The organism is Mesobacillus subterraneus (assembly GCF_020524355.2).
Classification (GTDB): domain Bacteria; phylum Bacillota; class Bacilli; order Bacillales; family Cytobacillaceae; genus Mesobacillus; species Mesobacillus subterraneus_C.
This window is the reverse complement of sequence record NZ_CP129019.1, coordinates 4,400,001-4,457,671: the sequence shown is the minus strand read 5'-3', so window position 1 is coordinate 4,457,671 and position 57,671 is coordinate 4,400,001. Positions and strand designations below refer to the sequence as shown.

Annotated in this window: 48 protein-coding genes, 3 tRNA genes and 6 pseudogenes (2 of these 57 cut by a window edge); 13 read left to right on the top strand and 44 right to left on the bottom strand. The window is 41.9% G+C overall.

The features are described from left to right. The 6 genes from LC048_RS23275 to LC048_RS23250 all read right to left on the bottom strand — a co-directional run. Positions 1-441: the 5' portion of a methylated-DNA--[protein]-cysteine S-methyltransferase gene (locus LC048_RS23275; protein ID WP_226603438.1), read on the bottom strand. 45 nt of this gene lie to the left of the window's left edge; only the first 441 of its 486 coding nucleotides appear in the window; its start codon is at positions 439-441; the stop codon falls past the left edge of the window. Then, the gene (locus LC048_RS23270; protein ID WP_226603440.1) at positions 434-1,342 is read right to left on the bottom strand and encodes a DNA-3-methyladenine glycosylase family protein; all 909 of its coding nucleotides are present in this window, start codon (positions 1,340-1,342) and stop codon (positions 434-436) included. The genes LC048_RS23275 and LC048_RS23270 overlap by 8 nt, the downstream gene beginning before the upstream one ends. Further along, positions 1,329-1,898 (bottom strand): bifunctional transcriptional activator/DNA repair enzyme AdaA, encoded by a 570-nt coding sequence (locus LC048_RS23265; protein WP_226603442.1) that lies wholly within the window; start codon positions 1,896-1,898, stop codon positions 1,329-1,331. Before LC048_RS23265 ends, LC048_RS23270 begins: the two co-directional genes overlap by 14 nt. Before the next feature lie 295 nt (positions 1,899-2,193). Further along, a complete protein-coding gene (locus LC048_RS25220) occupies positions 2,194-2,334 on the bottom strand; it encodes a hypothetical protein (protein WP_371931957.1) in 141 nt (46 codons plus the stop codon). A 349-nt stretch (positions 2,335-2,683) separates the two neighbouring features. Further along, the gene (locus LC048_RS23255) at positions 2,684-3,835 is read right to left on the bottom strand and encodes an ABC transporter permease (protein ID WP_226603444.1); all 1,152 of its coding nucleotides are present in this window, start codon (positions 3,833-3,835) and stop codon (positions 2,684-2,686) included. Next, entirely contained in the window at positions 3,828-4,577 is a 750-nt protein-coding gene (locus LC048_RS23250) for an ATP-binding cassette domain-containing protein (protein WP_226603445.1), read from the bottom strand. Before LC048_RS23250 ends, LC048_RS23255 begins: the two co-directional genes overlap by 8 nt. Positions 4,578-4,738: 161 nt before the next feature. Between LC048_RS23250 and LC048_RS23245 the strand changes: the two genes are divergently transcribed. Together LC048_RS23245 and LC048_RS23240 are read left to right on the top strand one after the other, a co-directional pair. Next, complete coding sequence (locus LC048_RS23245) at positions 4,739-5,437, top strand: LytR/AlgR family response regulator transcription factor (protein ID WP_306048900.1); 699 nt, start codon at positions 4,739-4,741, stop codon at positions 5,435-5,437. A 9-nt stretch (positions 5,438-5,446) separates the two neighbouring features. After that, on the top strand, positions 5,447-6,382 hold the full coding sequence (locus tag LC048_RS23240) for a sensor histidine kinase (RefSeq protein ID WP_226603455.1): 936 nt from the start codon (positions 5,447-5,449) through the stop codon (positions 6,380-6,382). A 178-nt stretch (positions 6,383-6,560) separates the two neighbouring features. Here LC048_RS23240 and rlmH read toward each other — a convergent pair whose 3' ends face one another. From rlmH to LC048_RS23110, 26 genes and pseudogenes are all read right to left on the bottom strand, one after another. Next, on the bottom strand, positions 6,561-7,040 hold the full coding sequence (gene rlmH / locus LC048_RS23235; protein WP_226603463.1) for a 23S rRNA (pseudouridine(1915)-N(3))-methyltransferase RlmH: 480 nt from the start codon (positions 7,038-7,040) through the stop codon (positions 6,561-6,563). 100 nt (positions 7,041-7,140) lie between these two features. Further along, on the bottom strand, positions 7,141-7,404 hold the full coding sequence (locus LC048_RS25215; RefSeq protein ID WP_371931956.1) for a CxxH/CxxC protein: 264 nt from the start codon (positions 7,402-7,404) through the stop codon (positions 7,141-7,143). A gap of 27 nt (positions 7,405-7,431) precedes the next feature. Continuing rightward, positions 7,432-8,667: a S1C family serine protease gene (locus tag LC048_RS23225; protein ID WP_226603465.1), complete on the bottom strand. Its 1,236-nt coding sequence runs from the start codon at positions 8,665-8,667 to the stop codon at positions 7,432-7,434. A 183-nt stretch (positions 8,668-8,850) separates the two neighbouring features. Beyond that, the gene (locus tag LC048_RS23220) at positions 8,851-9,645 is read right to left on the bottom strand and encodes an MBL fold metallo-hydrolase (RefSeq protein ID WP_226603468.1); all 795 of its coding nucleotides are present in this window, start codon (positions 9,643-9,645) and stop codon (positions 8,851-8,853) included. 6 nt (positions 9,646-9,651) lie between these two features. Further along, entirely contained in the window at positions 9,652-10,446 is a 795-nt protein-coding gene (locus LC048_RS23215; RefSeq protein WP_226603470.1) for a two-component system regulatory protein YycI, read from the bottom strand. After that, entirely contained in the window at positions 10,433-11,746 is a 1,314-nt protein-coding gene (locus LC048_RS23210) for a YycH family regulatory protein (RefSeq protein WP_226603484.1), read from the bottom strand. Before LC048_RS23210 ends, LC048_RS23215 begins: the two co-directional genes overlap by 14 nt. Then, the gene (walK, locus tag LC048_RS23205; protein WP_226603486.1) at positions 11,743-13,563 is read right to left on the bottom strand and encodes a cell wall metabolism sensor histidine kinase WalK; all 1,821 of its coding nucleotides are present in this window, start codon (positions 13,561-13,563) and stop codon (positions 11,743-11,745) included. The genes LC048_RS23210 and walK overlap by 4 nt, the downstream gene beginning before the upstream one ends. 8 nt (positions 13,564-13,571) lie before the next feature. Next, complete coding sequence (yycF, locus tag LC048_RS23200) at positions 13,572-14,282, bottom strand: response regulator YycF (RefSeq protein WP_226603488.1); 711 nt, start codon at positions 14,280-14,282, stop codon at positions 13,572-13,574. A 264-nt stretch (positions 14,283-14,546) separates the two neighbouring features. Then, a complete protein-coding gene (locus LC048_RS23195) occupies positions 14,547-16,025 on the bottom strand; it encodes a M23 family metallopeptidase (protein ID WP_226603490.1) in 1,479 nt (492 codons plus the stop codon). Between the two features lie 458 nt (positions 16,026-16,483). Beyond that, positions 16,484-16,554 (bottom strand) — tRNA-Ser (locus tag LC048_RS23190). A 168-nt stretch (positions 16,555-16,722) separates the two neighbouring features. Then, positions 16,723-16,797, bottom strand: a tRNA-Glu gene (locus tag LC048_RS23185). A 70-nt stretch (positions 16,798-16,867) separates the two neighbouring features. Then, a tRNA-Lys gene (locus LC048_RS23180) sits at positions 16,868-16,943 on the bottom strand. A gap of 330 nt (positions 16,944-17,273) precedes the next feature. Further along, complete coding sequence (locus tag LC048_RS23175; RefSeq protein ID WP_306048896.1) at positions 17,274-18,563, bottom strand: adenylosuccinate synthase; 1,290 nt, start codon at positions 18,561-18,563, stop codon at positions 17,274-17,276. Between the two features lie 200 nt (positions 18,564-18,763). Beyond that, positions 18,764-20,128, bottom strand: coding sequence for a replicative DNA helicase (gene dnaB, locus LC048_RS23170; protein ID WP_226603503.1), 1,365 nt, complete (start codon positions 20,126-20,128; stop codon positions 18,764-18,766). Positions 20,129-20,249: 121 nt separating this feature from the next. After that, positions 20,250-20,699 (bottom strand): 50S ribosomal protein L9, encoded by a 450-nt coding sequence (gene rplI / locus LC048_RS23165; RefSeq protein ID WP_306048894.1) that lies wholly within the window; start codon positions 20,697-20,699, stop codon positions 20,250-20,252. After that, a pseudogene (locus tag LC048_RS23160) lies at positions 20,696-22,671 on the bottom strand (DHH family phosphoesterase). Before LC048_RS23160 ends, rplI begins: the two are co-directional and overlap by 4 nt. 30 nt (positions 22,672-22,701) lie before the next feature. Further along, positions 22,702-23,238, bottom strand: a complete 537-nt coding sequence (locus tag LC048_RS23155) for a DUF2232 domain-containing protein (RefSeq protein ID WP_306048892.1) — start codon at positions 23,236-23,238, stop codon at positions 22,702-22,704. Further along, the gene (locus LC048_RS23150) at positions 23,183-23,644 is read right to left on the bottom strand and encodes a DUF2232 domain-containing protein (RefSeq protein ID WP_306048890.1); all 462 of its coding nucleotides are present in this window, start codon (positions 23,642-23,644) and stop codon (positions 23,183-23,185) included. The genes LC048_RS23155 and LC048_RS23150 overlap by 56 nt, the downstream gene beginning before the upstream one ends. A gap of 330 nt (positions 23,645-23,974) precedes the next feature. Then, positions 23,975-24,211 (bottom strand): 30S ribosomal protein S18, encoded by a 237-nt coding sequence (rpsR, locus tag LC048_RS23145; protein WP_031307629.1) that lies wholly within the window; start codon positions 24,209-24,211, stop codon positions 23,975-23,977. 50 nt (positions 24,212-24,261) lie between these two features. Then, a complete protein-coding gene (gene ssb / locus LC048_RS23140; RefSeq protein WP_023613386.1) occupies positions 24,262-24,759 on the bottom strand; it encodes a single-stranded DNA-binding protein in 498 nt (165 codons plus the stop codon). Between the two features lie 78 nt (positions 24,760-24,837). Beyond that, positions 24,838-25,125, bottom strand: a complete 288-nt coding sequence (gene rpsF / locus LC048_RS23135; RefSeq protein WP_226603512.1) for a 30S ribosomal protein S6 — start codon at positions 25,123-25,125, stop codon at positions 24,838-24,840. 244 nt (positions 25,126-25,369) lie between these two features. After that, on the bottom strand, positions 25,370-26,470 hold the full coding sequence (gene ychF / locus LC048_RS23130) for a redox-regulated ATPase YchF (protein WP_226603518.1): 1,101 nt from the start codon (positions 26,468-26,470) through the stop codon (positions 25,370-25,372). A 471-nt stretch (positions 26,471-26,941) separates the two neighbouring features. Next, positions 26,942-28,943, bottom strand: a pseudogene (locus LC048_RS23125) (molybdopterin-dependent oxidoreductase). Between the two features lie 136 nt (positions 28,944-29,079). Continuing rightward, a pseudogene (locus tag LC048_RS23120) lies at positions 29,080-30,636 on the bottom strand (IS3 family transposase). 66 nt (positions 30,637-30,702) lie between these two features. After that, complete coding sequence (locus LC048_RS23115; protein ID WP_023613382.1) at positions 30,703-30,897, bottom strand: DUF951 domain-containing protein; 195 nt, start codon at positions 30,895-30,897, stop codon at positions 30,703-30,705. A gap of 17 nt (positions 30,898-30,914) precedes the next feature. Then, a complete protein-coding gene (locus LC048_RS23110) occupies positions 30,915-31,823 on the bottom strand; it encodes a mechanosensitive ion channel family protein (RefSeq protein ID WP_226607806.1) in 909 nt (302 codons plus the stop codon). Between the two features lie 432 nt (positions 31,824-32,255). Here LC048_RS23110 and yyaC point away from each other — a divergent pair, with 432 nt between their 5' ends. Next, positions 32,256-32,888 carry a spore protease YyaC gene (gene yyaC / locus LC048_RS23105; RefSeq protein ID WP_306048887.1) on the top strand — a complete coding sequence of 211 codons (633 nt, stop codon included), beginning with the start codon at positions 32,256-32,258 and terminating at the stop codon, positions 32,886-32,888. Positions 32,889-33,164: 276 nt separating this feature from the next. Here yyaC and LC048_RS23100 read toward each other — a convergent pair whose 3' ends face one another. From LC048_RS23100 to LC048_RS23090, 3 genes are all read right to left on the bottom strand, one after another. Continuing rightward, on the bottom strand, positions 33,165-33,875 hold the full coding sequence (locus LC048_RS23100; protein WP_226607803.1) for a DUF554 domain-containing protein: 711 nt from the start codon (positions 33,873-33,875) through the stop codon (positions 33,165-33,167). A gap of 220 nt (positions 33,876-34,095) precedes the next feature. Further along, complete coding sequence (locus LC048_RS23095) at positions 34,096-34,944, bottom strand: ParB/RepB/Spo0J family partition protein (RefSeq protein WP_306048886.1); 849 nt, start codon at positions 34,942-34,944, stop codon at positions 34,096-34,098. Beyond that, positions 34,937-35,698 carry a ParA family protein gene (locus LC048_RS23090; protein ID WP_214782584.1) on the bottom strand — a complete coding sequence of 254 codons (762 nt, stop codon included), beginning with the start codon at positions 35,696-35,698 and terminating at the stop codon, positions 34,937-34,939. Before LC048_RS23090 ends, LC048_RS23095 begins: the two co-directional genes overlap by 8 nt. Positions 35,699-35,783: 85 nt before the next feature. Between LC048_RS23090 and LC048_RS23085 the strand changes: the two genes are divergently transcribed. Further along, the gene (locus LC048_RS23085; protein WP_226607798.1) at positions 35,784-35,990 is read left to right on the top strand and encodes a hypothetical protein; all 207 of its coding nucleotides are present in this window, start codon (positions 35,784-35,786) and stop codon (positions 35,988-35,990) included. A gap of 442 nt (positions 35,991-36,432) precedes the next feature. Here LC048_RS23085 and noc read toward each other — a convergent pair whose 3' ends face one another. The 8 genes and pseudogenes from noc to rpmH form a co-directional block, all read right to left on the bottom strand. Beyond that, positions 36,433-37,326: a nucleoid occlusion protein gene (gene noc, locus LC048_RS23080; protein WP_306050589.1), complete on the bottom strand. Its 894-nt coding sequence runs from the start codon at positions 37,324-37,326 to the stop codon at positions 36,433-36,435. Between the two features lie 182 nt (positions 37,327-37,508). Then, positions 37,509-38,225, bottom strand: a complete 717-nt coding sequence (gene rsmG, locus LC048_RS23075; RefSeq protein ID WP_306048883.1) for a 16S rRNA (guanine(527)-N(7))-methyltransferase RsmG — start codon at positions 38,223-38,225, stop codon at positions 37,509-37,511. Positions 38,226-38,539: 314 nt separating this feature from the next. Then, positions 38,540-40,420, bottom strand: a pseudogene (mnmG, locus tag LC048_RS23070) (tRNA uridine-5-carboxymethylaminomethyl(34) synthesis enzyme MnmG). Positions 40,421-40,547: 127 nt separating this feature from the next. After that, positions 40,548-41,933 (bottom strand): tRNA uridine-5-carboxymethylaminomethyl(34) synthesis GTPase MnmE, encoded by a 1,386-nt coding sequence (mnmE, locus tag LC048_RS23065; RefSeq protein ID WP_226607789.1) that lies wholly within the window; start codon positions 41,931-41,933, stop codon positions 40,548-40,550. Positions 41,934-42,492: 559 nt separating this feature from the next. Next, the gene (jag, locus tag LC048_RS23060; protein WP_226607787.1) at positions 42,493-43,113 is read right to left on the bottom strand and encodes an RNA-binding cell elongation regulator Jag/EloR; all 621 of its coding nucleotides are present in this window, start codon (positions 43,111-43,113) and stop codon (positions 42,493-42,495) included. Then, complete coding sequence (spoIIIJ, locus tag LC048_RS23055; RefSeq protein WP_306048882.1) at positions 43,110-43,883, bottom strand: YidC family membrane integrase SpoIIIJ; 774 nt, start codon at positions 43,881-43,883, stop codon at positions 43,110-43,112. Before spoIIIJ ends, jag begins: the two co-directional genes overlap by 4 nt. A gap of 162 nt (positions 43,884-44,045) precedes the next feature. Further along, a complete protein-coding gene (gene rnpA / locus LC048_RS23050; RefSeq protein WP_102264755.1) occupies positions 44,046-44,408 on the bottom strand; it encodes a ribonuclease P protein component in 363 nt (120 codons plus the stop codon). 184 nt (positions 44,409-44,592) lie between these two features. Continuing rightward, a complete protein-coding gene (gene rpmH, locus LC048_RS23045; RefSeq protein WP_013059930.1) occupies positions 44,593-44,727 on the bottom strand; it encodes a 50S ribosomal protein L34 in 135 nt (44 codons plus the stop codon). Positions 44,728-45,597: 870 nt separating this feature from the next. On the opposite strand from rpmH, the gene dnaA reads away from it, so the two are divergent. Both dnaA and dnaN read left to right on the top strand, forming a co-directional pair. Further along, complete coding sequence (gene dnaA / locus LC048_RS23040) at positions 45,598-46,944, top strand: chromosomal replication initiator protein DnaA (protein ID WP_226607782.1); 1,347 nt, start codon at positions 45,598-45,600, stop codon at positions 46,942-46,944. A 181-nt stretch (positions 46,945-47,125) separates the two neighbouring features. Then, positions 47,126-48,262 carry a DNA polymerase III subunit beta gene (dnaN, locus tag LC048_RS23035; RefSeq protein ID WP_226607780.1) on the top strand — a complete coding sequence of 379 codons (1,137 nt, stop codon included), beginning with the start codon at positions 47,126-47,128 and terminating at the stop codon, positions 48,260-48,262. Here the strand turns inward: dnaN and LC048_RS23030 are convergent. Next, positions 48,201-48,404 (bottom strand): hypothetical protein, encoded by a 204-nt coding sequence (locus tag LC048_RS23030; protein ID WP_306048880.1) that lies wholly within the window; start codon positions 48,402-48,404, stop codon positions 48,201-48,203. The genes dnaN and LC048_RS23030 overlap by 62 nt on opposite strands. Positions 48,405-48,534: 130 nt before the next feature. Between LC048_RS23030 and yaaA the strand changes: the two genes are divergently transcribed. The 7 genes and pseudogenes from yaaA to LC048_RS22995 all read left to right on the top strand — a co-directional run. Beyond that, positions 48,535-48,750 carry a S4 domain-containing protein YaaA gene (gene yaaA, locus LC048_RS23025; RefSeq protein ID WP_023613365.1) on the top strand — a complete coding sequence of 72 codons (216 nt, stop codon included), beginning with the start codon at positions 48,535-48,537 and terminating at the stop codon, positions 48,748-48,750. A gap of 19 nt (positions 48,751-48,769) precedes the next feature. Further along, on the top strand, positions 48,770-49,888 hold the full coding sequence (recF, locus tag LC048_RS23020; protein WP_226607777.1) for a DNA replication/repair protein RecF: 1,119 nt from the start codon (positions 48,770-48,772) through the stop codon (positions 49,886-49,888). A gap of 10 nt (positions 49,889-49,898) precedes the next feature. Further along, positions 49,899-50,147, top strand: coding sequence for an extracellular matrix regulator RemB (remB, locus tag LC048_RS23015; protein ID WP_226607775.1), 249 nt, complete (start codon positions 49,899-49,901; stop codon positions 50,145-50,147). Between the two features lie 131 nt (positions 50,148-50,278). Further along, positions 50,279-52,188 (top strand): annotated as a pseudogene (gene gyrB, locus LC048_RS23010) (DNA topoisomerase (ATP-hydrolyzing) subunit B). A gap of 128 nt (positions 52,189-52,316) precedes the next feature. Continuing rightward, on the top strand, positions 52,317-54,875 hold the full coding sequence (gene gyrA, locus LC048_RS23005; protein WP_226607772.1) for a DNA gyrase subunit A: 2,559 nt from the start codon (positions 52,317-52,319) through the stop codon (positions 54,873-54,875). Between the two features lie 318 nt (positions 54,876-55,193). Continuing rightward, positions 55,194-56,556, top strand: a pseudogene (locus LC048_RS23000) (IS1182 family transposase). Positions 56,557-56,740: 184 nt separating this feature from the next. Then, positions 56,741-57,671, top strand: the 5' portion of a protein-coding gene (locus tag LC048_RS22995; RefSeq protein WP_226607977.1) for an HD-GYP domain-containing protein. 155 nt of this gene lie beyond the right edge of the window; 931 of the gene's 1,086 nt are visible here — the first part of the coding sequence; it begins with the start codon at positions 56,741-56,743; its stop codon lies off the right edge, out of view.

The following is a 57,671-nucleotide window of genomic DNA, read 5'->3' as shown; positions in this document are numbered from 1 at the left end:
TTTTCTCCACAGGCTGCCTGCATAACCTGTTAATTTCCCATTTGAACCGATAACTCTGTGACAAGGAAGGACAATGCTTAACTTGTTTTTCCCATTCGCACTCCCTACAGCTCTGGTAGCTTTTTCATTCCCAATGGAAATGGCAATATCCTTATAAGATCCCGTTTCCGCATAGGGGATTTCTTTTAAGGCTTCCCATACTGTTTTTTGAAAATATGTCCCATGAAATTGGTACGGGAATGAAAAGTCACGACGATTACCTTTAAAATATTCGTCAAGTTGGGTATAACATTCTGCTAAAACAGAAGGAGTTCCGGGCTGTAAATAGTTCTCCATTCTTTCCTTTTCAGAAAATAAAATTGAGCTAATGGCTTCATCAGTGCTGATAATTTCGATTACGCCAATTGGTGATTCATAATCCAATTTATATATTTTAGTCATATAAAGACCTCCAAAGATAAAAGGTAGCATATGCCTGCCAGCCTTCCCAATTAGCTGCATAATCTTGTAGTTCTTCCATAGTCGGTTTTCTTTCCAAATCTAATAGATTCTTTAAGGCATTATGAAGGCCAACATCTGCAACTGGAAAAGAGGAGGTATAGTGTAGACATTTCATCAGTACATAATCTGCCGTCCATGCTCCGATACCTCTTATCATCATTAATGATTTTCGTATTTGCTGATAATCCATCTTCTGAAGTAATAATTCCTTGGATAATTCTCCATTTGCCATCGCTCTAGCGATACCAATGATATATTCAGCCTTCCTATTAGTAATTTGTAGTTTCCTTAAATCTTCGACTGTTATAGTAGCTATTTTTTCAAATGAGGGGAATAACCAATACGTTTCTCCTCTGAAAATCAGGCTTTCTCCATACTGTTCTACGAAGCGCTTCTTTAATGTATAAGCAAAAGTTAAATTAATTTGCTGTCCCATAATTGCCCATACGAGCGCTTCAAATAAATCAGGGATGCTTATAATCCTTAGTCCATAATATTTATGGACGAGTGTCTTTAAAACTTTATCTTGATCAGCCAGTTGATAGAATTCTCCTAAATCCTGGTCCAAATCAAACCATTCCCAAATAAACTCCGCTGCTTTTTTGCGAAAGTGGATGGATGGCGGACCTATTGGAAATTCAACTTTTATGACATCTTTGATGAATCCAATCTTACATAAAACCAAAGATTCTTTGACTTTTATTAGTTTATAAACTGCTCCCTCATTAATTTGATGAAGGACTTCCAGTTTAGACCTGTCTAAAAAAATTAAACACTCTTCAAAGTTATATTCCTTAGGAGGATAAATTTCGATATAAGATTCATGGTCAATCCAATTCATTTAGGTAGTCCTTTCGATATTCACTTGGTGAACAGTGTTTTATGTTTCGGAACACTTTATAAAAATTGGAAGGACTCTGAAATCCCACCTCATAGCAAATCTCAAGGTTCGTCAAGTTTGTGCTTTTCAGAAGGTGAACAGCTTTATCAATGCGTATTTTTTCTAAATAAGTCCGTGGAGTCTCTGAGGTTTCTTGTTTAAACAAGCGTTCTAAATAATAGGGACTCAAACCAACTTGATCTGCAATATCTTTTAATATCAAATTTTGCTTATAACGATTGATTAGGAATTTGATTACATTTCTGACAACCTCTATATGCGGGGAGTGCTCGACTTCTGGCTGACATCTTTTACAAGCACGAAAACCTGCTTTTTCAACTTCAGTGATATTATAGTAAAAATCTACATTCATTTTTTTCGGCTTTCTTGATCTGCAGGAAGGACGGCAGTATATTTTCGTTGTTTTAACTGCTGTAAAAAATTGACCCTCATATTTTCGGTCACAAGCGATGATTTTCTCCCACATCTCTTCGAATGAAAGCTTGATATTAGCCATAACACTCCACGATCCTTTCTGTACTAGTCCACATACAAATAGGAAGTATCCATAAACCCTACTAAATCACGAGCATTCTTTTCTAGATAAGCAATCACTTTATCAGATAGGGCATTTCCAAAACTAAAGCGTCTCATTCCTAACTCTTTAAGTTTAGTGCAATTCGTTAGTCCAGGTAAAGACAACACATTTAGTGGAGCCCTAGCATTCAACGTTATTTCTTTAACTCACCTTCACTATTAAACCTAGAACAAAAATCCCGCTAGCTCCACTCTCAACAAATAATTTTGCTCTTTCAATTGTTTCTAATAGCGTTTTTGCATTTGCAAATAAGTGCTTTTTCTAACGTTAAGACAGAAAGTAAATCCCAAGCGTTTCCTAGAAATAATATTTCCTCTGAAGAGTGAATCTCATTAAATTTCTGAACCTTGTTCATTTTATTTCCTCCTAATGGTATTTGACCCATTTTAACAAGTAATACACGCCCGATTCGTCCTCATTCTTGCTCTTATGGTCTGTCATTAAGAAAATATAAAAAAGTGAAGCTAGATTGCTCCACTTTCCAAGTTTATTTAACTGAGTGAAAAAATTTAAATATTAATAACTAGAGAAACCTCACTTACTTATGGTACGGTTCTTCGTAATATGGCTAAGTGCTGTTTAATCTTCAATCGGATCATCTAAAACAAAAAGTAGAATAGCTGTAATTTCGATAGACAAAATGAACTTAATAAAAAATAAATCCCTTCCATGTAACCACAAGGGATTTGGTATTATTTATTTTATTACAACACCCATTTATCTTTCGTAAATAAAATACGGCCTAGTGCTAGAATTACTAACGCTAACGCTATGTTAACTCCTAGTGTAAGAAATACATGCTCGATATCAATGACTCCAACAAATAATTCTTTAAATATAGCAAACACATTTAAGATTGGCACTAAAAAATGTGTAGTAGATAATTCATTTAGCCCGACACTTGTGATGAATAAAGCTGGTAAAATTCCAACCATAATTATGGGTGTTCCGTAGCTTTGTGCTTCTTTTACCGTCTTACCAAAAATACTTGTCAGCAATAACGCTGAAGCCATTAATGCAGCGAAACTGATTATAATTAAAAGAGCGACCGTACCAATTAACCAAACATTTCCTTTCATTATTAAGCCAGCTTTTAACTGTTCTGTAAAGAAGTAGATTTCAATAAATACAATTCCTAACGTTAAAATACCTGTAACAGTAGCTAGAATTACAAGTGTTAACCATTTGCCTAATAAAAATGAACTGCGATTAACAGGAGTCATTAATAAAGCTTCCATCGTACGGCGTTCTTTTTCCCCTGCAATAAAATCTGCTGCTGAAGATGAAATACCTATACCTACTGCAATAACTAGCATCATTGGGATAAGGAAGCTCATCATTTGTACAGATTGATCACCTTCGATTACTTGTACTTTATTAACAGTAAAAGGTGTTAAAATTGACGTTTCTACATTTTGTTGTCCTAAACGTTCTGAAACAATTGCCTGACTGTATTGTGTTAATGCCATTTCGATTGCTGACATGGCAATATAGCTATTTTCACTATATTCATCGCCTAAAATTTGAACTGTTGGCGCATTTCCAGCAGCGATTTGCTGTTCAAAGTCTCCAGTAAGAACAAGTCCCGCTACTGCTTCACCTTCTTGAATAGTAACTTCTACATCATCAACAGCACGAAGCTCTAAATTTTCTTTTCCATCTAGTAAACCTTTTACAAATTCTTGCTGCTCTTTTTCTGTCACGACATGAAGCTGGATATCCTCGTCTGGCGCCATCATTTTTTCATAGAAAAATACTAATGCTGACATTAACATTAATGGTAAAAATACAGTTAAAAGTAATGTGCGTTTATCTCGAAATGTATCCTTTAACTCTTTTTTGAATATATTAAGCATCTTCATTTCCTCCACGTACTAATTTACTCATGAAAATATAGTTTAAATCGCTTGATCCTTCTTCAGCATAAAGCTGTTCAAGAGTGCCATCATAGACAAGCTCACCTTTATGAATCATTGCTACTCGGTCACATAGCATCGTTACTTCCTCTACAATATGACTAGAGAAAATAATGGTTTTCCCTTCACGTTTCAGTTGGTGCACAAGTTGACGGAAAGTATTAGATGATGTAATATCTAGCCCTGTCGTTGGTTCATCAAAGAGTACAATATCTGGATCATGTAATAATGTTCTTGCAATAGCCACTTTTTGACGCATCCCTTTTGAAAACCCACCAACTTTTCGATCTAAATAGTCTCGCATGCCAAACATTTTCGCTAATTTTTCAATACGTACTTTTGTTTCATGCTTACCTAAGCCATAAAGTGAACCAAAATACTCTAAGTTTTCACGTGTTGTTAGTCGCTCATAAAGTCCTGTTTCACTACCAAACAGCACACCGATACGGTTTTTTACTTCATCAGATTGTTTTACAGTATGAAAACCTGCTACTTCAACGCTACCTGAAGACGGTTCAATTAGAGTAGCGATTGTTCGTAGTAAGGTTGTTTTCCCAGCACCATTTTCACCTAGGAGCCCAAGTACCTCACCCTCATGAACTTTTAAGGAGACTTGCTTTAAGGCAGTTATATATTGTTTCTTGTTTTGAAATTGTTTTGTTACTTCTGTAATTTCAATCATTTCCGTCACCTCGTTTATTTGATGTTTTCATCGTACAAATAAATACAAGAGATGTCTGCGATGTTGTCGCAAAAACGCCTTATTATGTCGTGAAAAGGGAGAATTAATTGTAGAACTGTAAAAAATTACGTATAGTGTATATTTATTACGAGGTGTATAACATGAGAGTAGGATTAGTAGATGACCGAGCGATTGATTTAGATAAATTAAAAGCAATTATAGAGCCAATCGAAGAAATTAATATTGTATTTGCTACTACAAGTGCACAGCAAGCCTATGAGGAAATAAAAAAGCAATCGATTGATTTACTTATTGCGGATATAGAAATGCCAGAATTATCGGGTTACGAATTAGCTGATATCATTTATACACATGCCTTACAAATTATGGTTATCTTTGTAACAGGCAATAGTGGGTACGCTGTTCATGCTTTTGAATTGAACGTACATGATTACATAATGAAGCCCTATACGAAAGAAAGACTTGTATCTTCTGTTGAAAGATTGTTAGCGAAGCAACAAAAAGCCGAGTTATCGGTCCGAATTTTTATTAAGCAAAAATCTGATATTCATATCGTACAAAAAAAGGACATTATATTTATTGAACGTTCAGGTCGTGCTACAACGATCTATACAAAAAATGGTCCTGTAAAAACCTATCAAACCTTAAATGAATTAGAGGGAGAGCTAAGGGACCGTTTGTTTATAAGAGCTCATCGCTCATTTATTATCAATATTCAATACATATTAAATTTTTCGTTATACGCGAAGAATTCCTATTTAGTGTCCTTTGAAGGAATTGAAGAAAAAGCAGTTATCACAAAGGAAAACTTAGATATTATACAAAAAAATTACTTTTGAGGTGGCAATATGAAGCATAAACTATATTTTTTCATCATTTGTTGTACCCATTTTGCCCTCGCAACAGTAGGCTTTTTTTCCTTCTACATAAGCATTCCAATAAGCATCATTTTAGCATTAGTAGCTATGAAAAGATTTACGTTAAAGCTTGATTGGAGTGTAATAATCCATTTATGTATGTATGGGGTTTATGTATTAAATGGTAAGAGTGTCCAAAATCTACTCTTACTTTATGGCGCATTGCTTGTGGTTATTTATAGTTCACAAAAGCAGAAAGCGCTATTTAAGACTTCAATAGTACAGTTAGAAGTAAATGAAAAGCTAGTAGAATTTAATCGTACATTTCAAGAGGTACGTAAAGAACGTCACGATTACTTAAAGCATGTATCAGCAATTGCTTATTTACTGGAAAAAAATCAGGTTGGTGAAGCGAAAACCTATATGCAAGGGTTAGTAAAGCGATATGAACAGACGAACTTGTCGATAAAGGGAGAGCAGGGGGCAGTAGCAGCAGTATTATATACGAATTACGAAAAGGCACGAAGCCACAATATTGCTATTAATTATTTGCTTGAAATACCTGTATCAAATTTATCACTTCCATCTGATGAAATCGTTCGGCTAATAGGCAATATATTAGAAAATTCGATTGATGCAAGCATTGAATGGCAAACGAAGTATAACAAACAAGCTTTTATTGAATTAAGCCTTCGCAAAAAAAGCGGTCTCTATATATTAACTTGTTCAAACAATACAATCCCCTTGCCGAAGGAAATTGCTGACCAATTGTTTGCCAAGACTGGTGTTACAACAAAGCCAAATCATAATGGTTTAGGTACTTCAATTATTCGGCAAATTATAGAGCAGCATAACGGATATTTAGAATTTATAGCAGAGAAGCAAACATTTTCAATTACGTGTAAAATTCCTAATGTGGTTTCATAAAAAAGCTTTAATATGCTACACCTTATGATTGTCTCACGAGATGTAGTTTATTAAAGCTTTGATTTATTTAATGCTTCATGTACTTCTTCAAAGTTCAATTTCTCCCTGTTCAAACATCTTGTCAATAATCTTAAAAAGCAGATTCAATATAATAATTGAAACGGCTTTGAAACCTCACTTACTTATGGTACGGTTCACCACGGTTTATCCTGTAGGCTCGATAAATCTGCTCAACTAGGATCAATCGCATTAATTGGTGAGGGAATGTCATTTTGGAGAAGGATAGTTGTTCATCGGATCTTTTCAATACTTCCTCGCTTAAACCGAGTGATCCGCCGATGACAAAGGCAATTTTGCTTTTGCCGTATGTTGCGAGTTTATCGAGGGTGTCTGCGAGTTCTTCGGAGGATTTAAGCTTGCCATTGATGGCAAGCGCGATGACATAAGTATCCATACCGATTTTAGAAAGAATCCTCTCACCTTCTTTTTGCTTTACCTGGACCATTTCCGTTTCACTTAGTTCTTCTGGTGCTTTTTCATCAGGTACTTCTATAACTTCTACTTTTGCATAGCTTCCTAGTCGCTTTAAGTACTCCTCAATCCCCTGTTTCAGGTATTTTTCTTTCAATTTTCCAACCGTTACGATCGAGATATTCACAGTCATCCCCACTTTACAAACAGATTACAAACAGTTTACAAACACGATATCCACAATAGTTATCCACATATTCACATCGATATCCACATTTAGTAGGCGATCATTCGTTCGCCACAATATATACAGCAGGTTGTCCACAGTATCCACAGATAAACTCGGACTTATCAACAGACTCCAACTTTGTTAATTGTGGTGCTACCTCAAATTCATCAACCGCTTCATCCAGCGCTAATTCTACATGCTCACTACAGCAATACTTCATAATACTCATCCTTTCAGCTTCTCTTTTTATAGTTATCATTTGCTTAAATTCACTTTTAAATTTATCCACAGAGACCATTTTAACACAAAAAACAGGAAGCATTTCGCCTCCTGTTATTATCCACAATCACTATAATGTTTCTCCGCCTAACTTCATTGTTGTTTCTTCCAGCTGGCCATTTCGATAATACTTGACCTGCATGTCGTCGCCGACCTTCTTTTTATTGTAAAGGTGCTTGCGCAGATCAACCACATCCCGGATTTCCTCGCCATCCATTTCAACAATGACGTCATATTCTTTCAGTCCTGCCTGGGCTGCCGGTGAATCTGGCTGAACGCCTCTAACTGCGACACCATAGTTAACTTCCTTAGGCAGTTTCAACGTGTTTTCCTGGTGGTACGCTGAGATTTCATTTACGGAAGCTAATTCTACACCCATGAATGGCCGCTTAACTTCCCCAGTCTTCTCCAAGTCTTCAATAATTGGTACGGCATAATTAATTGGAATAGAAAGTCCAATACCTTCCACAGCACTCTGGGCAATTTTCATAGAATTAATGCCAACCACCTGGCCACTGATATTAATTAGAGCCCCACCACTATTCCCGGGGTTAATCGCTGCATCCGTCTGTAAAACTTCTGCCTGCCAATCTGGAGTTCCATCCTGATTGATATCGACTGGAATAGCCCGTTCTAATCCAGAGATAATTCCCTGTGTGACTGATCCTGAAAAAGTAAGTCCCAGCGGATTCCCGATGGCGATGACCGGCTCACCGGGTTTCAACTTATCAGAGTTGCCAAATTCCGCAACGACCTTAATTTGGTCAGCAGGAACCTCCAATACTGCCAGGTCAGTCCAGATATCGCTTCCCAAAAGCTTCGCAGGAATTTTTGTTCCGTCTATAAGGCTGACTTCAAGTTCGGATGCTTCCGCCACAACATGATGGTTTGTGACAATATAGGCTTTGTCCCCTTCCTTCTTATAAACAACGCCGGATCCTGTTCCTCCTGATTCCTGGGATTCGCCCCAGAAACTCGTGCTCCCCTGGATATTCGTGATGCCAACTACCGCATCTCCAGCCTTGTCGACTGCTTCGGTGATTTGCGAATAAACGTCAATGGATAGATTTTTTTTAGTGGTATCGCCTTCTTCTGTCTCTTCAGAAGGCTCTTCGTCTGTTGCCGCTGTTTGATTATGAGGTTCAATTTTATATGGCAGCACATCCAACTTAGACAATAAAGGAATCGAGAAGATCACCAATACTGCACCAATGATCGCACCTGCCAGACTGGCCCAGAAAAAGCCGCCTTTTCTGCCGTTTTGCGGTTTATACCGGCTTTGATAATCCTGATCATAGTAACCCAATGTCCACCAATCCTTTCATTGACCAATAGATACGTTAGTTATTCTTATACAGATTATTATACTATCAGTGGCGTAAATTTCTAAATCATAAGGCCCTCTATTACCTGAAAATAAAAAGGGAGCAAAAGCACCCATTTCTGATGCCTTTACTCCTTTACCTATTCATTCATTGCCATAAACAAGTTATATTAATGTCAAAGGTGTGGGAGTCTTCGGATCTGTATCAAGCAAATCGAACTGCTCCCCTACTAAGATGCCTTTGTCTTCCAGGGTTTGGGTGACTGACATCCTGGCGAGATCCTTCATGTTGTTATCTGTGCTTAAATGAGCCAGATAAATCCGTTTTGTATTATCCCCTGCGACTTCGCTCATTGCGACAGCGGCATCCTCATTCGAGACATGACCATAATCGCTAAGGATGCGGCGTTTGACACTCCAAGGATATCTTCCCATTCTCAGCATCTGCACATCATGATTGCTTTCGAAAACATAAGCGTCCGCATTAGAAATGATTCCTTTCATCCGGTCGCTGACATAGCCTGTGTCTGTGATGAGCACCAATTTTTTGCCTTCCTTATGGAACACATAGAACATTGGCTCAGCTGCGTCATGTGATACACCAAAGGATTCTATATCCAATCCTCCAAAAGTTTTAACGGTCTCCATGTCAAAGCTGAACTTCTGGTCAAGCGGGACTTCCCCAATCAATCCGTCCATCGCTTTCCATGTCTTTTCATTCGCATAGATTGGCAGCTTATACTTCCGGGCAACGATTCCTATGCCTTTTATATGATCGCTATGTTCATGCGTCACAAATATTCCAGAGAGGTCTTTCATTTCTCGGCCAATTTGCTTAAATAAAGCTTCCATTTGTTTGCCGCTCAATCCAGCATCCACTAAAAAGGATTGGCCCTCCGTCTCCACATAGATCGCATTTCCCGTACTCCCGCTCGCGAGAACACTAAAATGCAAACTCATATCTCTTCACTCCGTCATTTTATTTTCTCCGTCAGACAACGGGATGACCCGACCTTCAATTGCATGTACAAAAAGGTTTTCCTTGCCATTGACTTCTATCCTCCACGTTGGTGTCACTACAAGCGATGATGTCAATGAAACAAGAGTAGAATAGCCCAATTCAAAATCGGTGATTTTACTCTTCGGCTTGAGCAAACCTTTTTTATAAAGAGTTTCCAGCGCCCTTAATGGCGGCAGCAACTCTTCTGCATCCGACAGTTCATCGATGATTTCCAAATACGTTTGCTTATACGAAGTCACCTCATTATCCTCATTGAAAAAGAAAGTCAGTTTTGCATTGCTGTTATAGTAGAACTTTTTACTATCATGCTCTTGATAATACGTAATGGTCCCTGTCTCATTATTTTTGCTCCAGAACTTATACTGTTCACCGGCAAAAATATTTGCTTTTATGAAATCAGACAGTTCAGCCGGCTGGAACTTGCTCGTCAGTTTGAACGGCTTTTCAAGCTTGACTTCAATCGACGTGCCGTCTCCCAGACTGACGGATTGTCCCTTGACCTTCTCCGTTTCCTCGAAGGTGAATACCTTGGCTCTTACACTAAGATACTGTTCTTTCTTTTTTGTGTCAGGGAGTTCCCCATACGTGATATCGTCATTTCTCAGCTTTTCCTCAAGGGTCGCTTCTTTAAGAATTTCATACTGTGTCGCATCCCTGGTATTCATAAACTGGTACACGAGATATATATCCAGGACGAGGAATGTGAGAATAAAGATTGTCTTGATTCTACTCCAATCCATTATTCAATTCCTCCTCCCATATGAGCTGGCGCCACTCCTGGTCGTATAAATAAAACCAGCCTGGTTCCAACAGGATTAATGAATTTTCTGGTCCCTGGGTCATATAATAGCCAGGCATAACATTTTGCAGCAGCTCAGGCTTAAAGTCTTTCTTGCTTTGCAGGTATTCTAGCGCTTCATATCCAGACGGCAATGTCTTGGTGACAACGTCCGGATTCAATGGCAGCTCGAGGTGGAACCCCGGGCGTACATACCTGCTAATTTCCGAATGTCGCCACTGCTGATAGATCTCCGACATCCCTGTTTGATTGAAAACAGGATAACCTTCCTTGCTGTAAAGACGAAAAAGAACATTCTGGTTAAAATCATCTTTATAAACATAACGATAAGGTTCCGTCCAGCCACCATGGTTATTAACAAACTCGATACTCTTCTGGAGAACGTTGTTGGTGCCGATGACTGAATCGCCACTCCTGACAGGATTCACGTAGTTAATCATATTTGTATCGGTGTCAACGATCATCTTACTGGCATCATCCGTATATTCCTCAATTCCATCGACTATACTGCGCTGTACAAAGCTTGGGTCTGTAAACAAAGCTTCCTTGAATTGTTCAGATTCAAGAGGATTCTGATAGTAAGTGTGCAGCACCATCTTCACTTTTTCAGTTGGCAGGTAAATCTTCTTGATATCGGAAACGGTATGAAGGAAATACGGCGTCAGCCTTTTTGCAGAATCATAAAATTGATTCGTAAAATCATTGATATAGGAAGGACTCACATTGCTGACATAGGCTTCCTGATTTTTCTGCGAATAGAAATATACAATGCCTTCCTGCTTTTGCTGGGTCTCTGAATTAATGATGATCCGGTCGAAATCAAACTTCGGCATATCTTTTTCATCGATATTCAGAACCCTTTTATAAAGTTCAATCGGCACCTCATCTGGGAAAATAACTTCAGTATTATCCCCCTGAGCAATTTTCTCATTAAATTCACTGATTCGCCCAGGGTACTTTTCGATATCAAAATACTTCCATTTTGAAATAACTCCGATTATATTATCGATATTGCCATTGTCTACCGAACCAAACTGTTTACGGTCCACATGATATATTATCTGATGTGGCTTGACGATTTTTTTTAGTTCCTTCTGCGTGGCAATACTAACTTCTTCAACAGTCTTTTGATTGTTTACAATTTCATAGTCCGGCTGATACGTCCAGATATTCCAGGTTAAAATCCCGCTTAGAATCACGAGAAATGTTAAAATAACTGTTTTAATATTTTCATATGTCATGACCAATCATCCTCTGCACTTCGGTCATAAGGAAGTGTAAATTGAACAGTGGTACCTCTTCCTTCCACACTTTCTGCCCAGATTCTTCCCCCATGGGCATTGACCATTTCCCTGGCAATGGCAAGCCCTAACCCTGTACCACCTAGTTTGCGGGTCCTGGCTTTGTCGACACGGTAGAAACGATCGAAAATTTTATCCAGGTTATCTTTCGGGATGCCAACGCCTTCATCAGAAATGCTTGCAACAATCTGATCATCCAGTTCTTTCACTTTGAAGGTAATCGTACCGCCCTCTGGTGAATATTTCATGGCATTAGAAATGATGTTATCTAGTACTTGGGTTATCTTATCTTCATCTATTTCTACGAAAATCGCATCATCCGTGATTTCCCTTTTGAAAGAAACGTTTTGTTCCTTCGTCATTTCGAATCGGTCAATAATCCTGTTAAAAAAGACCGGGAAATTGACCCATTCCTTTGATAGACGATAATCCACACTGTCAAGTTTTGATAGCTGCAGCAAATCGTTAACAAGCCGGATCATCCGCTCTGTTTCACCTCTGGTTGTCTCAAGGAAGTTCGGAGCGATTTCCTCATCCCTCCACGCTCCTTCAGCCAGCGCCTCCAGATAGCTGCGCATCGTTGTTAGCGGAGTCCGCAATTCATGGGAAACATTCGCAACGAATTCCCGTCTCTCCATATCGATTTTTTCCTGTTCAGTAATATCATAAAGAACAGCAATCAATCCATTTACAAAGCCACTTTCCTTTTGTATGACCGAAAAGTTTGCCCGAAGGATGAATGGCTTGCTTTTTGTACTGTAATCCAGGACGATTGAGTCTTTCTCCTGAAGTAAATCATCAAAAGTATAATTCTCATCCAGTCCAAGTACAGAAACTAACGGCTGCGACAACACTGTTTCACGTGGAACACCAAGCATCTGTGCAGCTGGTTCGTTGATCAGGATGATGCGTCCTTTCCGGTCAGTCGATATGACACCGTCGGTCATATAGGAAATGACAGAGGAAAGTTTCCTTTTCTCTCCTTCTGTTGTGGCCTGTGCTTCCTGCAGTTTTTTCGTCAGATTGTTAAAGGTGATCGCAAGTTGACCGATTTCATCGTACCCATAGACCTTAACCTTCCTGGAAAAATTGCCGCGAGTCATAGCCAGTGCCTGTTTACGCATATCTGATATTGGCCTCGTAATCGTCTGTGCAAGTAAGACTCCCAAAATGGCTGTGAAAATCAGGGCAATGGCTGTTCCGGTTGCCAGAATTGTATTGATATCATTCATCTGGTCAAAAATATCATCAATATTCGCCACTAGATAGACAGCGCCTATTGCTTCACCGTTATGCATGATAGGTGTTGAAAGAACCCAAACTCTTTCGTTCGCTTTTAACTGGATGACGTCTTCATCTTGTTCAGTGATGATCGAACGCTTAATCTTGACGTCAGGAGTCCTCTGACCCACCATCCCCTGATTGCTAAGGCTTGATGTCCCGAGTATTTTAAAACTGCTCCCGTCAACTACCCGGATTTCAGAAATATCATTGGGCTTATAGTCCATTAAAATCTGCCTAATTGCTTCCTCTTTCGTCGGGTCTTCCTTCCCGCGCTCCTTCACCAGCTCTTCCTGTATATCATAAACCAGCAAATCCACGCGGGATTTTACAGATTCCTGGTAATTCGTCATCAAGGTTGTCTCGAGTTTTCGGACAAAATAAACCCCAATGATTTGCATGGCAACGAGAATAAGCAGGACATATATAATCACAAATTTAAGGTGTATGGAGCGAAAAAAACCAACCTTTTTCATTCCTATATTTACTCCTGCTCAGAGTTTCTTAAATAGTAGCCTACTCCACGTCTTGTCACGATCCATGTCGGGTGGCTTGGGTTGTCTTCGATCTTTTCACGCAAACGCCTTACAGTTACGTCTACTGTACGGACATCTCCATAGTAATCATAGCCCCAAACTGTTTGCAGCAGGTGCTCCCTCGTCATGACTTGTCCGATATGCTTGGCAAGGTAGTGAAGAAGCTCGAATTCACGGTGCGTCAATTCAATCGTCTCTCCTCTTTTGGAGACAACGTAAGGATCAGGATGGATCGTCAAGGAACCAACCGTAATTTCATTTGATTCCTCTTGTTCATCTTCTCTGATCGCATTCTGCTGATGGCGACGCAGGTTTGCTTTTACCCTGGCAATCAATTCCCTTGTGCTGAATGGCTTCGTGACATAGTCATCTGCCCCAAGCTCAAGTCCGAGCACCTTATCAATTTCAGAGTCCTTAGCAGTCAGCATGATTATAGGCATCTCGTGTTTTTTACGGACTTCACGGCAAACTTCCATGCCATCACGCATCGGCAGCATAATATCCAGCAAGATTAAATCAGGTTGAATTTCCTCCACCATTTCAACTGCCTGGTTTCCATCATATGCACAGTAAACATCGTAACCCTCTTTTTTTAGATTGAACTGCAGAATATCTGCAATTGGTTTTTCATCGTCTACTACCAGAATTTTTTTCTCCATACCAATTCTCCTTTTTAAGCCAAATTAACAATCGTATATTAATGAATTTTTTTCTGTGTTAACATGCTATCTTATCTATTTTACTGTAAATCAGTGAAAAACTGAATTTTTCTGTTATATTACCTCTATTCTTCTCTTCCCAATTGTACCAATACTGTCCATCACAATAAACTGACAGGCTTATAAAGATTTTAAGACATATCACTAATAACACAAGTGTTAATAAAAAAAGTCTCTAGTTAGCTAGAGACTTTTTTTATAGGTTTATTTTAATTTTGACATTGGATCTATAATCCTGCCGTTTTGATATACTTCAAAATGAAGATGGATACCTGTGGAGTTTCCTGTCCTTCCCATGATACCAATCTTCGACCCTCGGGAAACTGTCTGGCCTACGTTTACGGAGATGGATGCAAGATGTGCGTACATTGTGCGGTAGCCGTTGTTGTGATCGATGATGATTTTGTTTCCATATCCATCACCTTTGTTACCAGCATATACGACTGTCCCATTATCCGCAGACTTGATTGTGTAGTCGCTTGGCCTTGCGATATCAATTCCTTTGTGCATCCTGCTCCAGCGGTACCCCTGGCGACTGGATACATATCCGCCATTAGTCGGCCAAACGAAAGTTCCGTCTCCGCGTGAAGGAACAACCTTTGTTCCTTTGACGATAATTTCCTTCACAGGCTCTTTAAGTACAGATTCCTGTGTGACTTCCTTTTTAATAACCCTGCCATTCTGTTCAGTCAGCGTTGAGGTGATACCCATCATACCAACCTGGCCTTTTTGCACTGTCTTTGTGTCGCCCTTGAACATAGAAGAATCTTCTTTGACTTCTTTTTCATAAGCCACTTCTTTTTGTTCATAAACCTGGCGATCGACCACGACTTCCACGAATGGCTTCAATACAGTCACATTTAGCTCTTGGCCCGGCTTAAGGACAGTATTCTCATCAAATCCTGCATTTAAAGAAAGTAATTGAGCAAGCGTTAAATCGTGATCATTTGCGATGCTCCCCAATACATCCCCTTCTTTAACCTGGTACTTCTGTTCCTCCAGAGTACCTTTTTTCAAGAGCTGGACAGCTTCCAGGACTGAAAGCACTTCTTCTGGATCAACTTTCTCTTCTGATTGTGAAACTTCTTTTGTCAATTTAGCGTCTAATATATGAGTTTCATTTACTTTTACTTCGGGTAAAGGTAGATTAGGAGATTTCTTTTTATTCTCCAACTCTGCAAATTCTTCTTCAGTAATGTATTCAAGCATTAATGTCTTAAGAACTTCATTCGCTGCTTCTTGATCTTTTACATAAGCAACTGTCTTATTGTCGATGACAAGGGCAGATACTTCAGCCTGAACAGTCAATTCATTTTTAATATCATCTAATACTTCACTGGTCTTCTCATTTGCTGCAGAGCTGAACATTTGCTCAGGAACAAAAGATACGTCTACTCCCAGCTCAACACCAAGATTCGCGTATTCTTCCTGGACCGCTGCTAACTTATCTTCTACCAGTTGTTCTATTTGTGCTTTATCGGCTACAGTTCCCACAAATCTATCATTCACATAAACATGATACATTGTTGTTAAGTCAGACTCCGCCGCAAGTGCAGCATTTCCTGCACTAAAAGACAACGCTGCAACAGTTAGTGCTGCCATGATTGACTTTTTTATTGCTGGCTTCATCTCTCTAGATGTTTTGCCGGCGAGATTGGACAGCTTATGTTTTAAATTATTCATCCTGATCCTCCTACAACGGTCAAAAACTATTAGTCTAGTTCTAAATAACTATTTTTGATAATCGTACCTTTATACTTTACCATATAATGTATCGGTGGAAAGGCTAGTCTTCATTATGTAACAAAAATGTATAATAGCTGACATTTTATTACGATTTTTGTCAGTTAAATGGAATTAGATATCGGAACATTTACCTATCCAACATATTTAAAATAATCAAAAAACCTAGTAATATTAGGATATTCTCCTGCTTTTGGAGGATTATTATTGAATAATGTTATTAATAGCAATACAAACATGTTAAAAATAGGAAGATTATCGTTATATTACATTAATGTTACAGAACAAAAAGCGAATCCAGGGGCTAGGCGCTGGAGATAGATTATGAAAACAAGATGAAGTTATCTTCCTTAACAAAAAAAAAGAGAGCATGTCATATGACACGCTCCCTTTTTTAATGGCTCAGGACGGAATCGAACCGCCGACACAAGGATTCAGTCCTTTGCTCTACCGACTGAGCTACTGAGCCAAGATGATATGTAGTTTCCTAAACTTTAGTTCGTTTAAGTCCTTTGCTTGAATGACCTCTCGGTTTTTCTCGCAAGTTGCCATAGATGCTTATTCGGAGAAGCAAGCAACTGACTGAGCTATTGAGCCAAAATAATATGTAATTTATTTTCGCTGTCGCGAAAAATCTTGGTGACCCCTACGGGATTCGAACCCGTGTTACCGCCGTGAAAGGGCGGTGTCTTAACCGCTTGACCAAGGGGCCATATTTAGTTGATCCTTTTTCACTGATGTAAAGTTAAGGAGGATAATTTTTCGCTACCGCGAAAAAATCTTGGTGAGCCATGAAGGACTCGAACCTTCGACCCTCTGATTAAAAGTCAGATGCTCTACCGACTGAGCTAATGGCTCCTATCAAACTTTATCGCTTTTTGTCGAATCAGTGACAACGTTGTTTATATTACCATAGCATTTTATTGTTTGTATATATCTTTTTGAAATATTTTTTTGCTTTATTGTATTTTTCTTCGTCGTTCACTCTTTTTCCCCTAAATTTGTTCCATTTATCATTAGAAATTTGCTAAATTAGGTTAATTCTGCGAAGTTGGGATGTATTTACGTGAAACGAGATGCCGTTTCCGCAAATTCAAGCCGTAATCCCGTGAACTGTAAACAGCTAGGACTCCCATCAATAAAAACAAGCCCCCGACCTTAGTCATCCGGGGGCTTGTTCAATAATTATTATGATCTCCAAGGGCTGCGGACGACATTTGTCTGCGTGCGGTCCGGGTCGACTGAGAAGATGGACAATGGGATGCCTGTCAGTTGTGAGATGCGCTCAAGATAGTGTCTTGCGTTTTCAGGGAGTTGGTCTAGTGATTTCACTCCAGTGATATCTTCTGTCCAGCCTGGCAGCTCCTCGTAGACTGGCTCGCATTCAGCAAGTGTCTTAAGGCTTGCAGGGAATTCTTCGATTAGCTCACCCTTGTAGCGATATGCTACACAGATTTTAAGGGATTCAATGCCAGTTAACACATCGATAGAATTCAACGATAGATCAGTGATTCCGCTAACACGGCGTGCATGGCGGACAACGACGCTGTCGAACCAGCCGACACGGCGTGGGCGACCTGTTGTCGTGCCGTATTCGCGTCCTACCTCACGGATATGGTGGCCGATTTCGTTATCTAACTCTGTAGGGAATGGTCCATCGCCTACACGAGTCGTATAAGCCTTAGAAACTCCCACAATATGGGTGATTTTCGTTGGACCTACACCAGAACCGATTGTAACACCGCCAGCTACTGGATTGGATGATGTAACGAATGGATATGTTCCCTGGTCGATGTCGAGCATGACGCCCTGTGCACCTTCAAATAGAACACGGCGTCCTTCATCCAAAGCATTGTTCAAAACAACGGATGTATCGACGACATAATCCTTGATTTGTTGTCCATACTCATAATACTCATCTAAAATATCCTCAAGCTTAAATCCTTCAGTTTCATAGATGCGCTCTAACAGGCGGTTCTTTTCCTCGAGATTCCGTGTTAGCTTCTCCTCGAAGACTTCCCTGTCAAGAAGGTCGGCGATTCTGATACCCGTTCTCGCAGCCTTGTCCATGTATGCAGGACCGATTCCCTTTTTGGTCGTTCCGATTTTATTAGCACCCTTGCTCGCTTCTTCCACTTCATCAAGTTTCAGGTGATAGGGAAGGATGACATGCGCACGGTTGCTGATTCGCAAGTTGTCTGTCTTAACATCTTTATCGTGAAGATAAGCAAGTTCCTTCACGAGCGCTTTCGGATCGACAACCATGCCGTTACCGATGACACTGATTTTATCATTATAAAAAATTCCTGATGGAATCAAATGCAATTTATATGTTTCACCATTGAATTTTATTGTATGTCCGGCATTGTTCCCTCCCTGATAACGGGCAATCACTTCAGCATTCTCTGAAAGGAAGTCAGTAATCTTCCCTTTTCCTTCGTCTCCCCATTGTGTACCAACTACTACTACGGATGACATATAAAAAGCACCTCCAAAGGTATACGGTTATTATTTCCGTTTCAAACATATAAAGTTTACCAATAAAAATAGTACAAAGTCAACCAAACACGAACATTAAATTTATATTATAATTATTTCGTTCGTAAAAATCACATCTTCTATTGTCTTAATAAATTTACTGCAAAAAAAGAGAATCAATCCTTAAGGATTAATTCTCATTATGCCCCTGGTGGAGCGTACGATTCGTCGTATCTATTTTCAATATTGACGAATTTATTATATTCTTTTACGAATGCCAGCTTCACGGTTCCTACCGGGCCGTTACGCTGCTTGGCAATGATGATTTCAATGATATTCTTATCTTCTGATTCCTTATCATAATAGTCATCACGGTAAAGGAAGGCAACGATATCGGCATCCTGCTCGATCGAACCTGATTCACGAATATCGGACATCATCGGGCGCTTGTCCTGTCGCTGTTCCACACCACGGGAAAGCTGAGACAGCGCAATTACAGGCACTTGCAATTCACGCGCAAGTTGTTTAAGTGAACGGGAAATCTCTGATACTTCCTGCTGGCGGTTTTCGCCGGCACGCCCGCTCCCAAGGATCAGCTGGAGGTAGTCAATCATAATCATGCCCAGTCCATGTTCCTGCTTTAATCGGCGGCATTTTGACCTGATATCGGTAATTTTTACACCAGGGGTATCATCAATGAAGATCCCTGTATTCGATAGGCTTCCCATTGCCATCGTCAATTTGCCCCAGTCTTCATCCGTCAGGGAACCTGTACGCAGCCTTTGGGCATCAATATTGCCTTCAGCACAAAGAACACGCATGACAAGCTGCTCTGCGCCCATCTCCAAACTGAAGATCGCGACATTCTCTCCTGTCTTTTTCGCAACGTTCTGGGCGATATTCAGGGCGAATGCTGTTTTACCGACAGATGGACGGGCGCCGACAATGATCAAATCGTTTCGCTGAAAACCTGCAGTTATGCGGTCAAGCTCAGTAAATCCAGTCTCAAGGCCAGTGATATCTCCTTGACGGTTATGCATTTCTTCAATGTTATCGTATGTCCTGACAAGGACATCTTTTATATTATGGAAGGCTCCTCCGCCTTTGCGCTGGGCAACCTCCATGATATTCTTTTCTGCTTCTGCAAGTAATGCCTCGACTTCATCCTCACGCATATAGCCATCTTCTGCGATGCCTGATGCTGTCCGAATGAGCCTTCTCAGCAATGACTTTTCCTCTACGATTCTAGCATAATACTCTATATTAGCAGCCGTCGGAACCGATGCGGCCAATTCACTTAAATAACTGACGCCTCCAACATCTTCAATCAGCTTGGACGACGCCAATTCCTCAGTGACGGTCACCAGGTCGATGGCTTTTCCTTTATCATTTAGATCGAGCATAACGTTGAAGATTTTCTGGTGCGCAACACGGTAAAAGTCTTCTGGTACTAAAACTTCTGAAGCAAGAGTTAAAGCTGATGGCTCTAAAAATATTGCGCCAATTACGGCTTGTTCCGCTTCCATGTTTTGCGGCGGAAGTCGATCCGCGAATAATTCACTCATCTGCCTGCCCCCTTACAGAATTGACTTTCTCTGCGAATTGAAAAAAGTGATCAGCAGAACCGATCACCTATTTCTGTAACTATATTATTTTATCATGTTTATGGGTTAATGGAACTGTAAATTATTTTCCTTCTTTTACATGAACATTTAACGTTGCCTGAACATCTTTATGTAGCTTTACTGGAACCTTCGTATATCCAAGTGTACGAATAGCATCCGAAAGCTCAATCTTACGCTTATCAAGCTTGATGCCATGGGCTTTTTGCAGCTCATCAGCAATCTGCTTGCTTGTGATTGAGCCGAAAAGACGGTCATCTTCGCCAGATTTAGCGGATAATTCTACTGTAACTTTTTCCAGTTTTTCCTTCAAAGCTTTCGCATCTTCAAGCTCCTGCTGTGTCATTTTCTCTTCTTTCTTTTGTTGTGCGCTCAGGGAACTCATAGCAGCTTGATTTGCTTCAACAGCTAGACCTTGTTTGATCAGGAAATTGTGTGCGTAGCCATCTGCCACATTTTTGATTTCGCCTTTTTTGCCTTTTCCTTTAACGTCCTTCAAAAAGATTACTTTCATTCTTTTTGTCCCCCTTCTAGATAATCATCTATTGCATTTTGTAAAAGTGTTTCTGCCTCATCAGTAGTTATGTCATACATCTGGGTCGCAGCATTGGTTAAATGCCCGCCGCCTTCGAGGTTTTCCATGATCACCTGAACATTGATTTCGCCAAGCGACCTTGCACTGATACCAATGGTATCCTCAGATCTTTTTGAGATGACAAATGACGCTGATACTTCATCCATCGTCAACAGAGTATCTGCAGCCTGTGCTATCAAGACATGATCGCAATATACATCATCCGCGCTTTTTGAAATGACAATGCCATCTCGGTAAAAATAAACATTCTCTATGATTTTAGCTCTTCTGATATACGTATTAATATCTTCTTTTAAAAACTTCTGGACAAGAATGGTGTCCGCACCGTGGCTTCTCAGATATGATGCCGCATCAAAAGTACGGGCGCCTGTCCGTAAGGTAAAGCTTTTAGTGTCGACGATAATCCCCGCCAATAAAGCAGTAGCCTCTAGCATCTGGATTTTTCCATTCTTCGGTTGATATTCTAGCAATTCCGTTACTAGCTCAGCAGTTGATGAAGCATAAGGCTCCATGTAGACGAGCAGAGGATTCTTAATGAATTCCTCACCCCGGCGATGATGGTCAATCACGATGATGTTCTCAATCCGGTTCAAAAGTCTCTCATCAATCACTAGTGATGGTTTATGCGTATCTACAACGACAAGCAATGTGTCATCCGATGCAATTTCATATGCCTGCTCAGGCGAAATGAATCTAGAATAGAGCGATTCGTTTTCCTTAATTTCATCCATCAGGCGTTGGACACCTGTATCAATCTCATTTTTATTATAGACAATAAAACCTTCGCGCTTATTCATCTGTGCTACTTTGAGAATCCCAATCGCCGAACCGATTGCGTCCATGTCAGGGTTTTTGTGTCCCATAATCAAGACCTTGTCACTCTCGATTACCAGTTCTTTCAAGGCATGAGAGATAACTCGAGCCCTTACCCTTGTGCGTTTTTCAACTGGATTCGTCTTGCCGCCATAAAACTTCACTTTGCCATTAGGCTGCTTGATCGCAACCTGGTCACCACCGCGCCCCAAGGCCAAGTCAAGGCTGGATTGTGCCTGAGTACCGAGCTCAGGAAGCGATGAATATCCTGTGCCAACACCGATGCTCAATGTTAACGGGACATTTTGCTTCGAAGACGTTTCCCTTACTTCATCGAGAATCGAGAATTTCCCTTTTTCAAGCAGCAAAAGGATATGTTCGCTAAAAACAGCAATGAACCGCTCAGAAGATACTCTCTTGAGGAATACCCCCCATTATTAGTAGCCCATTTATTTAGGATGGAAGTCACAAGACTGTTCAAGCTGCTTTTCGTCTGGTCATCCATTCCCTGGGTCAGTTCCTCATAATTATCAAGATAAATAATCGAAATAACCGTGCGCTCATCCTTGTACATCTTTTCAATTTCAGCCTGTTCGGTCACATCGAAAAAGTAGAGCAGGCGTTCTTCAGGTTTATGGATGACCCTGAACTTCCGGTCATGAAGAGTAATGATTTCTGTTTCCACCTCTTGCTTAATCAATGGAATGACCGCATCTGCTACATCATACAGTGATTTGCCGACAAGCGAGTCTTCATTGAAACTAGCAGCAATGAAAGGATTCGTCCACTCAATATAATAGTCGTCATTGATCAGCATAATCCCAATGGGCATTTCCATCAGTGCTTCCTCGCCGACTTTTTTTACCCGATAAGACAGCGTGGAGATATACTCTTCCGTCTCCTGCCTAATCTTATGGTTTACTTGAAAAATGAGATATATCAACAGGCCAGTGAAAATGAACCCTGCCGCTCCTATAATCCAGTTATAGTATGACAGAAATCCGATTAGCACCAGTGTTACGGCCATCAATCCATACAATGGATAACGTATTTGCCGCCTCTCTAAATAAGAAGGCATGTGCTCAGCTCCTAAAGCGTTAGTTTCTGATTACTTCTTCTCCCCAAGACGTTTTCTTAAGTCAAACCCTAAATCAATTATACCTAATATCCTGACAATATAAAGAACAAATGGCAGGAGGAAAGTCACGATAATGATGATGATTGGAACAGCTTTAGGATACCGTTTTATATGTGTAACATAAAACACGAATGATAGTCCTTGGAGAACCATCAGCATCTGCAATATGAAAGTAAGGTTGGAAATTGCCCAGAACCAGTAAGTCCCTTTTTCCGGCTGCATGATCAATGCTGCAATCATCGCAATGAGGTAATACCATAATATGCTCTTAGGCAGGTTCAAATCTCTGAAGGGCCCCCAGGTTGGTACCTGGATTCCGAATCGTTTCAAGAATGGGAACGAGACAAGCTGAAGCAAGAACACAATCAAAAATGAGGCCATGACGAACATACTTGGCATAAGCACTTCCATCATATCAATCATTGCTTCAAATTGCTTGATGAGTTTCTCATCAGGGAGCCTGCCCCATTTGTTCCAGCATTTTGATTGCCTGGTCGGTTGAGACACGAAAGGCCTCCATTAATTCATCGATTATATTAATTTTAAATAAAACGACCGACAATGCATATTGTGCCACTAAATTCAAAAGAAACACGAGTGAGCCTGCTATGTATGCGGCAAACCTGCTTTTAGCTTTCTTGACCATGTAACCCATCACAGCACCAGTTGTCCCATAAGCCAATGCAAGTGGAATTGCAAGAAGTGACCCCAATATCATCGATAATAAAACAGCTGCAAGAGTAAACACAGCCGTACTTTTCCCGTCATATTTAGCTCCGAAAAATAAGAACGGCAAAGAAAGAAACAGATTCACTACTAACCCCAGACCAGGTATATAAAAAGTAATCAACAATAAAACTGCAAAAATTGCTAACAGGATGGCACCTTCCGTCAGCTTGTATGTATTTCTCATAATCCACCTCACCTGAAATGCGTAAGCGCCTTGGTCAGACCCGACAAGCGCTGGAAAGCCGACCAGTGAAGTCGTTCTTTGACTTCATTGGGCGGATTGAAGCGTCTCGAGGGGCTTGACGCTGAAGCTAGACACAGAAATGCGTAAGCGCCTTGGTTACTATAAGGTTCATGCTGGATTTTACAACATTATCCTGAACCAAGTAGCAGCCATTTTTAAATAACCGATAAGAACTATTTTAGCTTCTAGAACAATGACAAGCAAACGAAGTGTCATAAAAACTAATATAAAAGGCAGCGGGATGCCCCGCTGCCTTTTAAAATCCGATCATTATTCGCCTGAAACGTATGGCAGTAATGCCATTTGACGAGAACGTTTGATTGCAACTGTCAATTTACGCTGATATTTAGCGCTTGTTCCAGTTACACGGCGTGGTAAAATCTTACCGCGCTCAGAGATGAATTTTTTCAAAAGATCTGTGTCTTTGTAATCAATTTTAGTGATTCCGTTTGCTGTGAAGTAGCAAACCTTACGGCGTTTTGCACGTCCGCCTCTGCGTCCACCCATTGCCATGGTCATTTCCCTCCTTGTTTATTCTATTTCAAGTCCGAGTTATATTAGAATGGAAGATCATCATCTGAAATGTCGATCTGGCCGCCACCTGCAAATGGATCTTCATCAACTTTTGTATAACCTTGATTCTGGCGTTGATTCTGGTTCTGATTCTGATTCCCGAATGGGGAACCTTGATCATTTTGACGGGAATAACCGCTATCCCCTCTGTCTGAAGACTGTCCTTTGGGCTCAAGGAACTGAACACTTTCAGCAAGAACTTCTGTAACGTATACACGCTTACCATCTTGTCCTTCGTAGCTGCGAGTTTGAACTCGTCCATCAACACCTGCAAGACTGCCCTTCTTCAAGAAGTTAGCAACGTTTTCGGCTGGACGACGCCATACCACACAGTTGATGAAGTCAGCTTCTCTTTCCCCCTGCTGGTTGGTAAATGAACGATTTACCGCAAGAGTGAAAGTAGCCACCGCAACTCCATTCGGTGTGAAACGTAATTCAGGATCCTTGGTCAAACGACCGACAAGAATGACACGATTCATCATCAGAATCAACTCCTTCCCCTCAGCATGAATGTTCCATGTGAAACATCTGACGCTGAAAGTTTATATTTATATCATTAATTATTCTTCTTCTTTAATAACGATGTGGCGAATGATATCTTCGCTGATCTTAGCAAGACGAGAGAATTCCTCAACTGCTGCCGGAGAAGCGTTTACCTTAACAAGCTGGTAGTAGCCATCACGGAAATCATTGATTTCATAAGCTAGGCGGCGTTTGCCCCATTCCTTAGCTTCTGCAACTTCCGCACCGTTTTCTGTAAGGATTGAGCTGAAACGCTCTGTAAGAGCCTTTTTAGCTTCCTCTTCAATGTTTGGGCGGATGATGTACATAATTTCGTACTTTCTCATCACTGTCACCTCCTTTTGGTCTAAACGGCCCCATTACAGGGCAAGGAGTAATTGTTTAATTACTCACAAGATGAAATTATATCACAGAATAGATTCAAAGGCAACGCTATGGATAGCAATTCTACTTTTCATATTCTGGGCTATTAATTTCTTTAATGAAATACTAACATATGTTCGTGTTTTTGTTCAAGCTATTTTTTTCTAGAAATAAAAATTCGCCCTGAATTAAGCAGGGCGAATTGGATTATACATTGAAACGGAAGTGGATGATGTCTCCGTCTTTTACTTCATATTCTTTTCCTTCAAGCCGTACTTTGCCGGCTTCTTTGGCAGCAGTCATTGATCCTGCTGCAAGAAGATCATCATAATGTACTGTTTCTGCACGGATGAATCCACGCTCGAAATCAGAGTGAATGACACCTGCACATTGAGGTGCTTTCATGCCATGACGGAATGTCCATGCACGGACTTCCTGGACGCCAGCTGTGAAATATGTTGCCAGTCCAAGCAGACTGTAAGCCGCACGGATCAACTGATCCAAACCAGATTCTTCAATGCCTAGTTCTTCTAGGAACATTTGCTTTTCTTCACCTTCAAGCTCAGCGATTTCTTCTTCGATCCTTGCACTGATGACGATTACTTCCGCATTGTCTTTTTGTGCGAATTCGCGAACTTTCTGGACGTATTCGTTGCTGCTTGGATCAGCGAGATCCTCTTCACCTACGTTAGCGACATAAAGCATCGGCTTAATTGTAAGCAAATGAAGCTGCTTAACGATTTTCATTTCTTCTTCAGCAAATTCAACCGCTCGTGCTGGTTGTTCAGCTTCAAATGCATCGCGCAGGCGAGCCAGAATTGGAAACTCAATAGCCGCTTCCTTATCTTTTTGCTTAGCTAGCTTTTCAACACGGCCGATTCTTTTCTCAACTGATTCAAGGTCTGCAAGAATCAACTCAAGGTTGATAACCTCTATATCCGATATTGGATCTACTTTACCTGAAACGTGTGTAATATTGTCATCTGCAAAACAACGGACTACCTGACAAATCGCATCCACCTGGCGAATATGGGAAAGGAATTTGTTTCCGAGTCCTTCACCTTTACTCGCACCTTTTACAATTCCAGCGATGTCAGTGAATTCAAAAGCTGTCGGTACAGTCTTTTTAGGCTGTACAAGCTCAGTCAATTTAGTTAAACGATGGTCAGGAACCTCAACGATTCCGACATTCGGATCAATTGTACAGAACGGATAATTGGCTGATTCAGCACCAGCCTGTGTGATCGCATTAAACAATGTTGATTTTCCAACGTTAGGAAGTCCAACAATACCTGCTGTTAAAGCCATCCTTGTCACTCCTCTATTTAAAAATGTATCAATTCAAGCAAGAATCACCTAAACGAGTTTTTTCCTCTCACAATTATAGAGATTACGAAAGGAAAAGACAAGCTTGTAAGAAAAGCGCAAGCGTCTTGCTCAGCCCCGATAAGCGTTGGAGGGTCGCCCAGTGAAGTCGTTCTTTGACTTCACCTGCGCGGACCGAAACGTCTCGAGGGGCTAGGCGCTGGAGCTAGACAATAAGAAAAGCGCAAACGCCTCGGTCAGCCCTTAAGGGGATCTTTTGCCTTGGTACCCTTATGGAGGGGGAATTGCTTGTATAAGGGTATCGTTCTACTTTTACGGTACCGCTTTGGAGGGGGAATCGGGAACGCAATCATGTACATTATCGATGTAATATATTACCATTTTACGGGTATCAATCACCTTTAAATCTCAAAGAAGCCGCACTCTCCCAATGAAAGTGCGGCAAAACAATCATCATTCTTTTTCGATTTTTTCGATATTGACAAGGCAATCGTAAAGTGTGCTTCCGAGTCCGTTGTCTGATTCTCTGCTTGATGTCAGCTGGTTGACGGAGCCGCCGAACCTCTCGCTCAATCCCTCATCAATATTCACCGTTCCGGGATGGGCCATTTTTAAAATCGAAACTGTCCCTTTCAGTTCGCCTCTGTCATTCCACACACGGACATAATCCTGGTCTTTCAAATCTTTTTCAGCTGCCACACTGCTAGCAATCTCCACTTTCACATAAGGCTCTGGCTGGAATAGGTGGAAATGCTGAGAATGGTTGGAACGCAGCGGATGGATCGTCAGCAATGTGTAAGGGAATTTTTCTGCCAGTTCGGGATTGGTCCATTTTGTTTCGGTTGGCAGTGACAATTTGATCCGGCCGTCCGTGGCTGCAGATGATGTGAATTCATATTTGCCGCTTGGTGTTTTGAATTTTCGGTCAGCCCATGGAATCTCCTCCACTGGCAGTTCGGCAAATTTATCATCACGAATTTTTTCTAGCGAAATTCCCTTCTTCAACAATGAAACGAGCCCCATTTCCAGGAATTCTTCTCTTGTAAAATCAAACTCGTCACCAAAGCCTAATCTGGCCGCCAGTTCAGCCCAAATCCATGCGTCCGGCCCTCGCTTGTCCCGGTGGCTCTACCAGCTTCGGACCGTGATTCACATAATGATGGTACATCGATGAATAGTAAACATCTTCTACCTCAAAGGCTGTGGCAGCTGGCAATACATAATCCGCAAGCACTGCTGTATCCGTCATGTACTGGTCGATGACTACCAGCGTTTCCAATGACTCAAATGCTTCTTTGACTCTATTCGTATCTGGTACCTGTGTCAGCGGATTGCCGCACGTGACGATTCCCATTTTTATCTGAGGATCAATAGCTGACAGGATCTCCTCTGCCTGCCTCATCATTGTAAATGTGCGTGAAGAACTTTTTCGCTCAGCCATCGACATATTCTCGTAGTCGAAACTCTGTCCTACCTGCTTGTTCGCATAGTTGGCTCCTCCGCCGGGAATGCCGATATTGCCGCTGACAGCAACGAGCGCGTCCAACAGCCTGATCGTATTGCCTCCATTTTCATAACGCTGCATCCCAAGCCCCATGATCGTGGAAACAGGACGGTCAGCATAAACCTCGGCAAGATGACTGATGATGTCGGCTGGTACCTCTGTAACTTCGCTGATATAGTCCAATGTTACGCTATCCAGCAAGGCTTTCAAATCCCCAAACCCGACTGTATGATTCGCCAAAAACTCCACATCATGCAGTTCCATCCTAAATAATTCTTTTATAATGCCAGCCGCTAAAAGTCCATCAAAACCTGGCTTGATAGAGATATATTCATTCGCAATCTTCGCAGTTGCGTTAAAAATCGGATCAATCACATAAATTTTTGTGCCTTTCTTTTTCACAGACTGCAGGTTTTGAAAAAGATGCATATTCGTACGTGCTATGTTCCTGCCCCAAATGACGACATGCTTACTGTTCTCCAAATCTCCTGGTGCATGGCTGTAGGCATCCCCAAAATCCCAGTTCTGTGCTTCAATCCCTGCTCCCCAGCAAATTGAGCCGGTCAACTCAGTCACACCGCCATATAAGTTGAAAAAGCGACTGTCAAGATTGGTGAGCAAACCACCGTTGGAGTAATCATGGCTATGCAAAACGGAAGTGGTTCCGAAGCTTTCTTTATAATATGTGAGTTTTTCAGCAATCTCATCGAGCGCCTGCTCCCAGGTAATCTGCTGGAAGCTGCCCTGCACTTTTTTCAGTGGATAAAGCAAGCGACCTTCTGAGTTCGCCCTGTGCTCAAGCATCCGGCCTCGGCCGCAAATTTTCCCCTGAGTGATTGGGTGCTCCGGATTGCCTTCAACCTTCGTTACCTTTCCGTCTTCTACGGTAACAAGGAATCCGCAGCTGTCCCAGCAGTTCAATGGACATGCTGAATGATATACTGTCGCCACTTCCTCATCTCCCAACGTTTTCTCTGTATGTTTCGTTAATTTTATCTATAAGAATAATACAAGAAGGTCAAAAAAAGAAGCAGGATCACTCTGAACTGCTCCCCGTCAAGTAGACAGTGGAAATAATAAAAACAGCCTAAGCGGCTTTAGCCCTGAATTCTAGGGGGCTAAGGCCGTTTAATCTTTTTTGGTAACGTTCATGATTATAAAAGTATATGTACTCATCAATCGCCGCAGAAAGCTCTTCAAAGGTCTTATATTTCTCCATGTAATATTTCTCGCTTTTCAGTGATCCCCAAAAGGATTCCATTGGACCATTGTCAATACATCTTCCGACTCGGGACATACTTTGAGTCATCTGTGCTTGATCTATTCTTTGTTTAAATCCAAAATGGGTATACTGAAAGCCCCTGTCGCTATGTATAAGTGGGCGGTCACCATTCAGTAGGGCCGTGGCGCTGATCCAGCGTATCAAATACCAGTTTATTGTTGTTGGAATGTCCAAATACGTAACTAACGATGGCTCCATCATGTAAGTCTTTAATTGCACTCAAATAAGCCTTTTTTGCTTCTCCATACTTGAACTCAGTCACATCAGTTACCCATTTCTCATTTGGACTTTCGGCTTGGAAATTACGGTCTAACACGTTTTCTGCGACGTGTTGAGGGGTTGACTTTTTATAGCGATTTTTCTTTTTCCGAATAACGCTTTGAATGCCGACAATCTTCATCAGCCTATAGATTCGCTTTTCATTGAAGCTCTTGTTCAACCTTCTATTCAAAGTCATCGTAATCCTGCGGTAGCCGTAGATTCCTTTAACCTCCTCATGGAGAGCCTTCATTTCTTCTACAAGCATCACATTTTGACATTCACGCTTGGAAGGTGTTCGCTTCAGCCATTTATAATATGCAGACCTGGCCAACCCCGCAATTTCACAAAGCATAACGAAAGAGAATCCTTCTTCTTCGTGTAGTTCCTTGATAGCGATATATTTCTCCTCAAGGCGTATCTGGCTTATCTTCGCCTCCTTTCGATCTCCTCTAACTTTTTTAGGAATAAGTTCTCTGCGCGTAATCGCTCATTTTCGCTCGCAAGCCTCTTCATCTCCAATTTCATCTTCTGTTCTGGGGAGAGTTCAACTTCTTCCTTTTTCCTCCCTCGCTTATCCCGAAGGGCTTCTTCGCCGCCATCCTCATACTTTTTAACCCATTGATATGCTTGTTGGTAAGAGACCTTAAAGGTCTCAGCTGCCTTCTGATAATCCTTGCCGTTCTCAAGGCAATAGAGCACAATCTCTTTTCGTTCATTTATGGTAGTGTTTCTTCTAGTCATAGTGTTTGTCCTTCCTTTGGAAGTGTCCTTTAATTCTCTATGACTATTATACTTGTTAATCCATTTCTGGAGGACGCGTCTACATGAGATTTCATACTTTCTGATAACATCATTTTGAGAGTAGTCCCCACTAAGATAGTCCTGTACAGCCGCCAGCTTAAGTTCCTTAGAATACCTCTTCCAGGTAGAAGACTTCTTTAATCCTTCTGCTCCGTATTTTTCATACCTGTAGACCCAATCATAAATTGCATGATCATTTACTTTGTATATAAACTTCAGCTCTGAAATAGAATGGCTACCCTTTTTTAACGCCTCTACAATCTTGATTTTATCTTGGAATGAATATGTCCTTTTTGACATAATAAATACTCCCCTTTAGGTAGACAGATTTTTATTTTTTAATCTGTCTACCTAAAGGGGAGCATATCACTCTCCCTGCTTCGATAAAACCTTCTTCACTTTTCTTGTGAACTCTTTTCGGGGAATCAAGACACTGTGCTCGCAGCCTTCACACTTGATTCGGATATCCATGCCAAGACGAATGATCTTCCACTTGTTGGTGCCGCAAGGATGTGGTTTTTTCATTTCAACAACATCATTAAGTTGAAACTCGTGGTCCAATTTTAAAACCTCCTTGTTTATTTACCAAATTCTTTCTGCTCTGTGCCTTCCTGGCGAGAGTACATCACCATTCTTGGGAATGGAATCTCAATTCCGTGCTGATCGAGGAGAAGCTTGATGTCCTTGCGAAGCTGTCTTCCGATATACCAATGTTTCATCGGCAAAGTTTCGGCAACAATTCGCATGACAACCTCTGAAGCGCCAAATTGCTGGACGCCTAAAAGCTCAGGAGTTTTAACAAGTTCAGGATGCTTTTCAGTTGTTGTTTCCAGGTACTCCTGCAGTACTTTTTCCGCGTATTCAATATCCCCTTCATAAGCAATCCCTATATCAAGGACCGCCACACTGTTGTAAACAGAGAAATTGGTGACTTCTACGATGCTGCCGTTAGGGAGAATATTGATTTCCCCTGTAAAGCTTTTTATTTTCGTCGTCCGCAGTCCGATTTCCTCCACAGTTCCCTCAAATTGTCCAATTCGGACATAATCACCTACTGAAAATTGATCTTCAAAAATAATGAAGAAACCGGTAATGATGTCCTTTACGAGACTTTGCGCACCAAAGCCAACCGCCAAACCGACAATACCAGCTCCGGCTAGCATTGCTTTAACATCGATTGCCATTGCCGCAAGAATGGACATGATCGCAATAAAGTAGACCACGTACGTTAACACATTTTCGAGCAATTTCATCAAGGTAGCTTCACGTCGCTCCGTAATCCGCAGCGGGCTTCTCGTCCTGACCTTGAAGAAATTGCGGATCGCAATCTTTCCAACTCGGATGAACAAGCCTGTGATAATCAGGATCGCAATGATTTTCAAAACACTTTCCCCAATCGTGAACCAGAGGTTTTCATCCATCAGCTTTTGACTCATTTTATTAAAAAATGCCTGTGTCTTGGTCACACTTTCTTCTGTTTTACTCATATTCTCACCCGCCTGCAAAATTCATGATTATATTAGTGACTCTATTATCACTTGACATGGATTATGAACACTCCTTGTTTAATACATCATTAAACGTTATGTAACAAACTAGTAAGTTTCATACAAACACAATTATTTTATCAAGTTTTATAATGTAGTGAAAGAAGTCTGTTTCTGTAAGTTGATGCCATAGCGGAATACTTACTCTCAAAAGCATGTTGTCATCCTCGTGTAATATTATACTAATATAATATTATTATTTTCTGTTAGAGTCTAAACCATTATAAAGCCTTTTTAAAAAATAAGTCATTATTCCTCTATAAATGGTTCACCATTCCAAAAGACCGTGTTTAAATCTTTCTGTTTACAGGTATGTATAGATTACAAAAAAAGGCCGTATACTGATAGTACGAATTTTAAGGAGTTGATCCAATGAATCTCAAAAACCATTTTTTCGAGCGGAAAAACAATGTGGCAAAAATTAACCATGAAGATGATCTGGCTGCCGAAAAGCTGGCTTCTGAAATCCTGGACCATTTGCCTAATTTCAGCACACGCCCAATTGTTTTTGTCTGTATTGGAACCGACCGCTCTACCGGGGATTCATTGGGTCCGCTAATCGGAACGCTGCTGCAGGAAAAAGAAATTGCGCCCTACCATGTATATGGAACACTTGATGACCCGATCCACGCTGTAAATATGGATGCGAAACTGGATGAAATCAAACAAAAACACTTCAATCCTTTTATTATTGGCATAGACGCTTGCCTTGGACGCTTAAAAAGCGTCGGCTCTATCCAGGTAGGCAATGGGCCCGTCAAACCAGGTGCCGGAGTGAATAAGGAACTGCCTGAAGTTGGAAACATGCACATTACCGGCATCGTCAATGTCAGCGGGTTCATGGAATTTTTTGTATTACAAAACACCAGATTGAACCTTGTTTTAAAAATGGCGAAAACGATCGCAAACGGTATTTTTGAGAGCAGCCGCCAACTGCCGAATAAACAGGAGTGGTCAAAGTTGAATTGGGATCTTGAAGCTGAACAGCCTACTGTAGCCGAATAACAAGTCTAAAAATGCCTGGAGGGTATCCAGGCATTTCTTTATTCTTTTTGACTGTCAATCAATCCTTATTGAAACAAAGAGTGTAATAAGACGTTTTAGTAAAGATTGCTGTTAAAATCCTAAAGCCGATTTTAACGGGACAATAAGCCAGTTGAAGTTCGGTATTTAGTGTGCTAGCTCTTTTTTCATAATTATCTTTAATTTTTATAGATACAAATCGAAATGCTATGTCTAAAAAATAGACTGGAGTAAAACTCTTACTCGACGATCTTAACTCTAAATCCCGATCATATAGTGTGAGATTGTGACCAGAACACCGGTTACAAGAATACCTGGCAACAGATTCGCAACCCTGATTTTTGTCAATCCAATCAGGTTTAGGCCGATGGCGAAAATCATAACACCGCCGGTTGCAGTCAGCTCAAGGATAAAGCTGTCCATCAATGCCTGCGGTATAAACTTATCTATTTGCGTTGCAAACAAAGCAATCATTCCCTGGTACAGCATGACGGGAATCGCAGAAAATAACACCCCGATACCAAGTGTTGTAGTAAGAATTAATGCCGTGAAACCGTCAATAATTGCTTTTGTATAAAGGACATCATGGTCCCCGCGAATTCCGCTGTCGAGTGCGCCGATAATAGCCATCGCTCCAATGACAAAAATCAGTGTCGCTGTCACAAACCCTTGTGAAATACTGCCTTCTCCATTTGACCCAAGTCTTCTTTCAAGCCAATCACCGGCTGAATTCAACTTATCCTCCAGCTTCCAGGCTTCACCAAGGACTGCACCAATTACAAGACTCAAGATAACAATCAGGAAGTTGGCACTTTTAAAGCCCATTTGCAGTCCCAGCACCATTACCGCAAGCCCGATGCCATGCATGACTGTGGCTTTCATATTTTCAGGGATTCTCGTCAGAAGCCTGCCCAGCAAGGTTCCTATGATAATCAATAATCCATTTACAATGGTGCCAAGTAAAAACATATTATTCACCTATCTTCAGATTTTGTATATGAATACGGATATGAATGGAGGTATTCACATTATTTGCTGGTTTTCGTACATGTTCTAGTATCCACGCTAGAAAGGATGTCGGAACTCTTTTCGAGGAGACTTCTTAATTAGGATTGCTTTTGGATTGGGAAAGCAATAAAGTTTCCGAAAAAAAGAACCTGGTAAAAAAAGAAGCCATCAAATTGATAGCTTAGGAATTTTGCTTATCTAAAAGTTCGAGAATCCGTTCCAAATCATCTTTTGAGAAAAACTCTATCTCAATTTTCCCTTTATTTTTGGATTGTTTGATATTAACGGTCGTCCCGAAACGTTCGCGAAGGGTTGTCTCACGTTCACGAATGAAAACATCTTTTGTTGTTTTCTCTTTTTTCGTTTCACGTGGAACAACTTCGTTCATCTGCTGGATCAGCTGTTCAAGCTGGCGGACATTCATTCCTTCTTTAAGGATTTTATCCACCAGGACCGGAAGCTTATCTTTCTTCCTTAACCCCAGGAGCGCGCGTCCATGCCCCATGGAAATCTTGCCATCTGAAATAAGCTGCTGGATTTTCGGAGGAAGCGACAGCAAGCGGATATGGTTGGCCAGATGCGGTCTGCTTTTGCCCAGCCTTTTCGCTAACTCTTCCTGCGTGAGTTTCAGCTTCTCGATTAAAGTTTGGTAGGCGATTCCCTCTTCAATTGGATTCAGGTCTTCACGCTGGAGATTCTCCAGTACGGCAAGCTCCATCATTTGCTGTTCATTCAGCTCACGAACGACGGCCGGCACTGTTTCCAGCTTTGCTTCTTTTGCTGCCCGGAAACGCCTTTCCCCAACTACGATTTCGAAGCCTTTTATTGTTTTCCTGACGATGATTGGCTGAAGGATTCCATGTTCCTGGATCGATCGCTTCAATTCCTCAATCGCTTCTGGCTGGAAAACTTTCCGTGGTTGATAAGGATTGGGACTTATTTCCTTTAGGCTTATTTCCTGAACCTTCTCTTCTTTTTCAGCTTCCATGTTAAAGAAAGCATTCAAACCTTTACCTAAGCCTTTAGCCATTTGCAACCACTTCCTTTGCAAGATCTAAATAAACCTCTGCCCCGCGGGACTTTGGATCATAAATGATAATTGGCTCTCCATGGCTTGGAGCTTCACTGAGACGGACATTCCTTGGAATGACAGTCTTGTAAACCTTATCTTGGAAGTACTTCTTCACTTCTTCGATGACTTGAAGACCAAGATTCGTACGCGCATCCAGCATAGTTAGCAGGACACCTTCAATCTTCAGATCCTGATTCAAATGCTTCTGAACGAGCCGGACAGTATTCAGGAGCTGACTTAGCCCTTCAAGTGCATAATACTCGCATTGGACAGGGATTATGACGGCATCTGAAGCCGTCAATGCATTCAGTGTCAATAAACCGAGTGACGGCGGACAGTCTATAATAATATAATCAAAACGATCCTTCACTTCCTCAAGAGCCCGCTTTAAGCGAACCTCCCTTGAGATTGTGGGCACAAGCTCTATTTCCGCTCCAGCAAGCTGGATGGTCGCTGGTATGGTATATAGATTTTCGACCGCTGTTGGCTGGATTACATTTTTGGCTTCAACATCATCAACAAGAACATCATATATGCATTGCTCAACATCCGCTTTTTCAATTCCCACACCACTCGTAGCGTTTCCTTGAGGATCTGTGTCGACAAGCAGCACTTTTTTTCCTATGTAGGCCAGGCACGCACCGAGGTTCACTGAGGTAGTCGTCTTGCCAACTCCACCTTTTTGATTCGCAATCGCGATGATTTTTCCCACATTGTCACCTTCTTTCAAACCCGTAAAATAATAAGAAAAGCGCAAGCGCCTTGGTCAGCCCCGACAAGCGCTGGAGGGCCTGACGGTGAAGTCGTCCTTTGACTTCATTGGCAGGACCGAAGTCGAAATGTATAGCCGACTGACCAGAAACGTAGAAACTGGAGACTCCGACAAAGAAGCGCTTTTTGCTTCTGCCGGCGGAGTTGAAGTTTCTGAGTTTCTAGGAGGCGACACTAGACAATTCGAAAAGCGGAGGCGACTGCTCAACTCCGACAAGCGTTGGAGGGCCTGACAGTGAAGTCGCTCTTTGACTTCATTGGCAGGACCGAAACGTCTCGAGGAGTTAGGAGCCGCAGCTAGACAAGCGACTCGAGGGGCTAGGCGCTGGAGCTGGCCATTTCTCGAAGTGAATTTATACTTTCTTATCTGTGAACAAAAAGCGCAAGCGCCTCGCTCAGCACCGAAAAGCGCTGGAGCTAGACCCTCATCGAAATAGAAAACATAAAAATCCAATGGGAGATTATGAATCCCCACTGAATCAAGAAAATCCTAAAAAAGCAATCATGTATTATATTTTATCATGAATCAACACAGTTGATAGAATTTTTATTCAAAAGAAATAATATAGTAATATCGCAGTCTAATATACAAAAGGAACTGTTACGTGGGTGATGATTGGCTTAAATTTCGCCAACAAAAAAGCGGGAGACAGCATGTCCCCCACTAGCATTCTATTATTTCTTTTTTGGTATGCGAATCGTGAATTGATAGAACTCTTCAAACTCTTCTTCTTCCGAATCGAGATTGATGCCGCTATCGGAAACCATCGTCAGCGACTGGCGGATGGTATTGACCGCAATTCTCATATCCTTGCTGAATGCCTTCCGCTTTGGCTTTGGTTTCTCTTCATTTTGACTCAGAAGCTTGACGACGCGTTCTTCTGTTTGTTTGACATTAAGAGATTTCTCCACAACCTCTGCCAAAACCTGTACCTGAAGCTGAGGATTTTTCAACGGGATTAATGAACGGGCATGCCGCTCTGTAATTTGCTTATTCAAAAGCGCATCCTGCACTTCCTGTGGAAGTTTCAGCAATCGCAGCTTATTCGCAACTGTTGATTGACCTTTTCCCAGTCTTTGCGCCAAAGCTTCCTGGGTCAGGTTATGAATTTCCAGTAACTTTCCATAAGCCATCGCTTCTTCAATCGGTGAAAGCTCCTCACGCTGGAGGTTCTCGATCAAAGCAACAGATGCGGTTTCGGAGTCAGATAAATTTTTAACGATTGCAGGAACTTCTTCCCACTCAAGCTTTTTCATCGCTCTCCAGCGGCGTTCACCTGCAATGATTTCAAATTGATCCTGATCGAATTCACGGACGACAATTGGCTGGATTACTCCATGTATGTGAATGGTACGGTCCAATTCTTCAATTTTTTCATCATCAAAAACAGTTCTTGGCTGGTATCTATTAGGAATAATATGGTTAATCGGAATTTTCTTTATTTCTTCATTTTCTATGTTGTCAATATCCTCAACTGTCTGTTCTTCCACTTGATTCTGTTCTTCCACCTGGTTCTGATCTTTTTCCTTTTCCCCAAGGCCAAAAAAGCGCGAAAGAGAAGGCTTCATCACCCTACACCACCTTTATGAACTCCCTATTACATATTCTCTATAAAAATGACAAGTTCCTGCCTATAGACTCTATTATAAACTAAATTCATTTTTCCAAATAGAACAAAAAGCGCAAGCACACCCAATCATGCCCGGACCGCTCTAAAGCTCAGTCCTAAGCTGAAAGGGATCAGGAAACTCTATTCAATAGGAGTCTTATTCGGAGTTCCCGGTTTTCTTGGGTACTTCTTAGGTGTTGGCTTTAGTTTGTTGATGATTAATATATTCCGTTCACTCTCTTCCACAGGCAGTGTGAATGAATGGGCAGATTCAAGCTTGCCCCCAAGAACACTGATCGCTTTTTCGCCAACCTGCAATTCCTCTCCTGCCTGGTTGCCCTTCATGGCGATGAATGTCCCGCCAACTTTCACTAACGGAAGGCAAAGTTCGCTTAATACAGACATCCTGGCAACAGCCCTTGCCATGACAACTTCATATTTTTCACGATGGGACGGATTTTGTCCGAATGTCTCAGCACGATCATGAATGAATGTTGTTCCTTCAAGCCCCAATTCTTTTGAAAGCTGCTCCAAAAATGTGATTCGCTTATTTAAGGAATCGACTATTGTCACCTTAATTTCCGGGAATGCAATTTTAATCGGGATACTCGGGAAGCCGGCACCGGCACCAACGTCGCACAAATTGAGCGGCTTATTAAAATCAAAATAAAATGCGGCAGAAACGGAGTCATAGAAGTGTTTCAGGTATACCTCTGGTTTCTCTGTGATCGCAGTCAAATTCATTTTTTCATTCCACTCGACGAGCATTTTATAGTACTTTTCATATTGCTCCATTTGCTTCTGAGAAAGTTCAATTCCCTTTTCGGCGAGCAATGCTTTAAATTGATCTGTATTCATAAGCCAACCCTTTCTGTCCTTGCTGGTCGTTATTCGAAAAGCGCAAGCGCCAAGGTCAGCCCCGACAAGCGTTGGAGGGCCGACCGGTGAAGTCGCTTTTTGACTTCACCTGAGCGGACCGAAAACGAAAAGCGGAGGCGACTGCCCAACTCCGACAAGCGCTGGAGGGCCTGACAGTGAAGTCGTTCTTTGACTTCATTGACAGGACCGAAGCGACTCGAGGAGTTAGGAGCCGCAGCTAGACAAACGTCTCGAGGGGCTAGGCGCTGGAGCTGGACAATTCTTAAAGTTAAATTTTATACTTTGTTATCTTGTTAGATTCGCGCAATACGCCCTTGTTCCAAATAAACGAGCAGGATGGAGATATCTGCGGGATTCACACCTGAGATCCTCGATGCTTGCGCCAATGTCAACGGACGTACTTCTTTCAATTTTTGACGAGCCTCTGTTGCCAGTCCAGAAATTGCCTCATAATCAATATTTTCCGGGATTTTCTTGTCTTCCATCTTTTTCAGCCTTTCCACCTGCTGAAGTGATTTCTCAATATATCCCTCATATTTGATTTGAATTTCCGTTTGTTCTTCTATTTCAAAATCAAGTTCGCCATCTGCAGGAACCAGCTGTTTAATATGCTGATAGGAAACCTCCGGACGCTTCAATAAGTCTGAAGCACGGATGCCATCCTTCAATTCACTTCCGCCAAGAGAACGGATCAGTTCCTGAACTTCAGCTGTCGGTTTGATGATGATCGATTGAAGGCGCTGTTTCTCCCCTTCGATCGCTTCTTTTTTCGCTAAAAACTTCTGATAACGTTCTTCTGTTATCAAGCCAATTTCGTGACCTCTTTCAGTCAAACGAAGGTCTGCATTATCGTGACGGAGAAGCAGGCGGTATTCCGCTCTTGATGTCAATAAACGGTACGGTTCATTTGTTCCTTTAGTCACGAGGTCATCGATCAATACACCGATATAGGCATCAGCTCGGCTGAGGATGACTTCTTCTTTGTCCAGTGCTCTTCGGCCCGCATTGATTCCAGCCATGATACCCTGACCGGCAGCCTCTTCATAACCTGAAGTACCATTGATCTGGCCTGCAGTATAAAGATTTTTCACTAACTTCGTTTCCAGTGTTGGTCAAAGCTGAGTCGGAACAACTGCATCATACTCAATGGCATAGCCGGCACGCATCATCTGGACTTTTTCCAGGCCAGGAATTGTCTGAAGAATCTTATGCTGGACTTCTTCAGGCAAGCTCGTTGACAATCCCTGTACATAAACTTCCTGCGTATTTCTTCCTTCCGGCTCCAGGAAAATCTGATGGCGCGGCTTATCATTAAAGCGAACGACCTTATCCTCGATGGACGGGCAATAGCGAGGGCCAGTACCCTTAATCATTCCGGAATACATCGGTGAACGGTGGAGATTTTCATCAATCAGCTGATGTGTGTGTTCATTCGTATACGTCAGCCAGCACGGAAGCTGGTCGGTGATATATTTCGTCGTTTCATAGGAAAATGCTCGGTGGACATCGTCACCAGGCTGGATTTCTGTTTTAGAATAATCAATTGTGTCACTGTGCACACGAGGCGGAGTTCCCGTTTTAAACCGCACAAGATCAAAGCCAAGCTCTTCAAGATGCTCTGAAAGCTTGATTGACGGCTGCTGATTGTTCGGACCGCTTGAGTATTTCAATTCACCAAGGATGATTTCCCCGCGCATATACGTACCTGTGGTGATGACGACTGTTTTCGCGCGATAAATGGCTCCAGTCTGAGTAATGACCCCTTTGCATTCGCCGTCCTCAATGACCAGGCGCTCAACCATTCCCTGCACCAATGTCAGGTTCTTTTCATTTTCCAGCGCCTTTTTCATTTCATTCTGATAATCGAATTTATCGGCCTGGGCCCTCAACGCACGTACTGCAGGACCCTTTCCAGTATTCAACATCCTCATCTGGATGTATGTTTTATCAATGTTGCGGCCCATTTCGCCGCCCAAAGCGTCAATTTCCCGTACAACAATTCCCTTTGCAGGTCCGCCGATTGACGGGTTGCACGGCATAAATGCAATCATATCTAGATTGATGGTAATCATTGCGGTTTTCGCACCCATGCGTGCTGGCGCAAGTGCCGCCTCAACACCCGCATGGCCGGCACCAACTACAACCACATCAAAAATTCCGGCTTCATAACCCATCTTGCTGCCTCCTTTTTATGCTGCAATCAAGCTCTATAAGTAAAAAGAATCATTATAGTTCAAAAACGCTTTATCACTATTTTCCGTAGCCTTATAGAAAGTTTTTCAAAAATAACTTTAATATTTGTTATTTCCCTAAACAGAACTGCGAGAATAATTGGTCAATCAAGCTCTCATGCACACTTTCACCTATTACTTCGCCAAGCAGCTCCCAGGAACGAGTCAAATCTATTTGGACAATATCGATTGGTGTTCCCATTTCGACTCCGCTGATACCTTCTTCAATCGAATGGACAGCCTGGTTGAGGAGTGCAATATGCCGGCTGTTCGAAACATATGTCAGGTCGCCTGATTCAATACCACCTGAGAAGAACAAGTTCGAAATCGCTTCTTCCAGCTCATCCACACCCTTGTCCTCAAGCAAGGAGGTCGTCACCAGCGAATAATCCTTTGCAAGCTTCTTCACTTCATCCAAATCAATTTTTTTCGGAAGGTCTGTTTTATTGACGATGACAATGACATCCATGTTTTCTACCGCTCTGAAAATGTTCCGATCCTCTTCCGAAAGCTCATCGGAATAGTTCAGAACGAGCAAGATTAAATCTGCTTCCTTCAAAACCTGACGAGAGCGTTCGACGCCGATTCGTTCGACGATATCCTCTGTTTCACGGATCCCTGCTGTATCGAGCAGTCTTAAAGGAACACCTCGAACATTTACATATTCTTCAATGACATCTCGAGTTGTACCAGGTATATCGGTAACAATCGCTTTATTTTCATGTACAAGGCTGTTCAGCAAAGAGGATTTTCCAACATTCGGGCGACCAACAATGACAGTTGACAGTCCTTCACGAAGAATTTTCCCCTGCTGGGAAGTTTGCAAAAGCTTCTCCAACTCACCTTTTACATACTTCGCCTTTTCCAAAAGCATATTATGCGTCATTTCCTCTACATCATCATACTCCGGATAATCAATGTTCACTTCCACATGCGCAAGAATTTCGAGAATCTCCTGGCGCAGCTTCTGGATGAGCCTTGATAGGCGTCCCTCCATCTGGCCAAGCGCCAGGTTCATCGCACGATCCGTTTTCGCTCTGATCAAATCAATGACTGCCTCCGCCTGGGAAAGGTCGATCCGTCCATTTAAAAAAGCCCGTTTTGTAAATTCCCCCGGCTCCGCCAGTCTCGCTCCTTGATTCAGAACAAGCTGGAGCACACGGTTTACAGAAACTAGACCCCCATGGCAGTTGATTTCGACTACATCCTCTTTCGTGAATGTTTTTGGCCCTCTCATAACAGAGACCATCACCTCTTCGGCAACTTGTCCTGTTTTCGGATCAATCAGATGACCGTAATGGATTGTATGCGAAGCCACCTCACTCAGCTTCTTGCTGCCAACGCCTTTGAACAGACGATCTGCTATTTCGAAAGCTTGATCCCCGCTTAATCGGACAATCGCAATCGCACCTTCACCCATCGGCGTAGAAATCGCCGCAATCGTATCAAACTCCATTTGCTCACCCCACTTTTTCTAAAAAAGTATCTATATCAAAAGATTAAAGTTTGTTTTCTACAAATTACTAGAATACCACATCACTTTTGTGAAAAAAAGAAAGGAATTCTCGCAACTCTGGAATTATCCACAACATATAAAATAAACTTATTTAATTTTAACTTATCCACATGTGAATAACAATAAAACCAAATGAGGAAATATGATTTTTATATTGGATGTGGAAAACTGATAAAGAGGAATTGATTTGACTGAAGGACAGGTTTTTAAAAATCGGAAAATGCAGGATAATTTCCAGTTCAGCAATAAAACGAATTATCGCCAATAAACTACTCATTTTCGCCTATATATTTTTATTATCGCCAATAAAAATGTGAAAACCGCCAATAAAATTATTAATGAACAAAATAATATCAGTGTGCGGTCATGAAACTACTAAATTCAACTCATCTGAAGCACTTATGGCACCCACACTATTAAAAATGTGTCAAAACCACTAAAACATATAATAAAATTGCACAAAAAACCCGTACCTTGACCAGGTCCGGGTTTCATTTGTTTATTTAGACGGCGCGATCACAATATGTCTATGTGGTTCTGAGCCATCGGAATAGGTTTTGATTTTCTTGTTTTTCATCAAGGCAGTATGAATCACTTTGCGTTCATACGAAGGCATAGGTTCGAGCGCGACGGTCTGGCCAGTTCTGACTGCTTTTTGCGCAAGACGTTCAGCCAATTGCATAAGTGTATCATGTCTGCGCTGGCGATAGTCCTCTGCATCAAGTAAGACAGTGGAATACTGTTCAGAATAACGATTCATCACGAGCTGTGTCAAAAATTGCAGGGAATTCAGCGTTTGGCCTCTTTTTCCAATCAACAATGCGATTTTCTCGCCTGACATCGTAAAAAGTACTGTTTTTCCTTCCTTTTTCACATCAACTTCAATCGGAGCTCCCATTTGCAAGCCAACCGACTTCAAATAATTTACGGCTTCTTCAACAGCATCGATTTTCACTGTCACCTTTACGACAGCCGGACGTACGCCGAAAAGTCCGAAAATCCCCTTTTTGCCTTCATCAATTACTTCAATTTCTGTGCGGTCTTTGGTTGTTTTTAATTGAGCTAAAGCGGATTCTACTGCTTCGTCGACATTTTGTCCTGTAGCAGTTACCTGTTTCACTTTTTTGCTCCTCCCGCATTGCCGGCAGCTGCAGCTTTAAGATCCGGCTCTTTAATAAAGTAAGTTTGAACAATCATAAATAAGTTTCCGACTACCCAGTACAATGAAAGGGCTGCAGGGAAGTTGATCGCGAACACAATGATCATGATTGGCATCAGCCAAAGCATCATTGCCATCTGCGGATTTGCTTCCTGGCCAGCCATCATCATTTTTTGCTGGATGAAAGTCGTAGCACCTGCAACTAGCGGCAGGATATAATATGGATCCGGTGAACCAAGGTCGAACCATAGGAAGTTATGTTCAGCGATCTCCCTCGTTCTTGAAATCGCGTGGTAGAAACCAATCAAAATCGGCATCTGAACGATCAGCGGAAAACATCCTGCAAGCGGATTGACACCATGCTTCTGGAAAAGTGCCATTGTTTCCTGCTGGAGCTTCTGCTGGGTTTTCTGATCCTTGGAGCTGTATTTTTCTTTTAACTTTGCCATTTCCGGCTGCAATGCCTGCATCGCTTTCGAACTTCTCGTTTGCTTAATCATAAGCGGCAAGATTGCAAAACGGATGATTAACGTCACAGCAATAATCGATAAACCAAAGCTGCCACCAAGCCACTCAGCCATCTTGACGATTAACAAGGATAATGGATAGACGATATATTCATTCCAAAAACCCTTGCTTTCCTCAGTGATTGGCTGGTCATATTCCATACAGCCTGTCAGCACGGTCATCACTAAAAGCAAGCCCATTATCAATACTATTCTTTTTTTCAAGCTTCATTTCCTCCTAACTTCCCGGTACGTTCATTTATTTTCAAAAGTTTGTCCCAAAATTTATGTACATTTAGCCTTGTTAGGGCAATGCAATCAAGAGTATTTTAACATCTTTTATAGGGAAGCGCTTTTAAAAATTGCAAATCGGCAAATATTTTTGCCTCAATCATTATCTCCACGTTTTGGCTTCTTCAAAACCTTACCGACCTTCAAGACATGTTCCAGGCTTTTCTTCACTTCATGCATGTCCATTTCAGCGGTTGGCTTTCTGGCAATGACGATATAATCGTTCCCGTTATGGACCCGGTCCTGCAGTTCATGAAATGATTGCCGGATATACCTTTTGATTTGGTTCCGCATGACGGCATTGCCTATTTTTTTGCTGACTGACAAACCGATACGGAAATTCTCCTGGTCAGATTTTTTTAAAATATAGACGACAAATTGCCGGTTCGCAACCGATCTTCCTTTTTTAAAAGCCTCTTGGAATTCTTTATTTTTTTTAACTCTGAAGTCTTTTTTCATCTATAGCACCTTCAATTCTCTATGGATCTGAATTTTTCTTTGGGGTTCTTTTAAAAAGGCGGGCAAGGAATTTATTATGTTCAGTATTGACAAAAATAAATCCCCTAAAGCCACTTTGCCAGCATACAGAGCTCCCAAAATAGTATTGCCCAAAGAGAAAAAAGACCACTGACATTTCAGTGGCCTAAGCTGATAATACTTTTCTTCCTTTGCGACGACGGCGAGCAAGAACCTTACGGCCATTTGCACTGCTCATGCGGGCACGGAATCCGTGAACTTTGCTGTGTTTACGTTTATTTGGTTGATAAGTGCGTTTCATATATGTTACACCTCCCTGAGGAATAGCTGTTACAGACAGTCTTTGTAATTATAAAGACGTGCAGCATAAATTGTCAAGTGCCTATTCGGAAATCGACGGGATTACCCAGATTTCAAATACATGATCTCTTAGATTCCTTCCTTAGAGATTTTTTTCTCTAACCTGGACCATAACCATATAGTAACATTCGGAACCCTTTCAACACTTCATGATCCATTTAGAAACATAAAATCGAGAAACCAGTCACTTTAAAAATTTTATAAAGAAACTTCGTAATGAACTCATCAGTAAAAAATTTCTAAGAATATTTTTCTCCGTTATAAGAAAGGTTAATCGAAATATTTTATTGATTATTTTACGTCTTCCAGAGGCCTGTGGACAAAAATCGACATGTTTTTTATTATCCACAAGGCTTCCTGACAGCTTTTACACAATCCAAGTACCTGTGGACAATTAATCTCCACAGTGATAGTGTATTGTGGATAATGTATTAAAAAGCGTTGCGCCATGCTAGATAATCTGATATTATATTTGTGTTTTCACTCTTAATAATTCGATGTCGAAAATATATTTATCCACAAAATGTGGATAAGCTGTGGATAGGTTATTCAGGTCTGTTGTAAAACTTTGTCCACAGAAAGTGGATATTGTCGAAAAGCTTCCTTTCTTCCTTATTATATATTTTTCCACATTAATAGTTTTGTATATTTATTAATTCAGGGGTTGTACAGTTTGTATAACCTTTGAATTTATGCTTTTCGAGCAGACTATTGTCCTGAAAGCCAGAAAATTTGTGTGAAATTGTGAATGCAAATGCAGCCAGATATAGAGAAAAAAGCGTAAAAACGAAGAGAAAAGGAGGGATAATTGTTGGAGAACATTGCAGATCTCTGGAACAACGCTCTCGCTAAAATCGAGAAAAAGATCAGCAAGCCAAGTTTCGATACGTGGCTTAAATCAACAAAGGCACATTCCTTGCAGGGTGATGTCCTTACGATTACAGCCCCGAATGAGTTTGCCCGTGACTGGCTGGAGGAACGTTATTCCCAGTTAATCAGCGGTATACTGTATGAAATCACTGGTGAAGAGCTTTCTGTAAAATTTATTATTCCCCAGAATCAAAACGAAGAAGATCTCGACATTCCCTTGCCTCCAAAAAGAGTGAAGAAGAATGATGATATTCCTGATTTGCCTGTCAGCATGCTGAACCCGAAGTATACATTCGATACTTTTGTCATTGGTTCTGGCAACCGTTTCGCCCACGCGGCGTCGCTTGCAGTAGCTGAAGCGCCGGCAAAAGCCTATAACCCATTATTCATTTATGGGGGCGTAGGACTCGGTAAAACCCACTTGATGCATGCCATCGGGCACTACGTCCAGGATCATAATCCGAATGCGAAAGTGGTTTATTTGTCATCTGAAAAATTCACGAATGAATTCATCAACTCGATCAGGGATAACAAAGCGGGAGATTTCCGCAACAAATACCGCAATGTTGATGTCCTGCTCATTGATGATATTCAGTTCCTGGCTGGAAAAGAACAGACTCAGGAAGAATTCTTCCATACATTCAATACATTGCATGAAGAAAGCAAGCAGATTGTCATCTCAAGTGACCGTCCGCCAAAAGAAATCCCGACGCTGGAAGACAGGCTGAGATCCCGCTTTGAATGGGGCTTGATCACTGATATCACTCCGCCGGACCTTGAGACGAGGATTGCGATTCTTCGTAAAAAGGCAAAAGCAGAAGGCCTGGATATCCCGAATGAGGTCATGCTTTATATCGCGAATCAGATCGACTCCAACATCCGTGAGCTTGAAGGAGCTTTGATCCGAGTCGTCGCTTATTCTTCACTGATCAATAAAGATATAAATGCGGACCTGGCAGCTGAAGCGCTAAAGGATATTATCCCGAGTTCAAAGCCGAAGGTCATCACGATTCTTGACATTCAGAGGGTTGTCGGACAGCACTTCAATGTGAAGCTGGAGGACTTTAAAGCGAAGAAAAGAACGAAATCCGTAGCGTATCCTAGGCAAATCGCTATGTACTTATCAAGAGAGCTGACAGATTTCTCGCTGCCGAAGATTGGCGAAGAATTTGGGGGCCGTGACCATACGACGGTCATTCATGCCCATGAAAAAATATCTAAAATGGTTGCAGTTGATACGAACCTGCAAAAGCAGATGAAAGACATAAATGAACAATTAAGGGTTTAGGAAAGTGTGAATAACTCGGCATTGGTTACGCACAGTCTGTCCACATGTGGATAGGCTGTGTTTCCTTTGAACAAACCCACTTATCCACAAATCCACAGGCTCTACTAGTACTTCTACTATTTTTTAAAACATATTAATATATGCATTAGAGAAAAAAATATTCCTAAACGGAGGCTGAAAAATGAGATTTATTATCCAGCGTGATTCATTGCTTCAAAGCGTCCAAGACGTAATGAAGGCAGTGACGAGCAGAACAACAATTCCCATTTTGACAGGTATTAAGATTGTTGCGAATGAAGAGGGAGTAACTCTTACAGGCAGCGATTCTGATATTTCGATTGAATCTTTCATCCCTAAAGAAGAAGATGGGAACGAGATCGTTGAAATCAAACAGCCAGGATCCATTGTTTTGCAAGCGCGTTTCTTTAGTGAAATCGTTAAAAAGCTTCCTACAGATACAGTAGAAATCGAAGTCAATCACAATTTACAAACCATTATCCGGTCTGGGAAATCAGAATTTAACTTAAACGGCCTGGATGCTGAAGAATACCCGCATCTTCCGCAAATTTCAGAAGAGCATGTATTCAAAATCCCTACAGACTTATTAAAAGGTTTAATTCGTCAAACTGTCTTTTCGGTGTCCACCTCAGAAACACGCCCCATCTTGACAGGTGTAAACTGGAAGGTCGAAAACAATGAATTAATCTGTATTGCAACAGATAGCCACAGGCTGGCATTGCGAAAAGCTAAGCTCGAGGCAGAGAACACCGGCAGCTATAATGTGGTCATCCCTGGTAAAAGTTTGACTGAATTGAGCAAAATTCTTGATGACAGCTCAGAATCAGTGGATATCGTCATTACAGAAAATCAGGTATTATTTAAAGCAAAACATTTACTTTTCTTCTCTAGGCTGCTTGAAGGAAACTATCCTGACACAGGAAGATTAATCCCAACTGAGAGCAAAACAGATGTTGTCGTTAACACGAAGGAATTCCTTCATGCGATCGACCGTGCATCCCTGCTTGCCAGAGAGGGAAGAAACAATGTCGTCAAGTTTTCCACAATTGAAGGCGGCGCAATCGAGGTTTCGTCAAACACTCCGGAAATCGGAACTGTTGTCGAAGAAATCCAAAGCCAATCAATCGATGGCGAGGATCTAAAAATCTCTTTCAGTGCGAAGTACATGATGGATGCCCTGAAAGCATTGGAAGGAACAGAAATCCAAATCAGCTTCACAGGCGCAATGAGACCATTCGTCATCCGTCCGCTTCATGACGATTCCATCCTGCAGCTAATCCTGCCGGTAAGAACTTACTAAAATCCATAATGCCACCAGTTTTTTGCTGGTGGTTTTTTTTTATAATAGTAAAAGGGAAAATCCATTTCAGAGTTGTCCAGCTGCAGCGCCTAGACTCTCGAGTCGTTTCGGTTCCCCCAATGAAGTCAAAGAGCGACTTCACCGGTCGACCCTCCAACGCTTGTCGGGTCTAACCGAGCCGCTTGCGCTTTTCTAATAAGAAAATTTGTTTCTATGGAAAAAATTTAGTAAAATAAAGTATTAAGTCCTTTTGGAAGACAAGGGTGAGAAACTTGAATGAGGAAATAAAAATTGATACGGAATATATCACGCTTGGCCAATTCCTGAAACTTGCCGATGTAATTCAATCGGGTGGAATGGCAAAGTGGTTTTTAAGTGAACATGATGTTTTTATCAATGGTGAACAAGATCAGCGAAGAGGAAGGAAGCTTCGTTCCGGAGACCAGGTATCGATTCCTGGTTTTGGCGAGTTCAGCATAACGCAATAATCCAGAGGATGAACTGTTCATGTATATAGAGGAACTGCAATTAAGGAATTACCGCAATTACCAGGGGTTAGAGGCGACATTCGAAAATAAGGTCAATGTCATCCTCGGGGAGAATGCCCAGGGGAAAACAAACGTTATGGAGTCCATCTATGTATTGGCAATGGCAAAATCCCACCGTACTTCCAATGATAAAGATTTGATTCGCTGGGATGAGGAATATGCTAAAATAGAAGGACGGATTAAAAAAAGCAACGGATCATTGCCAATGCAGCTTGTCATATCGAAAAAAGGCAAGAAGGCCAAAGTCAATCATCTCGAACAGCGGAAGCTAAGTCAGTACGTCGGCAATATGAATGTTGTCATGTTTGCACCTGAAGACCTTAACCTGGTAAAAGGGAGTCCTCAAGTAAGAAGAAGATTTGTTGATATGGAAATAGGACAGGTTTCGGCGATTTATTTGCATGATATGGGACAGTACAACAAAATTCTCCAGCAGCGCAATCATTATTTAAAACAGCTGCAAATCAAAAAAACAAGTGACCATACGATGCTTGAAATCCTGACTGAACAATTTATCCAGGCAGCTGCCAGAATCAATGTGAAACGTTTTGAATTCCTTCATTTGCTTGAACAATGGGCATTGCCGATCCATCATGGGATATCCAGAGGGCTTGAGGACTTGAAAATTGTCTATAAACCTTCCGCAGAGGTATCAGAAGATGATGATTTGTCGAAAATGATAGCAGTGTATGAAGAAAAATTTGCTAAAATAAAGACAAGGGAAATTGATCGGGGCACGACCATGTTCGGGCCGCACCGGGACGATCTGCAATTTTTCGTGAATGGCCGCGATGTCCAGACCTTTGGTTCGCAGGGCCAGCAGCGGACGACAGCTCTTTCGGTAAAATTGGCAGAAATCGAATTGATCAATTCAGAAATAGGGGAATATCCAATCTTGCTGCTTGATGATGTCCTGTCTGAGTTAGATGATTATCGCCAATCCCATTTATTGAATACCATCCAGGGCAAAGTACAAACATTCGTCACCACAACAAGTGTGGATGGGATCGACCATCAGACATTAAGAGAAGCAGCCACTTATAACGTGAAAACCGGCGAAATGTCAAGAATCCAATGAGGTGGACTCGATGTATTTGCATGTTGGTGAAGAAGTTCTTGTAAGGACAAAAGATATTATAGCTATATTGGATATCGAAAGCGCCAGCTCTTCCCCATTCATGGAAGAGTTCATAACACGCCAGGACCAGCAGATTGTCCATTTGACCAAAGGAACGGTCAAGTCAATCGTGGTAACTGGAAATCATATATATTATTCCCCACTTGCATCAGGAACATTAAAGAAACGCTCCCAAAAATTATCCGTACCGGAATTTTAATAGATCAGCGTATTGGCAAAAAATGTCGAAAAACAACGATATTTGCGAAAATAGCGAATAGATAAGTTTTTAAAAAAGTTCGAGTGAAAATGAAAGTGTAGGTGATCGATATGGCAATGGAGGAACAATCCATGCAAGGACAAGCGTACGATGAAAACCAGATACAAGTGCTTGAGGGCGCCTGGAAGCTGTACGCAAACGTCCAGGGATGTATATCGGATCAACGAGCGGAAAAGGCTTGCACCATCTTGTATGGGAAATCGTTGATAATAGTATAGATGAAGCACTTGCCGGCTTCTGTGACGAAATTAATGTCATCATCGAAGAGGATAACAGTATCACAGTCCAGGATAACGGCCGTGGTATTCCTGTTGGAATCCACGAAAAGATGGGAAGGCCAGCGGTTGAGGTCATCATGACCGTACTGCACGCAGGTGGTAAATTCGGCGGCGGAGGATATAAGGTTTCCGGAGGTCTGCACGGTGTTGGTGCATCTGTTGTTAATGCCCTTTCTACTTATCTTGAAGTATTTGTTCATCGTGATGGCAAAGTCCATTATCAAAAATTTGAACGAGGCGCTGTTGGTGACCCGCTGAAGGTTATTGATGAAACGGACCGGACAGGAACGACTGTCCATTTCAAGCCTGACCCGGAAATTTTCACGGAGACATTGGAATATGACTATGATACACTCGCAAACCGTCTGCGCGAGCTTGCCTTCCTGAACAGAGCAATCAAGATCACGATTGAGGACAAGCGAGTTGAAGGCAAAAAGAATGAGTATTATTACGAGGGCGGAATCAAGTCCTATGTTGAGCATTTAAACCGTACTAGAGAAGTCCTTCATGAAGAGCCAATCTATATCGAGGGTGAAAAAGAAGGCATTACAGTCGAGGTGGCCCTACAATATAACGACAGCTATACAGGGAACATCTATTCATTCGCGAACAATATCCATACCTATGAAGGTGGAACACACGAATTTGGCTTCAAAACGGCTTTAACGCGTGTGATTAATGATTATGCCCGCAAACACGGAATCTTCAAGGAAAGTGATTCAAATCTCTCGGGAGATGACGTTCGTGAAGGTTTGACATCAATCGTGTCAATTAAGCATCCAGATCCACAGTTCGAAGGCCAAACGAAAACAAAACTTGGAAATTCCGAGGTCCGTACGGTAACGGACACACTCTTTTCCGACCATTTTGAAAAATTCATGCTTGAAAACCCGAATGTGGTCAGGAAGATTGTCGAAAAAGGACTCATGGCAGCAAGAGCAAGACTTGCGGCGAAAAAGGCACGTGAACTGACCAGAAGAAAGAGCGCGCTGGAAATTTCAAGTTTACCGGGAAAACTGGCTGACTGCTCTTCAAAAGACCCGTCAATCAGTGAAATATATGTCGTTGAGGGTGACTCTGCAGGAGGATCAGCCAAGCAGGGACGTGACCGCCACTTCCAGGCGATTCTGCCACTGCGCGGAAAAATCCTCAACGTTGAAAAATCACGTCTGGATAAAATTTTATCCAACAATGAGGTAAGAGCAATCATTACGGCAATCGGTACAGGAATCGGCGAAGACTTCGACCTTGCAAAAGCTCGTTACCAAAAAATCGTCATCATGACCGATGCCGATGTCGACGGCGCTCACATCCGAACTTTATTATTGACGTTCTTCTACCGATACATGAGAAAGATCCTTGAAGCAGGATACATTTATATTGCCCAGCCGCCTTTATATAAAATTCAGCAGGGCAAAAAAATTGAGTATGCTTATAACGACAAGCAGCTTGAACAGATTCTCGCGGAGCTTCCGCAGCAGCCGAAGCCAGGCATCCAGCGCTATAAGGGTCTTGGTGAGATGAACCCTGAGCAGCTATGGGAAACGACGATGGATCCTGAAACGAGAACGCTGCTTCAGGTAAGCCTTGAAGATGCGATTGAATCTGATGAAACCTTTGAGATCCTTATGGGTGACAAGGTAGAGCCGCGACGCAATTTCATCGAGCAGAATGCGCAATATGTAAAGAACCTGGATATCTAATAATCTATGCTCAGGATAGAAGGTTCTGCCTCTATCCTGCTTTTTCTGAAATGGCCAAGGAGCCGCGCAGAGCGCTTTGCCCCTATATGGCCGTGCTGAACAGAGTTCCTAAAGGAGGTCTCTCTTAAATGGCTGAAACACCAAATCCACGTGTGAAAGAGATTAATATTAGCCAGGAAATGCGTTCATCTTTCCTGGATTATGCTATGAGTGTTATCGTGGCCCGTGCGTTACCAGATGTCCGTGATGGCTTGAAGCCGGTACATAGAAGGATTCTATACGCGATGCATGACCTTGGCATGCATTCAGATAAGGCCTACAAAAAATCGGCGAGAATCGTCGGTGAAGTAATCGGTAAGTATCACCCGCACGGTGACTCTGCTGTATACGACACAATGGTCCGTATGGCACAGAACTTTAACTATCGCTACATGCTTGTGGACGGTCATGGGAACTTCGGTTCTGTCGATGGCGACGCAGCAGCTGCGATGCGTTACACAGAAGCCCGTATGTCAAAAATTTCGATGGAGCTTCTGCGTGACATCAATAAAGATACAATTGATTATCAAGACAACTATGACGGTTCTGAAAGAGAACCAATTGTCATGCCATCAAGGTTCCCGAACCTGCTCGTCAACGGTACTTCCGGTATAGCGGTCGGTATGGCGACCAACATCCCACCTCACCAGCTAGGAGAAGTGATAGATGGCGTTTTGGCAATAAGTAAAGATCCTGACATGACGATCATGGAATTGATGGAAATCATCACAGGACCTGACTTTCCAACTGCTGGATTGATCTTGGGCCGCAGCGGCATTCGCAAGGCTTATGAGACTGGTCGCGGTTCAATTACCCTGCGTGCGAAGGTTGAAATCGAAACAAAATCAAATGGCAAAGAAGTCATTATCGTCAGGGAACTTCCTTACCAGGTCAATAAAGCCAAGCTGATTGAAAAGATCGCTGAATTAGTCCGCGATAAAAGGCTAGACGGCATTACAGACCTCAGGGATGAATCTGACCGTAAGGGAATGAGGGTTGTCATTGAGGTTCGCAAGGATGCGAATGCCAATGTCCTTTTAAATAACCTTTATAAACAAACTGCATTGCAAACAAGCTTTGGTATCAACCTTCTTGCACTAGTCGATGGACAGCCGAAGGTTCTGAACCTCAAGCAATGCCTGGTATATTATCTTGACCATCAGGTAGTGGTCATACGCCGCCGCACAGAGTTTGAACTGAGGAAGGCAGAAGCACGTGCCCACATTCTTGAAGGGCTGAGAATCGCGCTTGATAACCTTGATGCGGTCATCAGCCTGATCAGAAGCTCACGGACGACGGATATCGCTAGAGAAGGCTTGATGACACAGTTCAAGTTATCTGAAAAGCAAGCACAGGCTATCCTTGATATGCGTCTCCAGAGACTTACAGGCTTGGAGCGCGAAAAGATCGAAGAAGAATTCCAAAATCTTATGCAGCTGATCTCAGAATTAAAAGCGATCCTTGCTGATAAGGAAAAAGTGCTGGAAATCATCCGTGAAGAGCTCACTGAAATCAAAGAGCGCTTCAACGATGAGCGCCGTACGGAGATCGTTTCGGGCGGTTTGGAAATGATCGAGGATGAAGACTTGATTCCTCGTGAAAATATTGTCATCACTCTCACACATAATGGCTACGTTAAGCGCCTGCCTGTATCTACATATAGAGCGCAGCGTCGCGGAGGCCGCGGCATCCAGGGGATGGGAACGAATGAAGATGACTTTGTAGAACATCTGATTACCACTTCAACGCACGATACCATCCTGTTCTTTACGAACAAGGGTAAAGTATATCGTTCGAAGGGGTACGAAATTCCGGAATTCAGCCGAACCGCGAAGGGGATCCCAATCATCAACCTGTTGGAAATAGAGAAGGGTGAATGGGTGAATGCTATCATTCCTGTTTCAGAATTCGTGGATGACTGGTCATTGTTCTTCACAACGAAAGAAGGGATTTCAAAACGTTCGCCACTTTCATCATTTGCCAATATCCGCAACAACGGTTTGATTGCCCTAAACCTGCGTGAAGGCGATGAGTTGATCTCTGTTAGAATGACAGATGGCAGCAAAGAAATGATCATCGGCACGAAGAACGGATTACTGATTCGTTTCCCTGAAACTGATGTCCGCTCTATGGGCCGTACTGCCACAGGGGTAAAAGGAATTTCCCTGTCAGATGACGATGAAGTTGTCGGTATGGAAGTTCTTGAAGAAAGTGCCGAAATTCTTGTTGTCACAAAGAACGGATACGGCAAAAGAACACCTTCCGAAGAGTACAGAAGGCAAGGGCGCGGCGGTAAAGGAATCAAGACTTGTAACATCACCGATAAAAACGGCGACCTTGTGACGATGAAAGTCGTGACTGGGGAAGAAGACCTCATGCTGATTACAACAGGCGGTGTCCTGATCCGGATCCCGGTAAGCTCGATCTCCATGACAGGCCGTAATACACAAGGGGTAAAATTAATCAGCCTCAATAAAGCAGAAGGTGAATATGTTGCGACAGTCGCTAAAGTCGATAAGGAAGAAGATAAGCCGGAAGACCTCGATCTCGATGAAAATGCTGAAGTAGCAACACCAATTGATCCTGAAGAAGTTGGCAGTGAAGAAGCAGAAGCGACTGAAACAGCAGCTGAAGAGGGAGAAGAATAAACTTTTTGAGAGGAACACAAAAATGTGTTCCTCTCAGACTGTAGACAAACTCGATGGAAATCGAGCTTGTCTACAGTCTTTTTTTTGGTTGGTGCTGGAATGGGGGCTGTTGATTTCCGTTCCAGGCGCTTCGCTTTCCGCGGGGGCTGGCGGTGAGCCTCCTCACCGCCGTTGGCGTCTGCGGGGTCTCACCTGTCCAGCTGAGCCCGCAGGAGTCTACGCGCCTTCCACTCCAATCAACAGGACTTCCAAACTTAACGTGGAACTAACCATAAGTCTATTTTAAAATAGATATATATAACGCTTGAGGTGATAAACATGCTTTCGAAAAATAATCCAATCCAACGAGATCAATTAGAAGTGGTTGCTTTAGACCAACTGGTTCCTCAGGAACATTTAGTCCGTAAGATGGAAGCTGCCCTAGATTTTTCTTTCATTTATGACTTGGTGAAAGATGTGTGTGTATTCGGAAGTAAGTAGCCCAAGCATTGACCCTGTTATTCTGATTAAACTCTCATTCATTCAATATACATTCGGCATCCGTTCCATGCGCCAGACCATTGCCGAAGTAGAAACGAACATGGCCTACCGCTGGTTTTTGGGTTATGGATTCCATGATAAAGTGCCCCACTTCTCCACCTTCGGGAAGAATTACGAACGCCGTTTTAAAGACACTGATTTGTTTGAACAGATCTTCTATCGAATTCTTAAGACCGCAGCTGATAAGAAACTTATTAGTGCAGAACACGTCTTCATTGATTCAACCCACGTAAAAGCCAGTGCGAATAAACATAAATTCGAGAAAAAAGTGGTGCGTAAGGAAACACGGGCGTATCAAGAGAAACTCCAGGAAGAGATCAATCTGGATCGGGAAGACCATGGGAAGGAACCTTTTCCACCTGATAAGTTCGATAAGGAAGAAACGAAGGAAATCAAGGAAAGTACGACCGATCCTGAGAGTGGATACTACGTCAAGGACGAACGGACAAAGCAGTTTGCCTACTCTTTCCATGCGGCATCAGATCGTAACGGATTTGTCCTGGGGACAATTGTGACACCTGGTAACACGCATGACAGCCTGATTCTTGAGCCACTGGTAGAACAAGTGATAGAGAAAGTTGGAAAGCCTACTGCTGTTGCGGCCGACGCAGCCTATAAAACACCAGCGATTACGAAGTTTCTGATGGAAAATGAAATGACCCCGGCTTTGCCTTATACCCGACCACGAACGAAGGATGGCTTCTTCCGTAAATATGACTATGTATATGACGAATTTTACGACTGTTACTTGTGTCCTGCCGGTGAAATCTTGAAGTATTCAACCACCACTAAAGAGGGATATCGTGAATATAAATCCCCCAAGCATATCTGCGCCAACTGCCCGTTTTTAGCGCAATGCACAGAAAGCAAGGACCACCAAAAGGTGGTAACGCGCCATATCTGGCAAGAGTACGTAGAAGAGGTAGACCACTTGAGACACAAACCAGAAGTAAAACAAATCTATGCGAAGCGCAAAGAAACCATTGAGCGCGTTTTCGCAGATGCAAAAGAAAAGCATGGCATGCGTTGGACAACCCTAAGGGGACTTAAAAAATTGTCGATGCAGGCGATGCTTACTTTCGCTGCATTGAACCTGAAGAAGATGGCCAACTGGACATGGAGAAGTCCAGTAATGGCCTAAAAGTATAGCAAAGAGAGTCTATTTCCTTAGAAAAATTCGATGAAATCCAAAAAGGGGTTCGGAATGAGAGCATTCCGAACCCCTTTTGTCTACAAACTGAGAGGAACACAAAAATGTGTTCCTCTTTTTTGGTAAAATAAAGTAAAATAATTGTAAGAAAATTAAAATTCCGGGGTGGAAAGCCTTGCGCGTACTCGTAGACAACCTTAAAGAGGGCTGTATCCTTACAGATGATGTTCTAAGTAAAACAAATAGACCTATCATGAACAAAAAAACAGTATTGTCTAATCACCTAATCGATATACTGAAAGTTTTTTTAGTGAAAGAAGTCAATGTTGAGAAAACATTAGTGAATGGGATGCCTTTGCATGCACCTTCAACAGGCAGTGATAAGAAACCTGGCTTGAAGCAAAATGAGGGCGGAGAAACTTTTATTGACCTTTTTTTACAGGCAAGACAAAACTTCAAAAAAGAGTTTATCTTCTGGCAATCAGGAATGCAGATAGACGTTGCTAAACTGAGGACTATTATTGTCCCGTTGATTGAACAGGTTGAAATGACATCTTCGGATATATTCAATCTTCATCATTATTCAACCAAGGCTGAATACATATATGATCATCCTTTGGCTGTAGGGATTATCAGTGCCTTCATCGCCAGAAAGCTGAATCACAGCAACGGAGATATAACCCAGATTGCAATGGCCGGATGTTTGTCAGACTGCGGCATGGCGAAGGTCAGTCCAACACTTCTCAATAAAAACACGACTTTGACTGTAGAGGAATTCGAGGAAATCAAAAAGCACCCTACTTACAGTTATCAGATGGTAAAGAATAGTCCATTGCTGAAGGAGGCCACAAAAATTGCCATTCTTCATCATCATGAAAGAATGGATGGCAGCGGCTATCCATTTGGCGAAAAGGCAAACAGGATTCATCCTTTCGCAAAAATCCTTGCAGTCGCTGATTCTTTCCATGCGATGACATCTGAAAGAATTTATAAGCCCAAACACTCTCCATTTAAAGTGATCGAGATGATCAATGAGGAGCTATTTGGGGAATTCGACATTACCGCACTGAAGGCATTGAGTTCTGCGATAATGAATTATTCGGTTG

Excerpts from the sequence above, each read along its gene's own strand:
- LC048_RS23175 (WP_306048896.1), bottom strand. The coding sequence starts at position 18,563 with ATGTCATCCGTAGTAGTAGTTGGTACACAATGGGGAGACGAAGGAAAA.
- LC048_RS23220 (WP_226603468.1), bottom strand. The coding sequence starts at position 9,645 with ATGAGTTTGCATTTTAGTGTTCTCGCGAGCGGGAGTACGGGAAATGCG.
- rpsF (WP_226603512.1), bottom strand. The coding sequence starts at position 25,125 with ATGAGAAAGTACGAAATTATGTACATCATCCGCCCAAACATTGAAGAG.
- LC048_RS23255 (WP_226603444.1), bottom strand. The coding sequence starts at position 3,835 with ATGCTTAATATATTCAAAAAAGAGTTAAAGGATACATTTCGAGATAAA.
- LC048_RS23110 (WP_226607806.1), bottom strand. The coding sequence starts at position 31,823 with ATGAGTAAAACAGAAGAAAGTGTGACCAAGACACAGGCATTTTTTAAT.
- LC048_RS23095 (WP_306048886.1), bottom strand. The coding sequence starts at position 34,944 with ATGGCTAAAGGCTTAGGTAAAGGTTTGAATGCTTTCTTTAACATGGAA.
- mnmE (WP_226607789.1), bottom strand. The coding sequence starts at position 41,933 with ATGGAGTTTGATACGATTGCGGCGATTTCTACGCCGATGGGTGAAGGT.
- rpsR (WP_031307629.1), bottom strand. The coding sequence starts at position 24,211 with ATGGGTGGACGCAGAGGCGGACGTGCAAAACGCCGTAAGGTTTGCTAC.
- LC048_RS23270 (WP_226603440.1), bottom strand. The coding sequence starts at position 1,342 with ATGAATTGGATTGACCATGAATCTTATATCGAAATTTATCCTCCTAAG.
- dnaB (WP_226603503.1), bottom strand. The coding sequence starts at position 20,128 with ATGAGTGAATTATTCGCGGATCGACTTCCGCCGCAAAACATGGAAGCG.
- LC048_RS23215 (WP_226603470.1), bottom strand. The coding sequence starts at position 10,446 with ATGGATTGGAGTAGAATCAAGACAATCTTTATTCTCACATTCCTCGTC.
- LC048_RS23210 (WP_226603484.1), bottom strand. The coding sequence starts at position 11,746 with ATGACATATGAAAATATTAAAACAGTTATTTTAACATTTCTCGTGATT.
- remB (WP_226607775.1), top strand. The coding sequence starts at position 49,899 with ATGTATTTGCATGTTGGTGAAGAAGTTCTTGTAAGGACAAAAGATATT.
- rplI (WP_306048894.1), bottom strand. The coding sequence starts at position 20,699 with ATGAAAGTAATCTTTTTGAAGGACGTTAAAGGAAAAGGCAAAAAAGGC.
- LC048_RS25215 (WP_371931956.1), bottom strand. The coding sequence starts at position 7,404 with ATGCTTCCTGTTTTTTGTGTTAAAATGGTCTCTGTGGATAAATTTAAA.
- dnaN (WP_226607780.1), top strand. The coding sequence starts at position 47,126 with ATGAGATTTATTATCCAGCGTGATTCATTGCTTCAAAGCGTCCAAGAC.
- rsmG (WP_306048883.1), bottom strand. The coding sequence starts at position 38,225 with ATGAATACAGATCAATTTAAAGCATTGCTCGCCGAAAAGGGAATTGAA.
- LC048_RS23265 (WP_226603442.1), bottom strand. The coding sequence starts at position 1,898 with ATGGCTAATATCAAGCTTTCATTCGAAGAGATGTGGGAGAAAATCATC.
- ychF (WP_226603518.1), bottom strand. The coding sequence starts at position 26,470 with ATGGCTTTAACAGCAGGTATTGTTGGACTTCCTAACGTTGGAAAATCA.
- LC048_RS23245 (WP_306048900.1), top strand. The coding sequence starts at position 4,739 with ATGAGAGTAGGATTAGTAGATGACCGAGCGATTGATTTAGATAAATTA.
- yycF (WP_226603488.1), bottom strand. The coding sequence starts at position 14,282 with ATGGAGAAAAAAATTCTGGTAGTAGACGATGAAAAACCAATTGCAGAT.
- rnpA (WP_102264755.1), bottom strand. The coding sequence starts at position 44,408 with ATGAAAAAAGACTTCAGAGTTAAAAAAAATAAAGAATTCCAAGAGGCT.
- noc (WP_306050589.1), bottom strand. The coding sequence starts at position 37,326 with ATGAAGCCTTCTCTTTCGCGCTTTTTTGGCCTTGGGGAAAAGGAAAAA.
- gyrA (WP_226607772.1), top strand. The coding sequence starts at position 52,317 with ATGGCTGAAACACCAAATCCACGTGTGAAAGAGATTAATATTAGCCAG.
- walK (WP_226603486.1), bottom strand. The coding sequence starts at position 13,563 with ATGAAAAAGGTTGGTTTTTTTCGCTCCATACACCTTAAATTTGTGATT.
- LC048_RS23195 (WP_226603490.1), bottom strand. The coding sequence starts at position 16,025 with ATGAATAATTTAAAACATAAGCTGTCCAATCTCGCCGGCAAAACATCT.
- rpmH (WP_013059930.1), bottom strand. The coding sequence starts at position 44,727 with ATGAAACGCACTTATCAACCAAATAAACGTAAACACAGCAAAGTTCAC.
- ssb (WP_023613386.1), bottom strand. The coding sequence starts at position 24,759 with ATGATGAATCGTGTCATTCTTGTCGGTCGTTTGACCAAGGATCCTGAA.
- LC048_RS23250 (WP_226603445.1), bottom strand. The coding sequence starts at position 4,577 with ATGATTGAAATTACAGAAGTAACAAAACAATTTCAAAACAAGAAACAA.
- LC048_RS23150 (WP_306048890.1), bottom strand. The coding sequence starts at position 23,644 with ATGAGAAATACATACAAGCTGACGGAAGGTGCCATCCTGTTAGCAATT.
- yyaC (WP_306048887.1), top strand. The coding sequence starts at position 32,256 with ATGAATCTCAAAAACCATTTTTTCGAGCGGAAAAACAATGTGGCAAAA.
- recF (WP_226607777.1), top strand. The coding sequence starts at position 48,770 with ATGTATATAGAGGAACTGCAATTAAGGAATTACCGCAATTACCAGGGG.
- LC048_RS23240 (WP_226603455.1), top strand. The coding sequence starts at position 5,447 with ATGAAGCATAAACTATATTTTTTCATCATTTGTTGTACCCATTTTGCC.
- LC048_RS25220 (WP_371931957.1), bottom strand. The coding sequence starts at position 2,334 with ATGAACAAGGTTCAGAAATTTAATGAGATTCACTCTTCAGAGGAAATA.
- LC048_RS23100 (WP_226607803.1), bottom strand. The coding sequence starts at position 33,875 with ATGTTTTTACTTGGCACCATTGTAAATGGATTATTGATTATCATAGGA.